Raw genomic sequence first — 57671 nt, 5'->3', positions numbered from 1 at the left:
AGCGCCGGCGGTCCGTGCTAGCGTGAGTGCCGACGTGAATCCCGCCCGCAGACCCTCGCCTCTGGTCCTCGCGCTGTGCCTCTGCGTGAGCGGGTGCATGTCGCTGACGCCGCAGCTCCAGCCGACCGACTTCGCCAAGCTCGAGACGATCAAGGATCGCGCCGAGCGCGAGAAGGCGCTCAAGGAGAACTGGATCTTCCGCCACGAGGAGCCGCAGGGCACCCGCTACACCAAGGGCCTGCACCCGCTGTCGACCAAGCGCAGCTGGCAGTCGCTCGACGCGATCCTCCGCTCCGAGAAGAACAGCGCGGAGGCGCTGCCCTACAAGGAGCTGCGCCGCTCGCGGATCCTGGCCGCGCTGGGCGCGGTGACCGGCCTGCTGTTCATCGCCAGCGGGGCGGCGACCGCCCGCGAAGGCTTCGACTTCCAGAAGTTGAACGGCGCCAACGGGGTGATGCTGGGCAGCGTCCTGGCGACCGTGGGCCTGGCGATCGCGGCCGGCGTGTACTACCGCCGGGCCGAGAAGGGCTACGCGCGGGCGGTCAACATCTACAACGACAGCCTGGGGATGCGCCTCGGGCTGCTGACGCCCAACGGCGACTACATCCCGCCGGCCGACGCCGCGGTCGACGCCGAGGGCTACATCCTCACCGAGGACGCCAACACGCGCATCGAGGAGCACAGCCGTATCCGGCGCCGGGTCCGTCGATCGCGCCGGCGCCGGCGCCGAACACGACCGCGCCCGCGCCGGACACGACCGCGCCGCCGATGAGCGCTCCTCCGCCGACCCCCGCGCAGCCCCCGCAGCTGCCGCCGCCGACGACGGCGCCGCAACAGGCCGGGTTCCGGCCCCGCCTGGTGCCGCGTCCCGCGGCGCAGGAGCCGGTGGACGCGCTGCAGCCCGGGCGAGCGCTGACGCTGCTGCCGCGGCGGTGAGAACCCCTGGAAGCGGCTGAAGGCGGTCGAGCGGGGCCGCAGCGCGGCGCCGGGGCACGCTGGAAGCAAAGCGCGCGACGATACCGTCACGGCGGAGGGACGGGAGTCGGGGACGCTGGAAGCGGCAGATTGCGGGGCCGGCCCGGGCGGCCGGAGGTGACCGGAGGACGCTTGGAGGGTCGAGCGCGCCGCAGCGACGCCGTCGCCGTGAAGACGGGCGCGCAGCCGTTGCTGCGGGGCGGGTGTCCCCGCGGCGGGCGCGGGGGCGTCGCAGGGACGCGCTGTCGCAGGTCGAACGCGGGCACGCTGCGGCGGTGACTCTGCTAAGGTCGCGGCGCATGTCCGCCACCGCCGACTCGCGCGCGCACGCCCTCGCCTCGCCGTCCGGGGCGCGCGGCGGTCTTTTCGGACATGTCCGAACGGCCATGTTGCTCGCCGGCCTGCTGGCGGCGGGTTGCAAGAGCCGACCGGGCCCGAGCGGGAGATTTCGGGGGCCAAGATCTTCGCCCAGAACTGCGCGCGCTGCCACGGGCTCGACGGCAAGGGGCTGTCGGAGGTGGCGGGCGTGCGCGACCTGACCGACCCCGGGTTCATGAGCACCATCAGCGACGAGCGGATGCGGCGATCGATCCGCGGCGGGCGGCCGCCGACCATGCCGAGTTTCCCGCACTTCAGCGAGCCGACCCTCAAGGTGCTGGTCGCCTACGTGCGGGCGCTGTCGCAGCCCGAGTTGCAGCTGCCGCCGCCGCCACCGCCTGGCCCTTGAGACATGCCGCGTCCACGATCGGCGAGCGGCGCGGTCGAGGTGGTGTGGCCGGGCAAGTACGGGCCTGACGGCGCGCGCGTCGAGGTGCCGGCGCGCACGCTCGGGCTGCGGGTCGAGCAGGTGATCGGCGGCGGTGAGGCCGAGCCGACGCGGGCGCCGGGGCTGCTGGTGGGCGGCGACAACCTGCTGGTGATGGACGCGCTGATGGCGACGCACGCGGGGGCGATCGACCTGGTGTACATCGACCCGCCGTTCGCCACCGGCCACGAGTTCGAGCGGACGACGCGGGTGGGGGCCGACGCCGAGGGGCCGAGCTGCGCTCGCGGGCCTACAGCGACCGCTGGCCTGGCGGGGTCGCCGGGCTGCTGCGGATGCTGGACCCGCGGCTGCGGCGGATCCACCGGCTGCTGGCGCCGCACGGCAGCCTGTACGTGCACGTCGACCCGATCGTCGGCCACGCGGTGAAGCTGCTGCTCGACGAGATCTTCGGGCCAGGTTGTTTTCAGCGCGAGATCGTGTGGCGGGTCGGCTGGGTGTCCGGCTTCAAGGCGCGGGCGAACAACTGGATCCGCAACCACGATCTCATCTACTTCTACGTCAAGGACCCGCAGCGGTTCGTGTTCCACCGCCAGGTGAACCCGCACCCGGCGGAGTACCGGCGGCGCAAGGGCGAGGCCGACCAGCAGGGCGGGGTGCCGGTCGAGGACGTGTGGAACGCGAGCCCGGCCGAGTGGCGGCTGCGCGGGGTCGACTCGCTCGACTCGATTCAAATCAAGAGCTTCTCGCGCGAGAAGACCGGGTGGGCGACGCAGAAGAACGAGAGCTTGCTGCGCCGGATCGTCGCCGCCAGCTCCGATCCGGGCGCGCTCGTGGCCGACTTCTTCTGCGGCGCCGGGACCACTCTGGCGGCCGCGCAGGCGCTGGGGCGGCGCTGGATCGGCTGTGACAGCGCGGCCGCGGCGATCGAGCTGGCGCACGCGCGGATGGCCGAAAAGCCAGGTGTTCGGTTCGTGCGGGCCGGGCTCGGGGCAGAGGAGCGCCATATCTGGCTCTCGGGACAGGCCGAGCCGTGGCCGGCGGCGGTGCTGCGCCTGCGCGGGGCTCAGGCGGTCCCGGGGCCGCTGGCGGGCGTGGTCGGCGACACGGCGGTGTGGGTCGGGCCGCCGGACGGGGCTGTGACTGCGGAGGCGGTGGGGGTGGCGGCTGCCGCTGCGGCCGAGCTGGGGCTGCGGCGGCTCGAGGTGCTGGCGTGGGCGTGGGCGTTCCCGGCGGGGATCGAGCTGGCCCGAGGGACAGGTGTTTCGGTGGTCTGCCTGCAGCTGCGGCGCGCGCTGCTCGATCCGCGCGGCACCACGGGGGAGCTGCCGTGGAGCGAGCGGCCGGTGGTGGAGGTGAGGTTCGCGCTCGCGGCGACGGAGACGGGGTTTCGCGCCCGCGCGACGCTGGTGGGGGCGCGGCTGTCGGCGCCGACGCGGGCGACTGCGGCGCTGGAGGCGACGGGCGACGCCCGCGCGGCCGTCGAGGCGTGGTCGCTGGCGTTCAGCGCGGGCGGAGAGTCTTTGTGCGCGTCGCAGGCTGCGGGGGAGCAGGAACTCTCGTGGGCGGCGAGCGGAGGTGAGGAGCTGCGGCCAGGCGTGACGGGGGCAGAGACGGCGGAGACGAGCGCGCGGCAAAACGGCGAGGCGCGAGCTGGCGGGAGCGAAGCGAGCGGCGAGAGCGATGCGAGCGCGGAGACGAATGCGTCGCCAGCGGGTGAGAGCGATGCGAGCGCGGACGCGACAGCGTCGCGAGCGGACGAGAGCGGTGCGAGCGTGGACGCGACAGCGTCGCGAGCTGGCGGGAGCGATGGGAGCGCGGAGACGAATGAGTCGTACGCGGGCGGGAGCGAAGCGAGCGCGGAGACGAAAGCATCGCGAGCTGGCGGGAGCGAAGCGAGCGCGGAGACGGATGCGTTGCGAGCGGGCGGGAGCGAAGCGAGCGCGGAGACGGATGCATCGCGAGCGGGCGGGAGCGAGGCGAGCGCGGAGACGGCGAGTGCGTCGCGCAGGAGCGAAGCGAGCGCGGAGACGGTGACCGAGGCGTCGCTCCTCGGCGGGAACGCGAGGGCGGAGACAGCACGTATCGAATCGCCGGGGGACGCGCGGGAGGTGTCCGTGCCAGCCGCGGGCGCCGACGGCCGCGAGGTGAGCACGCGGGTCGTACGCGTCGGGGCGGCAGGTTCGGCGGTCGATGTTGCGTCATCGCGTGCGAGCGGCGACGAGTCGGGCGCGAGCGGCGACGACTCGAGCGCGAGCGGCGAGGCCGGCGGGGTGGCGCCGCATCGGCCGGTGTTCGCGGCGGCGCGGACGCGGAGCCGGCGGGAGCTCGACGCCGACAGCGGGTGGATCGATCTGCCGGGAGCAGGCCCGTGGACGGCCTCGGTCCGGGTGGTCGACGTGCTCGGCGGCGAGAGCTGGCACGCCTGGCGCATCGAGCATGTCTGTTAGGACATTTTCATGAGGACATGTTCTCCGTGACATGTCCTTTCTTTGGCTGACGCGCGCCCGACAGTCAGGGCCGGTCGAGGTGAAAGTAGGCGTCGAGGGTGCGCAGGCGCGGGTCGTCGACGCGGCCGCCGACGGTGAAGTGGTAGAGGCTGCGCAGCTCGTCGGCCTCGGGGAGGCCGAGCAGGTTTCGGGTCGGCTGGTCGAAGAAGCAGCCGATCCCGGTGGCGGCGATCCCGAGGGCCTCGGCCTCGAGGTAGAGCTGCTGGCCGATCGCGCCGGTCTCCCAGTACAGGCGGCGGTAGTGGGCCGGGCCCTCGCGCTCCAGCTCGGCGCGGAGGTCGACGAACATGGCGACGGCGAAGGCGCCGTCGGCGGCGATGTCCTGGGCGCAGCTGACGAGGGCGGCGTGGCGGCGGACGTCGCCCTCGCGCAGGCCCACCAGCGGGAGCTCGGCCGGGCAGTCGGGCGGCGCGCGCCACGAGGCGTCGGGCAGGGCGGCGCGCCAGCGGGCGACGCGGCTCGGCTCGCGGACCAGCAGGTAGAGGCCGGGCTCGACGCCCTGGACGCGGTGGACCATGAGCGCCAGGTCGACCGCGGGTCGCCACGGCAGCGCGGAGAACGGCTGTCCTCCGGGTAATGTCTGAAGAAGCATGTCGTAAAGGGCAGCCGCGGTGATGCCGGTGCGGCCGTCCATGGCGACGGCGCTGCGGCGGCGGCGGACCAGCGGCGCCGCCGGGACCTCGAGGTCGCACGCGCGCGGGCTCGGCGGCGGCGGCCAGGGGCGCGGGGTCGCGAGTTCGTTCGTCGTGGCCGCGGCGACTTCGTGCACGATCGGCCACTCGTGGTGGCTCTCGCTGAGCTGGTTGGGCTGGCCCTCGAGGACGGTCGGGGCCAGGTCGAGGAGGGCGGCGACGTCGAGCCCCGGCGGTGCGCCTGCGGGCAGCAGGGCGACGAGGCACTCGGGGAGCTCGGCCTCGACGCCCAGGCCGAGGTCGCCCAGGCCGAGGAGGGCGGCGAGCCGGGCGTCGGGCAGCGGATCGACGAGGACCGCGCGCCAGCCGTGGAGCGCGGCGGCGATCGCCAGCGCGGCGACGGCGTGGCCGACGTCGTGGTTGCAGTAGCGGAAGGCCCGCTCGCCGTACTTCCACGCCTCGCGCCAGGCGATCGAGGACAGGCCGACGAGCAGGCCGGGGAAGCCGAGGGCCTGCCAGGCGCCGGCGTCGAGGGCGGCGCGCCGCTCGAGGCCGTGCAGCAGCGGAGAGTAATGGTAGAGACCTGGCCCTTCGGACAGGCCGGCGAGCGGACCCGCGAGCAGATAGACCTCGGTGGGGTGCAGGTTGCCGCTCGAGGGGTTGACGCGCAGCGACCAGCGCGAGGCGCCGGCCTGCTTCCACGCGGACAGGGCGAAGGCGTGGAAGCACAGCGAGCCGATCAGGTCGAGGTCGAGGGCGGCAGCGGCAGGGCCCGGGTCGCGGAAGAGGTCGGCCCAGGTCGGGCTGTCCTCCGAGACATGGGGGTGGACGCGCGGCAGGGCGTAGCGCTCGGCGCCGTCGTAGAGGCGGAAGGGGTTGGGCTGGGTGTCCCAGTCGAGGTAGCCGAGCGAGGCGGCGTAACGACCGGGCCGGTGGGCGGTGCGCTCGTGGTAGTCGAGGACGCGCTCGAGGTCGCTCGGCATCGCCGAGAGTATAGGCGTGGTCGCGGCGCGACGGGCGTGGCAAGCTCGGGGCGATGACCGCGACGCCGCTGCACTTCCGCGACGTGGAGGAGCTCTACGCCGCGCTGGCGTCGACGCACGGGCCGCTGGCGGACCTCCCCGAGACTCCGGAGGAGTGCGAGGCGCAGGACGCCGCCCTCGCCGCGCGCATGGACGAGACGGCGGTGCCGCTGCTGGTGACGGCGCTCCGGGGCCTGCGCTGCAGCGCCTCGCTGTTCGACCGGTTCGTCTTCTCCGACGCCGCGAGCCTGCTGGGGCATCTGGCGAGACAGCGCCCGGAGCCGGTGGCGCGCGCGCTGCTCGCCTGCCTGGACTGCGACGGGCCGCCGGAGGCGATCGACGCGCTGGGAGACACCGCGCTCGCGTCCACGGTCGCCCCGCTGCTGGCCCGGGTGTCGCGGCGGCACGCCGACCCGGAGCTGCGCGAGGCGCTGGCGGGGACGCTCGAGGTGCTCGACGGAGAGCCGGCGCGCGCGGAGTTGGCGGCGTGGCTGGCCGACGGCGATCCGTCACCGGAGGTGTCGGCCGAGCTGCGACGGATCGCCGAGCGGCTCGGCCTGGCCGCGCGGTGAGAAGGCCGGGCCGCTCGACGGGCGCGGCGCTCCGTTGCGCTGGCGGGGCTGGGCCTGTCGGCTCGGCCTGGCCGCGAGGTGAAAGCCGCGTGCGCTCCGTTGCGCGTGGGCGGGGGTTGGCCCATCGGCTCGGCCTGGCCGCGAGGTGAAAGCCGCGTGCGCTCCGTTGCGCGTGGGCGGGGGTTGGCCCATCGGCTCGGCCTGGCCGCGAGGTGAAGGCCGCGCGGGCCGGTTCGTGGCGGGTCTTTAGGACATGTGCTTTAGGACATGTCGTGGATCGCGGCGCGGCTTGCTCGCGGGCTGCGTCCGTGCGAGCCTGCGGGCATCGAAGTCCTCGACCCACTCGCTCACGCGCCGCCGGAGCTGGTGTGGGGGCTCGTGGCGCGCGGGATCGGGGTGGTCTATGCGATCGCGTTCGCGTCGCTGACGTTCCAGGTCGGGCCGCTCGCGGGGCGCGAGGGGTCGCACCCGTGGCAGAGCTGATGGCGGCGATCCGGCGCGACTTCCCGGCGCCGCGCCGCTGGCTGTACTTCCCCGGGCTGCTGTGGCTGCACGCGGGCGATCGCTGGCTGCGGGCGCTGCCGTGGCTGGGGCTCGCGGCGGCGCTGACGATCGTGGCGGGCGGGCCGCACACGCCGCTGGCTTTCTTCCTGTGCTGGGCGCTGTACCTGTCGCTCGACCGCGCGGTGGTGCTGGTGTACCCGTGGGACAGCCTGCTGCTCGAGGCTGGCTTTTGGGCCATGTTCCTGCCGGCGCTGGCGTGGGCGCCGGCGGTCGCGGCCACCGGCGCGCCGACGCCGGCGCTGGCGTGGGTGTTCCGGCTGCTGCTGTTCCGCGTGATGTTCGGCTTCGGCAAGCAGAAGTTCGCCGGCTCGACGCGGGCCGACGCGGGCTTTTAAACGGGTTCGCGATCCGCCAGCCGCTGCCGACGCCGCTCGGGTGGCTGGCCCACCGCGCGCCGATGGGGGTGCACAAGGCCGCGCTGGCGCTGCTGTTCGTGGTCGAGGTGGTGCTGCCGCTGGCGATCTTCGTCCCGGGACCGGCGAGCGTGGTGTTCGGGCTGGCGACCGCGGGGCTGATGCTGGCGATCGCGGCGACCGGCAACTACGGATTTTAATGTGCTGACGATCGCGCTGTGCGGGGTGTGCTTCGACAGCGCGACGGCCCTGGCGCCGCTCGAGCTGTTCGCGCCGTCGCTGCCGGCGACGACGCTGGCGCTGCAGGCGTTGATCGTGCTGCACACGTTCGGGGCGCTGCTGTGCCTGCCGCTCAACACGTGGGCGTCGTTCACGTGGACGCTGTGGCCGTGGTGGGAGCGCGTGCTGCCAAGGGCGCTGCGCTGGCCGATCGCGGTGTTCCGCGGGCTGCAGCCGCTGCGGTGGTTGCACGCGTACGGGGTGTTCCCGCCGCGCTCGGCGCCGGCGATCAAGATGAGCCCCGCGCTCGAGGTGACGTGGGACGAGGCCCGGTGGCACACGCTGACGCCGCGCTGGTGGCCGACGCTCGAGAGTTCGCCGCCGCGGTGGGTGGCGCCGCATCACCCGCGCTTCGACCACGCGATCGTGTACGAGGCGACGGGGTTCCACGAGGCCAGCGTGCTGCGCAACCTGACGGGGCGCTGGGACCCGTACGGGCACGCGCGCTGCTCGGGGGCGGGACGGTTGATGCGGCGGGTGTTGCGAGGCGAGCTGCGCTCGCGGCTGTTCTTCGGCGAATCATTGCCGGCGGAGCGCGGGGCGCCGATCGCCGCACGTGTCCGAATGTACATGTTGGAGGCGACGACGCCGGCGGAGCAGCGCGCGAGCGGGGCGTGGTGGCGGCGGACGCTGGTCGGGCCGCACCTGCCGCGCGCGCGGGCGGAGGACCGCTGGCTCGACGGTCGGCCGCCGCCGCCGGAGCTGTGGGCGCCGGAGGACTGGCGGTGGATCGGTCGCTCGCGTCTGGGGCCGCTGCTGCGCCGCGCGGCGGCCGGCGAGGACCCGCACGCGCTCGTGTGCCTGGAGACGACGGAGCTGACGGCGGCGGACGTGGACGCGCTGTGGGGCGAGTTCGTGCCGATGTTCGCGGCGACGGACCGCGACGACTGGTCGCAATTGCCGGCGCTGGTGGAGCGGGTCCGCGGGCGCTGGAGCGGGCCGCAGATCGATCGCTTCGAGCGCTTGCTGGGCCGCTACGCGCTGCTGGGGATGGCCCGCTGCGAGCGGCTGTTCGTGGCCGGCGGGCTGCGGGCGATCCTCGGCCGAAGGCCGGCGCCGCTCGACGTCGAGACCCACCTGCACCTGAATCTTTTGATGAGACACGTGATCGGCGAGGGGCGCGAGGCGTACGCGGCGATGATGCGGGAGCCCGAGACTGCGGCGACATGGCTGTCGCGGATGAGCCTGCGCTCGGGATGGTTCTTCGAGGCGGTGCTGCGGCCGGAGCGGATGGCCCATCAGGCCCAGAAATTTCGCATGCTGGCGAGCCAGGTCGAGGTGCGCGGGTGGCCGCGGCCGAGCGCGCGGGCGGCCGAGCTCGCGGCATGGGGGGCGGCGCGGATGCGGCGGCTGTGGGGCGCGTTCGCGATGATCGAGTTCCTGCGCGGTGAATTTCGTGAAGAGGTGTGGGCGGAGACGCCGGAGCGATGGCCTCGCTTCGAGCTGTGCGCGGACCTGTCGCTGCGGCCGCTCGCGAAGCCGGACGAGACGACGCGATCCTGAGCGCCGATGCGCGCTGCGGCGTCGGGTTCATGCGGGCTACGATGCGGCGGATGCAGAAGCATGTGGTCATCTTCCAGGCGCCCGTCCCCGTCGGTCATCGCGTGGAGCTGGTGTGGTACGACGTCGTGGTCGACGGCCTGTTCGGCACGAGTCGCAGAGAGCGGCCGCACGAGCCGGTGATCACCGACCTCGACACCGGCATCGTGTACGTGTCCGATCGGCTGTTCGTGACTCCGGGCGTGAAGCGGGCCAAGGAGCCGATCGAGGTCAGCGAGGAGCTGAACAAGGACGCGAAGGAGGTGAAGCGTGTGCGAGGGGTCGTGCGGCGCTGCCGCGTGATCACGGTCCTCAGCTTCTCGGACTTCGAACTGCAGACCGAGCTGACGATCGCGCCCGAAGGCTGAGGCGCCGGGGCCGACCGTCATTTCCTGGCGGCTCGTCGCCGGTATCGAAGTCGGCGACATGACCAGCGAGCCGCGGACCGCTGCGGCCCGGTCCGCGGTCGTGAGCGAAGCTGGCGGAGAGACCAGGGGCTTTCGCTACGAGGTCTGATCCGGGCGGTGAACGAGGCCGATCCGCGAGGCGGGGCGCGGCCCACCATCGCGGACGTCGACGACGCGAGCTCCCGCGGTCGGCGCGGGTCCGCCTCTCGCGCTCTCGCTTCGGGCATCACCTGGCGATAGGGACAGGAACGCCTCGGGAGCGAGGACCGTGTGGCTGCGCGGTGAAGACGCGGGCTCGTTCGCTCGATGGCGCGAGGCCGCGGGCCCTCGTGCTGCGAAAACTCGGGGTCCGAGGGTGCTGCGCGGCAGGTCGCGCCAGTCGTGCGCGTAGCTCCAGCGGCGCCGGCTCGCCCTGCTTTTTCGCGCAGGCTTCGCGGTGTACAGTCGCGGCGATGGGCGCGGACGACAAGTCGCACGAGGAGCTCGTTCGCGAGGTGGAAGCGCTGCGCCGACAGGTCGATGCGCTGAAGGTCGCGGCGCGCCGGTATCAGGCGATGGTCGGCAACACCGCGCTGAGCGTGCAGGTGTGCGACGCGGCGGGGCGGGTCGTCGAGGTAAATCAGGGCTTCGAAAGCTGTGGAAGCTCGGCCTCGACGTGGTGCGTGGCCACGTGATCCTCGACGACCTGCAGCTCGAGCCGTCGGGGAGCCTAGCCGGCGTGCGCCGGGCCTACGCGACCGGCGAGGCGACGCGGCTGCCGGCGATCCGCTACGACCCGCGGCACACCGAGGGCGTGTCGGCGGGATCGGCCGGCTGGGTGGCGTCGTCGATCTACCCGGTCAAGGACGAGGAGGGCCGGCTCGTCGAGGCCGTGGTGATGCACTACGAGATCGGCGAGCTGGCGCGCAGCGAGGAGGAGCTGCGGGCCCAGAACGAGGCGCTCGAGGCGGCGGTGGCGGAGCGGACGGCGGAACTGTCGGAGCACATCCGCCTGCTCCACGCGCAGCAGCAGGCGATCCGCGAGCTCTCGACGCCGGTGATCCGCCTGTGGGAGGGGATCCTGGCGCTGCCGCTCATCGGGGTGATCGACGCCGACCGGGCGGCGCAGATCATGGAGAACCTGCTGGCGGCGATCGTGGAGCAGCGCGCGTCGCAGGTGCTCCTCGACGTGACGGGGGTGCCGGTGATCGACACCGCGGCGGCGTCGCATCTGTTTGAGACGGTGGGCGCGGCGCGGCTCCTCGGGGTTCACTGCATCGTGGTGGGCATCTCGCCGAAGATGGCGCAGACGCTGGTGGCGCTGGACGTCGACTTCACGCGCGTCACCACGGCGCCGAGCCTGCAAGAGGGGCTGCGCCTGGCGCTGGCGCGGCGCGCCGCGGGCTCGGCGGGCAGCCGCGCGCAGGCGCAGGGCTGACGCGATCGCGTCAGGCGCGGGCGATGACGAGGTGAAAGCAGGCGCCGCCGCCGGGGCGCTCGCTGACCCAGGCGCGGCCGCCGTGGGCCTCGGCGACCTCGCGGACGATGGCGAGGCCGAGGCCGGCGCCGTCGACCCCGCGCTGGAGGCGACGGAAGGGGGCGAAGATCGTCTCGCGGTGCTCGAGCGGGACGCCGGGGCCGCGGTCCTCGACGAGGAGCTCGAGCGCGGTCTCGCCGTCGCGCACGGTGAGGTCGACGGCGCTGCCGACGGGGGCGAACTTGATCGCGTTGGCCAGCAGGTTGTCGACGGCCTGCCGCAGCGGGCCGGGGTTGGCGCGGATCGGCGCGGCCTCGGGGGCGTGCAGGTGCAAGGAGATGGCGCGCCGCTCGGCGACGACGCGGTGACTGGCGATCGCTTCGCGCACGCTGGCGACCGCGTCGAGCGGCACGCGCTCCCACTCGGACCGGCGCAGGCTGGCCATCGCCAGCAGCTTGCTGGCGAGCTCGCCGAGGCGGTCGACCTCGGTGCGCACGCGGGTCAGGGCGTCGATGAGCTGCTCGGGCGACCGCTCGCGCCGCAGGGTGACGTCGATCTCCATGCGCATGGCGGTGAGCGGGGTCCGCAGCTCGTGGGCGGCGTCGGCGACGAGGCGGTGCTGCAGCTCGGAGGCGGTGCGCAGCTTCTCGGTGGCGTCGGCGATGGCGTCGCGCAGGCTGGCGACGACGTCGGTGCCGGGGTCGGCGGGCGGCAAGGTCGAGAAGTCGCCGTCCTGCAGCCGCTGCATGTGCACGTGGAGCTGCTGCACGCGGTGCACGAGGCCGCGGGCGTGGGCGATCTGCAGCAGCAGCATCAGCAGGGTGACTGCCGCGCCGATCAGGGCGGCGGCGCGGGCGTAGGCGGCCAGGGCGGCGTCGTTGGAGGCGAGCGAGACGGCCAGCCACAGCGCGTGCGGCTCGCCGCGCGGCGAGTCGATGGCGAGGGACAGCTCGCGCAGCCGCTCGCCGCCGGGGAGGACGCGCGTCTGCAAGGCCGGGGCGCGGGCGACGTCGGCGGCGGTGAGGCGCTCGGGGGCGGCGGTGTCGGCGGGGTAGGCGAGCAGGCGGGCGCCGTCAGGGCCGTAGAGGGCGCCCTGGTGGTGCAGCCGCTGCAGGTCGGCGACCAGCGCGGAGTCGCCGAAGTGGAGGTGGGCGTCCTGACCTGGCCGATCGAACAGGCTGACGGACTCGCTGGCGGCCTGCAGGGTGAGGCCGCGGTCGACCGACTCGAGCAGGAGGTGGTCGAGGACGAGGCCGATCAGGAACAGGGCGAGGGCGATGAGCCCGGCCGGGATGACGGCTCCGAACAGCAGCAGCCGGCGGTGCAGGGTCATCGGGCTCCGGAGCCTGTCTCGACGGGCATGCCGGAAGAGGCATGGTCGAAGGGGCATGGCCGATGGTGCATGCCCTGAGAGACATGTCGCATCGCGCTCACCGCTCGCCTCCGGGGAGCAGGCGGAAGCCGACGCCGCGCTGGGCGCGGATGGTGGGGGCGTCGTCGCCGAGCTGGGCCAGCTTGGCGCGCAGGTAGCCGACGTAGACGTCGAGGACGTTGGGCTCGCCGTCGAAGTTGGGGCCCCACACGGCGGCGAGCAGCTCGCTGCGGGTGAGGACCTCGCCGACGCGGCGGAACATCAGGTTGCACAGGGCGAACTCGCGGGCGGTGAGGGCGACCTCGCGCTCGCCGCGGACGAGGGCGCGCTGGCGGGTGTCGAGGCCGACGTCGCCGGCGCGCAGGTGGACGACTTCGCCGCGCGCGGCGCGCGAGCACCTCGATGCGGGCCAGCAGCTCGCTGAAGTCGAACGGCTTGACGAGGTAGTCGTCGGCGCCGGTGCGCAGGCCGAGCACGCGCTCGCCGACGCTGCCGCGGGCGGTCAGCATGAGCACGGGGGTGTCGACGCCGCGGGCCCGCCAGGCGCGCAGGAGCGACAGGCCGTCGCCGTCGGGCAGCATCCAGTCGAGCAGGACGACGTCGTAGGCGATCGTCTGCGCCTGGCCGAGCGCGTCGGCGCTGGTGGTGCAGGCGTCGACGAGGTGGCCCTCCTCGCCGAGGCCGCGCTGCAGCAGCTGCAGCAGCCGCTCGTCGTCCTCGACCACGAGGATCCTCATGCCGCGCGGCTCCTGCCGGCGAAGAACGGGTAGAGCGCGGGGAGGATGACGAGGGTCAGCAGGGTCGACGAGACCAGGCCGCCGACGACCACGGTGGCGAGCGGGCGCTGGACCTCGGCGCCGGTGCCGGTGGCCAGCATCATCGGCACGAAGCCGAGCGCGGCCACCGAGGCGGTCATCAGCACCGGGCGCATGCGCGACTCGGCGGCCGCGAAGGCGGCGCTGCGCGGATCGTGGCCCTGCGCGAGGAGCTCGTCGATCTGCGACAGCAGGACCACGCCGTTGAGCACGGCGATCCCGCTGAGGGCGATGAAGCCGATCGCGGCGGACAGCGACAGGGGGAGCTCGCGCAACGTGAGGGCGAGGATGCCACCGACGCAGGCGAACGGCACGTGGGTGAAGATCAGGGCGGCGGGGCGCAGGCGGCGGAAGGCGAGCAGGAGGACGGCGAAGATCGCCACGACCACTGCGGGGATGACCCAGGCCAGGCGGGCGCGGGCCTCGGCCAGCGACTCGTACTGGCCGCCCCACACCGAGCGGGTGCCGCGGGGCAGCGGGACGCGCGCGGCGAGCTCGGCCTTGAGCGCCTCGACGACGTCGCCGAGCGCGGCGCCGCGGACGTTGAAGCCGACGACGATCCGCCGCTGGGCGTCGTCGTGGTTGACGAGGCTGGCGGCCGGGCGCTGCTCGACGGTGGCGAGGTGTTCGAGCTCGATGAGGGCGCCGTCGGCGGTGGGCACCGGGAAGCGCGCGAGCAGGCTGGCCGGCGGCGGCTCGCCGAGGCGCACGCGCACGGGCAGGCGCAGCGGGCCGACGTAGGTGTAGCCGGCGGTGACGCCGGTGCGGATGGCCTGGACCACGCGCAGGACGTCGGCGGCGACCATGCCGTGGCTGCCGGCGGCGAGCATGCGCGGGCGGACCTCGGCGACCGCGACGTCGGGCGGGGCCATGATGCGGACGTCGACCGCGCCGGGCTGGCCGGCGATGACCTCGGCTGTCTGTTCGGCCAGGTCGCGCAGCTGCGCGAGGTCGTCGCCGAAGATGCTGAGCGAGACGTCGGTGACGGCGCCGCCGAGCAGCTCGTTGAAGCGCATCTGGATCGGCTGGGTGAAGACGACGACGTCGGCGGGGGCCTTCGTGGCGAGGAGAGCTTCGATCTCCTGCACGAGGGCGTCCTTGTCGAGGCCGTCGCGCCACTGGGACTTCGGCGCCAGCTCGAGGAACACGTCGGCCTGCTCGATGCCCATGATGTCGGTGGCGACCGCGGGCGAGCCGATGCGCGCGACCACGGCCCGGACCTCGGGGACCGCGCCGAGCAGCACCTGCTCCATCGCGGTGGCCTCGCGCACCGCCGAGTCGAGCGAGATGTTGGGCGCGCGCTCGGTCTGGATCACGAGGTCGCCCTCGTCGAGCTGCGGCACGAAGGCGGCGCCGGTGCGGGTGAACAGCCAGCCGCCGAGGACCAGAGAGGCGAGCGCGAAGGCGGCGACGAGGAGCGGGGCGCGGGTGGCCGCGCGCAGCACGGGATGATAGGCGCGCTCGGCCAGGCGCACGACGAACGGCTCGCGGGCGGGGACGTCGCGCGGGCGCAGGACCGCGGCCGCGGCCGCGGGGACGAAGGTGAGGGCGAGGATCAGGGCGGCGAGCAGGGCCATGATCACGGCCGCGGCCATCGGTCGGAACATCTTGCCGTCGACGCCGGTGAGGCTGACGATCGGGACGTAGACGAGCAGGATGACGAGGACCGAGAAGAACACCGGGCGGGCGACGCCGCGGGTCCACTCGGCGACCTTGTCGGGGTCGAGGGCGGCGCCGACGGCCCCGCAGAACACCGCCTCGACCATGACGACGGCGCCGTCGACGAGCAGGCCGAAGTCGATCGCGCCGAGGCTCATGAGGTTGCCGGGGATGTCGAGCAGCGCCATGCCGGCCAGCGCGAACACCATCGACAGCGGGATCACCAGGGCGACGAGCAGGCCGGCGCGGAAGCTGCCGAGCATGGCGAACAAAACGACGACGACGAGCAGGCCGCCCTCGGCGAGGTTCTTGGCCACGGTCTCGAGGGTGGCGCCGACGAGCTTCGAGCGGTCGTAGACGAGGTCGACGCTCACGTCCTCGGGCAGGGCGGCGTCGACGTCGGCCATGCGCGCGTGCAGCCGCTCCATGACCTGGAGGGCGTTGGCGCCGCGCAGCATCTGGGCCATGACGTAGACGGTCTCGCCCTCGCCGTTGGAAGTGGCGGCGCCGATGCGGGGGAGACTGCCCCAGCGCACGTCGGCGACGTCGGCGATCCGCACGCCCGGCTCGCCGCTGATCGCGGGGCGCACGAGGGCGCTGCCGAGCTCGTGCGGGGTGGTCGGGCGCGAGACGCCGCGGAGCAGGACCTGAGATGTCCCATCGGCCAGGTTGGCACCGGCGGCGGTGCCGGTGGCGGCGACCACCGCGGCCTCGAGCTGGCCGAGGGTGAGGCGGAAGCGGGCCATGGCGTCGGGACGGCCGACGACGTCGAGGGTGCGCCGCTCGCCGCCCCAGGTGTTGACCTCGACGACGCCGTCGACGGCGCGCAGCAGCGGGACGAGGCGCAGCTCGACGAGCTCGAGCAGCTCGGCCGGGGTGCGCTCGGGCGAGCGGATCGTGAAGTGGAAGATCTCGCCGAGGCCGCCGGTCAGCGGGCCGAGCTCGGGGGCGTCGATGCCGTCGGGCAGGCGATCGCCGACCAGGGCGAGCCGCTCCTGCACCATCTGGCGGGCGAGGAAGGGGCTCACGTCGTCGGCGAACACGGCGGTGATCGAGGAGATGCCGTAGCGCGAGACGCTGCGCTGCTTGACCATGCCCGGGATGCCGCCGAGGCCGATCTCGATCGGCCGCGTCACCAGGCGCTCGACCTCCTCGGGGGTGAGGCCGCCGGCGCGCGTGAGCACGAGGACCTGGTTGGTGGTGACGTCGGGCAGGGCATCGAAGCGCAGGCGCGCGGCGACGATCGCGGCCAGGAGGGTGGCGACGAGGGTGACGAGGAGGACGGCGCGGCGGCGGACCACCGAGGCGTGGACGAGGGCCTCGATCATGCGCCGGCCCCCGCGGTTGCGCGCTGGTGGGCGAGGGCGTCCTCGGCGACGCGATCGCCGGCGACGAGCTGCGACGGATCTTTGGGCCGCACGAGCGCGGAGGCGCCGGAGGCCATGAGCAGCTCGACCGGGACCGCGGCGGTCTGGCCGTCGCGGCGGCGGTGGACGATGAGGTCGTCGCCCGCGCGCTGCAGGGCGCCGGCGGGGACCTGGACGACGCCGGCCTCGTCGCTGAAGGCCTCGACGGTGCCGCGCAGGCCGGGCGCGGCGAGGCGGTCGCCCTCGGCCTCGAACCACATGACGACCGCGCCGTCGTCGGCCTCGACGGTGCGCGCGAGCGGCTCGGGCTTCAGCGCCCACACGCTGCCGTCGACGGCGTGAAAGCGCATGGTGGTGCGCGCCGGCGGGGCGTGGAGGAAGCGGGCCTCGACGCGCGGGACGCCCTCGCCGACGATGACGGCGATCGGCAGGGCGCCCGCCTCGACGACCTCGCCGAGGCGGCCGTGGAGCTCGCGGACGACGCCGTCGATGTCGCTCGTGAGGGTGACCTCGGGCTTGTGAAGCAGCTCGCGCGAGCGCGCGGGTCGAGGCCGGCGGCGCGCAAGGTGGCGGCGGCGGTGAGGGCCTGCTGCTCGACCTCGGCGGCGCGGGTGGCGACCTCGAAGACGTCGCGCTCGGCCACGAGGCCCTCGTCGCGCATGCGCCCGAGCTTGTCGCGCCGCGCGGTCTGGGTGGCGCTGCGCATGGGCCCCGCGGTAGTCGGCGGCGGCGACGACGACCTCGGGCATGACGACGTCGACGACCGGCTGACCGACGCGCACGCGGTCGCCCGCCTGCACGTGGAAGCGCGCGATCCGGGCGCGGTAGATCGGGCGGATCACGCCCTGGCGATCGCCCGGCAAGACCACGCGCGCGGCGGCCTGCAAGAGCGAGACGTCGCGCGGGGCGGTGACCTCGACCCAGGCGCTGGCGGTGCTCGCGGGCTGATGGTTGGGCTGTCTCTCAGGGCATGTCTGTTCGGACATGCACGAGGTCAGCGTGAGGCCGAGGCAGCCGGTCGCGAGCGCGCGGCGGAGCATGCGATGACGGGTACCGCGGGGCGCGGGGGAGAATTGAGACGATCCTGAGAAACTTCTCAGGCGCGGCGCTCGCGGCGAGGTTTGGGCTGCTTGTCGCCGGCGCGGCGCTCGGCGCAGTGCTCCTCGGCGCACTCGATGTCGGGCCCGGCGAGGGTCTCCTCGGCCTCCTGCAGGGCCTCGAGGATCCGGCACTCGGACACGCGCCCGCCGCCGCGGCACGAGTCGGCCAGGCGCTGCAAGGCGCCGCGCAGCTTCTGCAGGCTCTCGATCTTGTGGTCGAGGTCGTGGATGTGGTCGCGGACGAGGCGGTCGACGCGGGCGCACGGGCGCAGGCGGTCGCTGGCGAGCGACAGCAGCTCGCGCACGGCCTCGATGCTGAGCCCGAGCTCGCGGCTGCGACGGATGAAGTTGAGGCGGCGGACGTGCTCCGGCCGGTAGACGCGGTAACCCCGGAGGTGCGGGCCGGCTGCGGGAGCAGCTCGATGCGCTCGTAGTAGCGGATCGTCTCGGCGCCGACGCCCGTGGCCTGGCCGAGCGCTCCGATCGTCATCTGCTCGTCGTCTCGGGTCACCGCCCGAGCTTGCTCCGCGGCCGCCCGCCTGTCACCACGTGGCCGTGCGTGCGTCACCTCGCACGCCGCCGCCCGCCGCGCTCGCTTGACCCTGTAGTTGCTACAAGGTCTAGCCTCGACGCCGGACCCGTCGCGCGGATCGTCGCGCCGCGGTCCATAAACGAGGCCCGATGCCGCTCCTCTCCGCGCTGCTCACCGCAACCCTGCTGGCCGCGCCGCCGCCCCCGGCGGGGTGCGAGGGGCCGCTCGGCAGGGATGCGGTGGTCGCCTGCGCGCTGGCCGAGCACCCGAGCATCCGCGCGGCCGAGGCCGGGCGCGCGGCGGCGGAGGGCCGCAAGCTCAAGGCGCGCACGCTGCTGCCGAGCAACCCGCAGGTCGAGGTGACCGCGAGCCGCCGCGTGGGCCTGTGGAACGGCGAGCGCGACATCAACGTGTACGGGCGGGTGGCGCAGGAGCTCGAGATCGCGGGCCAGCGGCGCAAGCGGATGGCGATGGCCGACGCCGAGGTGACGCAGGCGGACCGGCAGATCGAGCTGAGCCGGCGCGACGTGGCGGCGGCGGCGTTGTCGGCTTATTACGAGTGGCTGGCGGCGCGCGAGCAGCGGGCGATGATCGAGCGGATCGCCAGGACCGCCGACACGCTGGTCGACCTGGCCCGCACGAGCGAGCGCACCGGGCTCGGCTCGGGCCTCAACGCGGACGTGGTGGTGGCGACGTCGGTGCGGGTGCGGCGGCAGCTGATCGAGGCGGACCGCCGGATCGCGGCCGCGCGCGCGGTGCTGGCCGGACTGCTCGGGCGCGACGGCGCGGGGCTCGAGGTCGAGGGCGAGCTGACGCCGCTGGCGCTGCCGCAGGAGCTGTCGGCGCTGCTCGGGTCGGCGCTGACGAAGCGGGCGGAGATCGAGCTGGCGAAGGCGGAGCGCGAGGTGTTCCTGCGCCAGGTCGAGGTGTTCCGCCGGCTGCGCGCGCCGAACCCGAGCGTGGTGCTGTACGCCCAGCGCGACGGGTTCGCGGAGCAAGTGCTGGGCGGAGGGCTGGCGTTCCCGATCGTGCTGCCGGCGCCGCTCGGGCGCACGTACAAGGGCGAGATCGCGGAGAGCAAGGCGCTGGCGCGCCGCGCCGAGGCGGAGGTCGAGCGCTGGCGGAGAGTGGTGCAGGCGGAGGTCGAGGTGGCGCTGCGCGAGGTCGAGGCGCGCAAGGCGGAGCTCGGGCTGTTCGAGGCCGAACGCCTGCAGCGCGCCGAGGGCCACCTCGAGGCGCTGGCGCAGGAGATGGCGACGGGGCGCGTGTCGATCCGCGACGCGGTGGTGCTGCAGCAGACGCTGCTCGAGTACCTGGCGGCGCACATCGAGGCCCGCCGCGCGCTGGCCCTGGGCTCGGTCGAGCTGGCGCGGGTGGCAGGCTTGCTGCCGGAAGGAGCGCAGCGATGAGGCGGACACTGTCACTGTCGCTGGCGCTGGCGCTGCTCGGGTGCGGCGCGAAGGCGGTCGAGGGCGCGGCGCCCGAACAGGCGCACGGAGATCACGGGGAGCACGGGGAGCACGAGGAGGGCCACGAGCACGACGCGCTGCCGCGGCGGGTCGAGCTTTCGCCGCAAGTGGTGACGGAGGCGCAGATCCAGACCGAGCCGGTGCAGATGCAGGTGGTCGCGCCGGTGCTGTTCGCGACCGGGCACATCGAGGCCGACCCGGGACGCACGGCCCAGGTCCCGGCCAAGGTCGGCGGGATCGTCGAGGAGGTGCTGTTCCGCGAGGGCGACCCGGTGAAGGAGGGCCAGGTGCTGGCGACGGTGCGCGCGCCGAGCCTCGGCAGCCTGCGCGCCGACCTGGCGTCGCTGCAGGCGCGCACGACGTCGGCCCGCACCAACCTGACGCGCCTGGAGGCGCTGGCCGAGCGCAACATGGCGTCGCAGCAGGAGCTGGCGGCGGCGCGCGCCGAGGCGACCGCGCTCGAGGCGGAGGCGCAGGCGGCCAAGCAGCGGCTGCAGGCGCTCGGCCTGGGCGCGAAGGGCAAGGCGACGGTGTTCTCGCTGCGCGCGCCGATCTCCGGCTACGTGATGCAGCGCAACGCGGTGCCGGGCCAGCCGGTGACGCCGGAGCAGACCCTGGCGACGATCGTCAACCTCGACCGCGCGTGGTTCGTCGCCCGCCTGTTCGAACACCTGCTGGCGAAGATCCGCGTCGGCGCGGCGGTCGAGGTGGAGCTGAACGCGTACCCCGACCACCCCTTCCACGGGACGATCGAGTTCCTGGCGCCGAAGGTCGACGCCGAGGCGCAGACGGTGATGGCGAGGATCCCGATCGACAACCGCGAGGACATCCTGCGCGTCGGCCTGTTCGGCAAGGCGCGGATCGCCATCAGCGACCCGCGGGCGGCGCCGGAGCCGGTGCTGGCGGTGCCGCGCGACGCGATCATCGAGGTCGCCGGCAAGACCGTGGTGTTCGTGCGCGGCGAGGACGGGGCGTTCGAGCTGCACGAGGTGGTGCTGGGGACCGCGGGCCCGGGGTGGTGGAGATCCTCCAAGGCCTGCGCGAGGGCGAGTCGGTGGTGACGCGCGGGGCGTGGACGCTCAAGAGCGTGCTGCTCAAGGGCACCTTCGGCGAGGACCACGGGCACTAGGCCATGCACGCGCTGACCGTGATCGTCGCGTGGTCGCTGCGCAACCGGGCGCTGGTGCTGGTGGCGACGCTGCTGTTCGTCGTGGTCGGGGTGCGGTCGGCGCTGGAGCTGCCGATCGACGCGGTGCCCGACGTCACCAACGTGCAGGTGCAGGTGATCACGGCCGCGCCGGCGCTGTCGCCGGTGGAGGTCGAGCAGTACATCAGCATCCCGGTCGAGCGGGCGATGTCGGGCCTGCCGAAGGTGACGCAGATCCGCTCGGTCTCGAAGTACGGGCTCAGCGTGGTGACGGTGGTGTTCAAGGACGGCACCGACATCTACTTCGCGCGCCAGCTGATCAACGAGCGCATGCGCGAGGCGAGCGAGGCGGTGCCGGCGGCCTACGGGACGCCGGAGATGGGGCCGATCTCGACGGGGCTGGGGGAGATCTATCAGTTCACGCTGCGCAGCGAGACGCACTCGCTGATGGAGCTCGAGGAGCTGCTCGACTGGTACGTCGGGCCGCAGCTGCGCACGGTGCCGGGGGTGGTCGAGACCAACAGCTTCGGCGGCGAGAACCGCGAGTACCAGGTGGTGCTGCGGCCGGAGCGGCTGCAGGCGCTGCGCCTGTCGATCGGCGAGGTGGCCGAGGCGCTCGGGCAGTCGAACGCCAACGCCGGCGGCGGCTACATCGAGCGCAACGACGAGCAGGTGGTGATCGGCTCGAACGGCCTGGTCCGCAGCCGCGAAGACCTCGAGCGCGTGGTGCTCGGGGCGACGCCGCAGGGCGTGCCGATCACGGTGAGCTCGGTCGGCGAGGTCCGCTTCGGGCCGAAGCTGCGGCGCGGCGCGGCGACCAAGGACGGCGAGGGCGAGGTCGTGGTCGGCGTGACGCTGATGCTGATGGGCGAGAACTCGCGCACCGTCACGCAGGGGATCAAGGACAAGCTGGCCGAGCTGGCGCCGACGCTGCCCGAGGGCGTGTACGTCGAGCCGTTCTACGACCGCACGCTGCTGGTGGACCGCACGATCGGGACGGTGGCGACCAACCTGGCCGAGGGCGCGGCGCTGGTGATCCTGGTGCTGCTGTTGCTGCTCGGCGACCTGCGCGCGGGGCTGGTGGTGGCGACGACGATCCCGCTGTCGATGCTGTTCGCGGTGATCGTGATGAACGCGGCCGGGCTGTCGGGCAACCTGATGAGCCTGGGGGCGATCGACTTCGGCCTGATCGTCGACGGGGCGGTGATCGTGGTCGAGAACGCGGCCCGCCGCCTCGGCGAGGCCAGCCGCCGCGCCGGCGCGCAGCTGCCTCCGGAGCAGCGGATCGAGGTGATCCAGGAGTCGACGCTCGAGGTCCGCGGGGCGGCGGTGTTCGGCGAGATCATCATCGCCATCGTCTACCTGCCGATCCTCGCGCTCACCGGGATGGAAGGGAAGCTGTTCCACCCGATGGCCTACACGGTGCTGCTGGCGCTGGCGGGGGCGTTCATCTTCTCGCTGACGCTGGTGCCGGTGCTGACGAGCTATCTGGTGCGGCCGCATCCCGACGCGCGCGAGACGCTGCTGCTGCGCGCGGCCCACAAGCTGTACACGCCGGCGCTGCACGCGGCGCTGCGCTGGCGCTGGCTGACGATGATGGTCGGGGTGCTGGCGCTGGCGGGCGGGGTGGCGCTGTTCGGCCGCCTGGGGGCGCAGTTCGTGCCGCAGCTCGACGAGGGCGACCTGTTGATCGAGGCGCGGCGGATGCCGGGCACGGCGCTGTCGACGTCGGTGACGACGAGCCAGCGGATCGAGCGGGCGCTGCGGGAGATCCCGGAGATCGTCCATGTGGTCTCGCGGACAGGTTCGCCGGAGATCGCGACCGACCCGATGGGGGTCGAGCAGTCCGACGTGTACGTGCAGCTCAAGGACCGCGAGGCGTGGCGGCCGGGGCTGACGAAGGACGACATCGCCGAGGAGATGTCGGAGCGGGTCGAGCAGGCGGTGCCGGAGGTGGCCGGGGCGATCTCGCAGCCGATCCAGATGCGCACCAACGAGCTGGTGGCGGGCATCCGCTCGGACATGGGGGTGGTGATCTACGGGCCCGACCTCGAGACGCTGCGGACGCTCGGCCAGGCGGTGCTGGATCGCGTGAAGGGGGTGCCCGGGGTGGTCGACGCCCGCGTCGAGCAGCTCCAGGGCTGCAGTACCTGCGCATCGATCCGGACCGCACCAAGCTGGCGCGCTACGGGCTGACGATCGCCGACATCAACATCACGACCGAGGCGATCGCGGTCGGACACAAGGTCGGCCAGGTGCTCGAGGGCGAGCGCCGGTTCGACATGATGGTGAAGTTCGACCAGCCGATCACCGGCGACCTCGACTCGCTGTCGGCGATCCCGCTGCGCGCCAACACCGGGCAGATCGTGCCGCTCGGCGACGTGGCGACGCTGCAGCACACGACGGGGCCGGTGCTGGTCAACCGCGACAAGCAGTCGCGGCGGGTGATCGTCGAGTTCAACGTGCGCGGGCGCGACCTGGGGTCGACGGTGGCCGACGCGCAGGCGGCGGTCGCCGCCGGGGTGACGCTGCCGGTCGGCTATCGCGTGGAGTACGGCGGGACGTTCGAACACTACCTGGCCGCGCGCGATCGCCTGATGGTGGTGGTGCCGCTGGCCCTGGCGCTGATCATGTTCATGCTGTGGACGGCGCTGTCGTCGATGCGCTCGGCGCTGATCATCTTCCTCGGCGTACCGTTCGCGGTGGTCGGCGGGGTGGTGGCGCTGTGGCTGCGCGACCTGCCGTTCTCGATCTCCGCCGGGGTCGGCTTCATCGCCCTGTTCGGCGTGGCGGTCCTCAACGGCCTGGTGCTGGTGACCTTCGCCCAGCGCCTGCAAGACGGCGGCGCCGGCCACGACGAGGCGATCGCGCAGGCGGCCGAGCTGCGGCTGCGCCCGGTGCTGACGACGGCGCTGGTGGCGGCGCTGGGCTTCGTGCCGATGGCGCTGTCGACGGCGCCGGGCAGCGAGGTCCAGCGGCCGCTGGCGACGGTGGTCATCGGCGGGCTGGTGTCGGCGACGCTGCTGACCCTGCTGGTGCTGCCGGCGGTGTACGACCGCTTCGGGCCGCGCGCGCAAGCCGTGACGATCGCCGCTTGACCCTGTAGCGAGTGCAGGGTTCACATTGGCGGGCAGGAAATCGTATGCGTCTCGAAGTCGTCGCCCTGCTCATGATCCTCGGCTTTTACGCCGTCGCCTTCGGCCTCCGCACCTACCGCCACCTGCGCGAGACCGGCTCGACGGGCTTTCACGGGCTGTCCGGAAGGCCAGGTTCCGCGGAGTGGTGGGGCGGGGCGCTGTTCGTCGTCGGAGTGGTGCTCAGCCTGCTGGCGCCGATCGCCGGGCTGCTCGGATGGGTGGCGTCGCCGCAGATCGGGCCGGGGCAATTCATCCTCGGCGGGGCGGCGGTGCTGCTCGGGATCGCGGCGACCTACGCGGCCCAGACGGCGATGGGCCGGTCGTGGCGGATCGGGGTGCGCCCGGGCGAGCGGACCGAGCTGGTGACCGAGGGGCCGTTCGCGCTGGTCCGAAATCCCATCTTCTCGTGCATGCTGTTCACCGCGGCGGCGCTGGTGGTGCTGCTGCCCAACGCGGTGGCCCTGGCGGCGTTCGCCTGCCTGCTGCTGGCGGTCGAGCTGCAGGTGCGCGTGGTGGAGGAGCCGTACCTGCTGCGCGTCCACGGCAGCAAGTACCGCAGCTACGCGGGCCGCGTGGGCCGCTTCGTGCCGGGCTTCGGGCTGCTGCGCGGGTGAGGGGATGGAGCATGTCGGAAGGGACATGCGAGCCAGGGCCGGAACAATGCGTCGAGATGTCCTGAGGGACAGGAAGACGGTGTCGCCGCCGGCGCGGGCCAACGCCGTCATCCGGCCGCGTTGGTTCCAGGTCGCCGGTTGACTCGGCGCGGACGAGCGCAGATCCTGACGGCCTATGCTGAATCGGATGGGTCGTATCGTCCCCGGATGCCTGCTAGCAATGTCCTCGGTGGCCGCGCTCGGTTGTACGGGCGCCAACAGCGAGGAGGAGCAGATCCACGTCTCGCTGGCGCCGCTGTTCTATTCGGAGGTCGAGCAGCCCTCGGGGCTGCGGGCCCTGCAGGGCTCGACGGTGTGCTTCGACGCCGGCTTGTCGGATTCCCCGGACGACGGGTTCGCCGGCATCGAGGGATGCTTCGACATGGCGATCGCCGGGGTGCCGTTCGTCGACGCCGACTGCGTGACCCTCGACGGGCCGAGCGGGGTGGAGGTCGACTACACGCCGCGCGCGGACTGTGCCATCGAGGAGGTCGAGCTGTTCCCCGACCGCTTTCGCGTGGAGGTGGTGCCCGTCGACGGGCTGCGCGCGCGGCTCGAGTGGCACGTGGAGCTGCTGGCGGAGCGCTTCGCCGAGCGCCTGTCGTCGCGCCCGGCCGACCTGATCCCCGGCACCGACGAGCCGCTGCGGCTGGTGCCGGACGTCACGGTCGGGTTCCCGGTCAACGTGATCGACGCGGCGGGCGAGCGGGTCGGCTGGGACATGTCGCAGGGGCGCGTGCTCGAGACGAAGGGGGGCGGCCCGGCGCGGACGCTGGCGCTCCTCGAGGACACGGATGTGTTGTGGCCGGTGCGCGTCGGCCCGGGGGAGACGAGCACGATCACGCTCGAGGTCGCGGGCGCGGTGCTTCCGGTGGCCACGGTGGTGGCGACGCCGGTCGAGGCGGCGGCGTCGCTCGAGATCGTCGCGGCCCTCGCCGACGGGCCGCTCGGGGCGCGGGCGATCGTGCGCGACGCGGAGGGTCGGGTGCTCGTCGGCGCGCCGGTGACGTGGAGTCTGGTCGAGGGCGAGCTGGCGCTCACGACCATCAGCGAGTTCACGCCGCCGGAGTACACGATGATCGGCGACGACTGCGTGCCGCCGCCGGCAGCGCCGGAGAGCCGGCGCGCGGTGCTGCGGGCCCAGCTCGGGGCGCTGAGCGACGAGCTCGAGATCGAGTGGACGGCGAAGCCCCCCGAGGAGACCCGCGACGAGCCGTTCTCGCCGGACCCGGCCTGCCAGCGCGGCACGGGCCGCGCGGACGACGACGGGCTCGGCGACCGCGGCTGCAACTGCGCGACCGGGCCGCAGGACGGACGCGCGGGCTGGGCGTGGCTGGCGGCGCTGACGTGGATGCTCGGTCGGCGCCGCCGGACGACGCCCGCGCGGTGTTGATGTTAATCAAGGGACATGTCAGATCGGACATGCCCCGAGTGGCTTGAGAGCATCCCGAGGATGCGTGCGGGACATGTCGGAATGGACATGTCCCTCATGATCTCCGGTCGAGGTGTTCAGGGGTGTGTCGAAGCAGACATGTCCCGAGCTCCACGGGCCCTCTTCGCGCGGTGCTCTTCGCGGTCGTCGGCCGCCTTCGGGGCTGGATGTCCTCGGGGACAGGTTCGAGTGGGAGGTCAGCGCGGCTCGAGCTCGACCAGGGCCTCGTTGCGCTTGGCGAACGGGAGGGTGAACGGGGCGTCGTACTGGGCCCAGTAGACGTCCTCGGCGATCCGCCAGCGCGGGTTCTTGGCGAGCGCGGCGAGCAGGCGCTGGCGCGAGTCCTCGCGCTTGTTCTCCGAAGAGTTGCCGCGGTAGCGCAGGGCGGCGACCGTGCGGGCGGGCTCGTGGATCAGCTCGATCGCCGGGTCGTCGGGGCGGGGCGCCTCGGAGGTGAAGAGGTCGTTGGACAGGAAGAAGGCGACGGTCCAGCCGCGGCCGCCGGGCTTCTGCAGGACCGGGCTCGTCATCGCCATGCGCTCGCCCTCGGCGTGCTGCTCGACCGGGACGGTCATCGACATGCGGATCTGCTTGCTGTTCTCGCCGAAGATGTAGCGGGCGAGGCGGTCGAAGGCCTCGTCGACGGCCTTGTCGTGCTCGCCCTCGATCGTCAGGCGGGCCAGCAGCGCCGGCTTGTAGTGGCGGATCTCCACGTCGTCGATCGTCTCGACCACCTCGTACTTCGGCTGCTCTTCGAGGCGGATCCCGAAGAACCCGGGGACGGACTTGAGGAGCTCGGTGAACGGAATCTTGGTCAGCATGGGCTCGTACCCCTCGCGTGCCGCTGTCTACGACCGTCCGCCGGGCTCGCAAGCCGGGCCGGGGTTTGTCCGCGGCGCTGTCGGGCCCGGAGCGCCGTGCCCGGGGCGTTCCAGCGGGGTCATGAAGGCGGCCGTCGTCGAGCTCGGTGTCCGATCGCGCCGCGTGCGCGGGCGGCTCCCGACGCGCGGGCGAGGACGCGATCGCGCGGCTCGGTCGGCTCACACGCGGCGGCACGGCCGGCTCGGAGCGCGAGGGGAGGGCGCGGCGCCGTATGGCTTGGAGGGCATGTTAGCGAGGGCATGCTCCGGAGGACATGTCTTCATGGGCATGTCGTTCGGGTCAGTGGCGGCTGCGACGGATGTAGAGGTGCTCGCCGCCCGGGGGCAGGCCGACGAGGTCGGGGTGGCGATCGCCGTCGATGTCGGGGTAGGCGACCGCGGTGAACGGGCCCGCGGCGATCTTGATGCGCGTGGGCCCGTCGTCGCGGCGCAGCCACACGAACGTCGCCTTCGGCTCGGTGACGGTGAGGTCGTAGCGGCCGTCGCCGTCGGCGTCCGCGGCGGCCAGCAGGAGCCCGGCGTCGTCCTCGACCAGGGCGACGCGCCGCTCGGGATCGCCGTCCTCGTGGCGGTAGATCGTGGGGCCGTCCTGCGTCACCAGCTCGACGCGGTGGTCGGCGCCGAGCGGCGCGAACCGGGCCCGGCTGCCGCGCAGGCCGACCGCGTCGGCCCAGGCGCGCGCGCCCTCGTTGCGCACGAGCACGGGAGGCAGCTCCATGGGGTCGAACAGGACGTCGGGGTCGCCGTCGCCGTCGACGTCGCCGAGCTGGAAGCCGGCCTGGTCCTGCAGCGGCAGCTCGAAGGCGGTCTGCCAGGCGGCGAAGGCGAACGGCGTGGCGGTGCCGTAGGCGATGTCGAGCTTGATGACGTCCCAGATGTAGAAAGCGAGGATGTCGGGGTGCGCGTCGCCGTCGATGTCGGCGATCGCCAGGCCGTTGATCGTCCCGGTGCGCTCGGTTTCGAAGGCGAGCGTTTCCTCGGCGAGCCGCGGATGCACGTGGAAGGCGTGGATCCTGTCGATGATGCTGGCCGTGATCACTTCGGCGGCGCCGTCGCCGTCGAGGTCGCCGGTGGCGAGGCCGCGGCTCCAGCCGAGGAAGGTGACGCCCTCGCTGCGGGCGAGCGGGTCGCTGTCGCTGCCCCAGCTCCAGGCGATGCCCTCCTGGGTGAGGAGCGCGAGGTCGTCGACGCTGTCGGCGTCGAGGTCGTCGGCGAACAAGTCGAGGACGCCGCCGTGCAGGGCGAACCTTTCCCCGCTCGGGACCGGCCGCGTCACCTCGCGCACGATGTGGCTGGCGGCGCTGTCGTATGCGAGCTCGGCGAGGTCGAACTGAGCGTCAGGCCGCGACGCCGGCGCGAACGCGACGCCCTGCGAGAACTCGTGCTCGACGAGCTCGTCGGCGAAGGTCCCGTCGCCGCGGCCCCGCTGGTACGTGAGGGTGCGGTGGTCGAACCGCATCGCGTCGAGCAGCTCGTCGCCGTCGAGGTCGTGGAGGTGGGTCGGGGCGAACTGCTCCTCGATGGTCGTGACCGGCGCGCCGTCGGCGAGGCCGTCGATGCGGGCCCGCGTATGCCCGTCGCCGAAGAACACCTCGAGGTCGCCGTCGCCGTCGAGGTCGGCGGCGGCGAGGTCGTCGACCGCGAAGGGCACGAGGCCGAGCAGGTCCTCGAGCTCGTGCTCGAAGTCCGGCTCGTAGGCGTCGCCGGCGGGCTTCAGGTGCGCGAGCACCTGGACCTCGTCGCGGCGACCGAGGAGGAGCGGCTCGTCGACGCCGTCGGCATCGAGATCGACGGCCACCATGGCGTCGACGAACATGCCGTCGAGCGCCGCAGCGACCGTGAGCTGGGCGTCGGGGTCGAAGCGGAGCAGCCGCGCTCCGGCCACCTCCTCTTCCCCGTAGGCCTGCGGGATCGGCAGCACCGCGATCGCCGGCGGGAGATCGGGGCCGACCCGCAGCGGCACGAGGGTGCGCGGCGGGATGTCGACCGGGAGGCGCGGCCCGGCGAGGAACTGGCCGTCCTCGGCGGCGATCAGGGCGCGGACGTCGTCGCCTTCGTCGAAGACGATGTCGTCGCGCCCGTCCCCCGAGACGTCGACGATCAGCATCGCCGTCGGGGTCGCGTCGAGGTCGAGCAGGGGCACCGGATCGAAGCCGCGGTCGGCGCGGCCGCGAAACAGGTGCAGATGCTTGCCGGACGCGGCGGCGAAGTCGAGCAGGTGATCGTCGTCGAGGTCGCCGGTGGCCAGCGAGAGCGCGTCGTCGGGAGGAGGCAACAGCGGGCTGCGCCACACCTCGATCGGCACGAATGCGGGCTGCCAGGTCCGGCGACGCAGGGAATTGGTGCTGCCGACGAGCAGCTGATCGCCGGGGCCCTTGCCGATCCACCGGGTGAGATCGAGCGCTTGCTCGACGCGCCCGAGCCAGGCCGCGCCCTTGCCGACCCACGTGGCGAGCGCGTCGTCCTGGGGGACGCTGACGCTCACCAGGCCGCTCGCCGCGGCGGGGCTCGCGGCCAGGCCGGCGGTCGGATGGGCGGTGAGGGCGATCGGCAGGGCGGTGGGGCTGGAGAAGCGCCCCTGACCGTCGTTGCGGTGGAACAGCACGGTCCGGGTGGCCACGTTGCGAGCGACCGCGTCGAGGTCGCCGTCGCCGTCGTGGTCGACGAGCGCGAGGTAGAACTCGCCCTGCGACGACGGACTGGCGACGGGCGGCTTCAGCGAGCCGTCGCCCGCGCCGCGCAGCACCTGCAGCGCCTCGCCGAAGTAATCGATGACGACGAGGTCGAGGCGGCCGTCGCCGTCGACGTCGCCGACCTCGACGTCGGCCGGGTCCTGGCCGGCCGGCCACTCGCGCAGGGCGCCGGTCCGGGGATCGACGACGACGACCGCCGCACCGCGGACGGCGACGACGAGCTCGGGGCGCCGTCGCCGTCGAGGTCGGCGGCGTCGAGGCTGCTCGGAGCGTCGCTCAGCGGGATGTCGCGGCGCCGCGCCAGCCGACCGTCGGCGTCCATGCCGAAGATCGCGATCTGCGGCGGGTGCATCAGCGCGACGGCCACCTCGCCGGGCAGAGCGGCCAGCGCCCACGGCCTCTCGACCAGCTCGAGGCTCGAGCGAAAGGCGCGGAGGTCGGTGCCGCGGGCGAGGGTGAGCTTCAAGCCGTCGCGCGAGAGCACGACGGCCTCGTCCTCGCCGTCACCGTCGAAGTCGACGAGGACGGCGGCGTCGACCGGGGTCGTTCGCAGCTGCCATTGGCCGTCGTCGAGCGGGTCGCACCACCAGGCGTGCGGTCCGCACGGGTCCTCGTTGCAGGCGACGCCCACGAGCAAGCCGAGCGCCGCGAGACCGAGGATCCGTGGGGCCGAGCTCCGAGGCGGTGCCATGCAGTCCGCAGAGGGTGAACGGCCGGACGACCGCAGGCAAGCGCGAGGCCGCTGCGAGCGGGCCGGGGCGCGAAACGAGCGTCCGCGGGAGCGACGCGGCGGTCCACGGCAGGACAGGCCTGGCCGCCGGCGTGGTGGGACCGGGGCGACGAGGGCCGAATCGCTCGGCAGGTCGCCGCGCAGGCGAGCGCATGGGCGTGTCTTCGAGGACATGTCCTTCGGGGCACGATCGGAGCCGCGCGCGTGAGGGGCCGCGCGACCTCGCAACCGGCTCGACTCGCGCGCCGCAGTCGGCGTCGGTCGACTCGCGCAGGACCAGCACGTTCGAGACGACGCGCCCGCGGACCCTTCTGCAGCGGGCGTGCCGCGGGTCGCGCGGGTCGCGTCTCGGCGTCGCAGCTGGCCTCGAGCACGGGGGCGTCGAAGGCGAGGTCGCCGACGGCCGGGGCCGCGAGTGCCGCCTGTCCCGGGCGCGGCCGGGACAGGCGGCTGTCCGCAGGGACATGCCCTCGCGGGCATGTCCTCACGGGCATGTCTTCAAGTACCTGACTCTTCGGTCAGCGCGCGCACGCGGGCCAGCTTGTCGAGGAACTCGCGCAGCTCGCGGCCCTGCAGGCCGGCATGGGCGGCGGCCTCGTCGGCGGAGGCGCCGCGGAGCAGGTGCGACAGGGCCACGCCCTCGACGCGGGTGAACGGCAGGGCCTCGCGGCGGTAGTCGACGAAGGCCTCCCACGACAGCGGGACCCACGCCTGGACGAACCCGGCCATCGCCTCGGCGAACAGGCGGATCTCGACCTGGGCGTGGGGGTCGAGGCGGAGGTCGAGGAAGTGCAGCAGGTTGTGCAGGTCGATCTTCCAGATCCACTGGGTGTAGAGCGACACCGGCAGCAGGGTGCGGGCCAGCTCGCGGGCGATCCCGAGCTCGCCGGCGAGGGTCTGGTAGTCGGCGTAGAGCTGCTCGTGGCGGGTGTGCAAGAGGGCGCGCACCCGCTCGCGCAGCTTGGCGGGGACCGCGGTGTCGGCGTCGCGGCCCTGGCGGTTGGTGGTCGACTGCAGGGTCACGTGCTCCAGCGCCGGCACGTAGAACTCGTCGGGCGCCTCGCTGTAGCGCAGCGACATCTCGTTGACGTTGGCCGTCCGGTGGCGGATCCACTGGCGGGCCACGAAGATCGGCATCTTGCAGCGGAACTTGACCTCGCACATCTCGAACGGCGTGGTGTGCCGGTGGCGCATGAGGTAGCGCAGCAGGCCGCGGTCGTCGTGGACCTTGCGCGTCGACGGGCCGTAGCTGACGCGAGCGGCCTGGACGATATCGATGTCGTTGCCCATGTAGTCGATCGGCTGGACGAACCCGAGGTCGAGGACGGGGACCTCGCGCCCCAGCAGGGCCTCGGCGCCGGGAGAGAGCGGGCGGGCGGTGACGGTCATCGGCCGCAGGGTATACCGCAGCCGATGGCGGCCGAGGCGGCTATACTGGGGGCGTCTCATGCCACGCGCGCGCGACAACTCGGGGCTCCGCCTGGTGGGCTTCATGCTGCTCGCGTCGCTGCTGGTGCATCTCCTCATGTGGCCGCTGGGCGACGAGATCATCGGGATCGGCTGGGACGCGCCGCCGCTCCCGCGCTCCGAAGGCTGGATGGACGTGGCGCTGGTGCCTCCGGAGGAGGAGCCGCCGCCGGAGGCCGAGGCGCAGCCGCGCGAGGCGCCGAAGGGCCGCCTCATCAAGCAGGACCGCGTCCACAAGGAGAAGGCGCCCGACGACGCCAAGTACCTGTCGGAGTTCGACCAGTCGGTCGACAAGGAGACCCGCGCGCCCAACGTGCGGCCGACGCCGGGCGGGCTGCCGATGCTGCCGGGACACTCGCCCGACGCCGACAACTCGCCGAAGAAGCAGCCGTCGCCGCAGCAGGCGCCGAGCGTGCGCGAGGGGCTGCAGCCGGAGGGCCCGCAGGTCGACCCGGGGGCGTTCGGGCCGCTGCCGCTGTCGCCCGGGCGACCCGCGGCCGGCGGCAACCCGGGGCTGCGCGGCAACCCGGGGGCGATGGAGCGGGCGCTCGGCCAGGCCGGGACTTTCGACTCGATCGACAAGAACGTGCCCGAGGGCCCCGACAACGCCCTCAACTCGCGGCGCTGGAAGTACGCGTCGTTCTTCAACCGGGTCCGCGACAGCGTGGCCGACCACTGGGCCCCGGGCCCGCTGCACGAGCGCCGCGCGTCCGACAGCATGAAGGTCGGCACCAAGTCGTGGGTCACGTCGCTCTACATCCGCCTCAACGCCGACGGATCGGTCCACAAGATCTCGATCGACCGGCCGAGCGGGCTCGGCTACCTCGACGAGGAGGCGATCCGGGCGGTGCGCGCGGCGGCGCCGTTCAACAATCCGCCGGCCCAGCTGGTCGACCCACGCACGAACCTGATCGAGTTCGGGTTCGCCTTCGAGTTCGAACAGAACGGCGGGCAGATCCAGCGCTACTTCCACTGACGGGTCAGTGGAAACTGAGGCGTCAGTGGATCTCGAGGTCGTCGGGTCGCGCGCCGAGCAGGCGGCGCCTCAGCCACTCCTGGATGGTGACGCGGTCGAAGTAGAGGCGCCTTCCGAGGCGGACGACCCCGGGGATCTGGTTGCGAAAGACGCGGTCGTAGACGGCGCGCCGCGAGCAGTGGAACCACACGGCGAGGTCGTCGGCGGTCAGGAGCGGTGATTCGGTCTCCAGCTTCGGCGGGCCGCTCGCCCGAACCTTCCTCATCGCGGTCTCCTCCTGGGGCCCGACGTTAGCCGGCCGACCGCGCGGCCGGCAACCGTCAGCGACGCGTGAGCGCCTCGAAGCGGGCCCAATCGGCGGAGGTGAGGATCGCGTCGACGCCGGGGCGCTGGCGCAGGCCCTCGAGCAGGAGCTCGGCGGTGGTCGACTCGAGGAGGGCGGCGGTGATCCACCGGCGCGCGCGTCGGGTCGCGCAGGCGGATGCTGGCGTCGACGAGGCGGCGGAGCACGTACTTGCGCATGTGTTGATCCTCCGCCACCTCGAGCAGCGAGAGCGCGGCCTCGAGGTCGCGCACGGACAGGTCGTCGCGACCGGCGCGCTGCCAGGCGAGCCCGCGCAGCAGCAGGGCGCTGCGGTGGTGGCGGAGCGCTTCGGGTCCGCCGTGCGCGGGCGGCTCGCGCGGGAGGTCGGCGAGGTCGGCGAGGTGATGACGGATCCGCGCCGGGCGCCACAGGATCTCGTTGCGGCCGGGGTCGAGGAAGATGTCGTAGAGCGCGGGCCCGAGCGCGCGCTTGGCCGCGAGCAAGAAGTTGTCCGGGTCGCGCATCAGTCGCTGGCTCAGGCGCGCGTGGAACGGGTGGTCTTCGGGCAACCCGGCGAGCGAGCTGCGCAGGTGATCGGCGGCCTCGTCGAGGCGACCGGCGCGGGCCAGGAGATCGATGCGCCACAGCGCCTCGGGGCTGGCGACCGGGGCGGCGGCGAGGCGCTCCAGGGCCGCTTCGATCTCCTCTTCCGCGACCAGGCGGGCGACGGCGAGCGACGGATCTGCCGGCGGCGGGTCGGCGCGGCGCAGGCCGGACAGCTCGACCGCGAACACCTGCAGGTCGGCGACGCTGTCCGGTTGGACAGGTCGATTGAGCACCCGCAGGCGCAGCGGGCCGGGCGGCGGCGGCTTGATGGGGTGCTTCGTCAGCACCCGCCGCGGCTCGCCGCCGTCGAGGGCGATCTCGAGGTGGGTGGTGCCGAGGTCGGGGAAGTGGCGCATGCCGAGGCGGAAGCGGCGCGCCTCGCCGGGCTGGATCGTGCCGGCCCAGTAGGCGGTCGCGCCGTTCGGCCCGGTGATCGGGAAGACCTCCTGGTCGGGCCGCTCGGACCGGTTGTGCGACTCGAAGCGGACGCCGAGGTAGACGTCGTCGCTGTCGACGGGGGTGAGGGCGATCGCCAGGTTGGTGCCCCACTCGAGGTCGCCGAGCGCGCCGTCGACGGTCAGGGCCGCGGTGCCGCCGTCCCACTCGAGCGGGTACTCGGCGATGAGCTGCTCCGAGGATGTCTGAAGGGACAGGCTCCGATCGCCCGGGCTGCGGGCGAACGACAGCGGGTCGTAGATCCGCCAGGCGGGGTCGAGCGGGCGGTCGAAGCGGAGCGCGAGCTAGGGGCGCTCGGCGGTGGCGCGGCGGAGGGTGTCGAGCTCGGCCTCGGCCTCGCGACGGACCCGCAGGTCGAGGCCGGGCAGGGCGGCGCGCCGGATCGCCAGCTCGAGCGCCGCGGCGTAGTCGCCGAGCTCGCGCCGGCTGGCGATCGCCCCCGCGAGCGCGCCGGCGGCCTGGTCGGGCCGCGCGGCGGCGGCGAGGTAGTGCTCGGCAGCCGCGGCGTGCTCGCCGGCGGCGGCGTAGAGATCGGCTGCCCGCAAGAGCATGTCCTCATGGGCATGTCCCGAAAGACGGGCGATGGCGGCCAGCTCGTCGGCGCTGCGCCGCGGCAGGCCGAGCGCGGCCAGCTCCTCGGCGTGGCGCCAGGCGTCGATCAGCGCGGGATCGTCGACGTCGCCGATCGGGCGGGCCTCCGGCGCGGGCCGGGCGATCGCGGGCAGCGGGACGTCGCCGGCGCCGACGATGAAGTAGCTGTCGGGGGCGCCGGGCAGCGTGACCAGCAGCTCGGCGGCCGGGTCGGCGTCGAAGTTGGCGACCGCGCGCAGGTACATGTTGCTGAGGTGCAGCGGCTCCTGCAGGGCCTCGCCGTCGCTGCGGTAGAGCACGAGCTCGGGCGGGGCGAGTGCTAGGAGATCCTCGACGCCGTCGCCGTCGAAGTCGCCGTCGTACAGCCAGCGCGGCGTGCCGCCGCGCGAGCGGTCCTCGGGGGCCGGGATGAACTGCCGGGTCGCGAGCGCGTCGCCGTCGAGCGCGAGGATGTAGATGCCGGCCGGCTCGCCGTACGGTCGGGCCTCGGAGAAGCGGCCCGGGGCGGCGTACTCGTCGACCTTGGTCGCGGCGATCCGCAGCTCCCCGCCGATCTGCAGCAGCTTCACCGACTCGATGAAGCCGAGGCTGCGGCGGGCGAGCAGGCGCAGCTGGCCGTCGTCGCCGGCCGACAGCACGCGCAGGTCGTAGGCCGACCACGGCCCGGCGGCGACGACGAGCTCGGGGCGGCCGTCGCCGTCGAGGTCGCCGGCCTCGATCGAGCCGATGTCGGAGCCGGCGGCGTCGGTCGGCGGGTGCGGCGAGCGGTACTGCCACTGGCCTGCGGGGTCGAGGTCGAGCTGCCGCAGCCGGCGGGCGTAGGGACCGCTGCCGGTGTAGAGGGCGGGGTGGCCGTCGCCGTCGAGGTCGGCGACGGCGTAGCCGAGGATCGCGCTGTCGGTCCACTGGTACAGCGGGGCGCCGCCGCCCGCGGGATGGAGGCCGTAGCGGACGATGGCGTCGCCGGGGGCGCCCGGGTTGGCGACGCCGAGCAGCAGCAGCGGGGCGCCGGTCAGCGCGGGCGGCACGATCCGCGGGGCGACGGCGAGGGGGCCGGTCGAGACCTCGGCCAGGCGGGTGAGGTTCGTGTCGGCGCGCAGCACCACCGCCGACCCGCGCTGGTCGGCGTGGGTGGCCAGCTCGAGCCGGCCGTCGCCTTCGAGGTCGCCGACGATGAACTCGTGGTCGCTGCCCGGGCTCTGGCCGATCGCGGTGCGCGAAATGGATGTCCCAAAGGACATGTTCTCGAGGGCATGTCCGTAAGCTCGGCGCGGGTCGTCGGCCGGGAGGCGGCCCAGGGCGGCGCGGGCGGCCGGGAAGTCGCGGCGGTCGAGGGCGGCGGCCAGGCGCAGGCCGGCGAGCTGGGGGTCGTCGGCGAGCTCGGGGGCGTGGGCGTCGAGGGCGGCCAGAGCGGCGGCCGAGGCGGTGAAGTTGCGGCTGTCGGCCAGGCGCAGGGCGAGGTTGCGCAGCGCGGCGGCCTGGTCCTCGTGGGTGCGCGCGGCGATGTAGGCGCCGGCGTGGGCGTCGATGGCGGCGGCCGGGTCGGTCTGGGCCTCGCCCCACTCGCGATAAGCGCGGGCGAGCGCCGCGGTGCCGCGGTTGTCGGGCAGGGCGGCGAAGGCGGCGAACAGCCGCGCGGCCTCGTCGCGCTTGCGGGCGACGGTCAGCGCGGCGAGCTGCTCGCGGAGGACGTCGAGGCGGGCGTCGGCGCGGCGCTCGTGGGCGGCGCGGACGAGGGCGCGGGTGGCCGCGACGCCGCCGAGGACGACGACGACGGTGGCGGCCACGGCGACGGCGATCTGCAGCAGCCGCCGGCGCCGCTGCCGGCGCTCGGCCTCGGGGTCGTGGGCGAGCAGCGCGAGCAGCTCGGCCATGCCGGAGTAGCGGCGCGCGGGGTCCTTGGCCAGGCCGCGCAGCAGGACGGCGTGCAGCCACTGCGGCACGCTGGTCGGGTCGGGCGAGACCGGCGGCGGCTCGGCGTGGAGGACGTGCTCGGCGAGGACCTCGAGGGTGTCGCCGGTGAACGGCCGCCGGCCGTGCAGCGCCTCGTAGAGGGTGACGCAGAACGCGAACTGGTCGCTGGCCGCGGTGGCCGGCTCGCGCCGCAGCTGCTCGGGGGACATATAGGCCGGGGTGCCGATCAGCGCGCCGCTGCCGGCCAGGGTCGCCAGCGCGTCGGCGGTGGCGAGGGGGCCCATGGCCTTCGAGACATGTCCCGAAGAACTAGTTTTTCCGCGGCGGGTGGCGAGGCCGAAGTCGGCCACGCGGACGCGGCCGTCGGCGCCGACGAGGACGTTGCTCGGCTTGAAGTCGCGGTGGACGAGGCCGACGTCGTGGGCCGCGCGCAGGCCCTCGCCGGCCTGGCGCAGGGCGTCGACGATCTCGCGCCAGCTGCGGGGCGCGTAGGTCAGCCAGCGCTGCAGGTCGACGCCGTCGACGTACTCCATGGCGATGAAGACGGCGCCGGAGAACTCGCCGGCCTCGTGGACGGCGACGACGTTGGGGTGGGCCAGGCGGGCCAGCGCCTGGGCCTCGCGCAGCAGCTGGGCGCGGCCGAACGAGGGGTCGTCGCGGCGGCTGGTCTGGACCAGCTTGAGCGCGACGCGGCGGTCGAGCTCCTCGTCGTAGCCGGCGTAGACGACGCCCATCGCCCCGCGGCCGACCTCGCGCAGGATGACGAACCGGCCGATCCGCAGCGGCCCGGCGGCCTCGCGCTCGGCCGGGGTGTCCCACTGCGGCTCGGCGCTGACCACCGTCGCCAGCGGGTCGGGCTCGGGCCGCGCCGGCGGGGCGGTGGTCTCGTCCAGCTCCGGCGCGCCGGAGCGGGGCGCCTGGGTGTCTCCGAGGCCGGCCACGTCGGGCCGCAGGCTACCACGCCGGCCGGCCGGGCCCCACGCGCGGATTCGGCCGGCGCGGTCCTGGAGCTATGGCGTTTGGGACATGTCGGAAGGGACATGTCCCGAAGGCTGGCCGCCGGACAGCGCCAGCTGGCCGCAGGCGGCGCCGATGTCGTCGCCGCGCGGGGTGCGGACGTAGGCGCGCAGACCGGCGGCGCGGCACAGGTCGAGGAAGCGGCGCACGCGGGCCGCGCTCGGCCGGCCGTAGGGGGCGTGCGGATGCGGGTTGAACGGGATCAGGTTGATCTGGCAGCGGATGTCGCCGACCAGCGCGGCCAGCCGGCGCACGTCGTCGTCGCTGTCGTTGACGCCGGCGAGCAGGACGTACTCGAAGGTGACGTAGCGGCGCCGGTGCGGCGGGACCGAGCGGACCGCGGCCAGCAGGGCGGCGATGTTCCAGCGGGTGTTGATCGGCATGACCTCGTCGCGCACCGCGTCGGTGGTGGCGTTGAGGCTGATCGCCAGGCCGACCTCCTTGGCCAGCGGGTCGCCGGCGAACCGCTCGATCGCCGGGACCAGGCCCGAGGAGGAGATCGTGATCCGCCGCGCCGCGAGTCCGGCGCCGTCGGGGTCGGTGAGCAGCTCGATGGCCCGCCGCACCTGGTTGTAGTTGTGCAGCGGCTCGCCCATGCCCATGAAGACGATGTTGGTGATCCGCGGCGCGTACTCGCCCCCATCGCGGGCCAGCAGGTCCTGGGCCTGGTAGACCTGGTCGACGATCTCCCAGGTCGCGAGGTTGCGCTGGAAGCCGAGGCTGGCGGTGGCGCAGAACCGGCACGTCAGGGCGCAGCCGACCTGCGACGAGACGCACTGGGTGTAGCCGCGCTCGTCGTTGGGGATGAGCACGCTCTCGATCGACTGGCCGTCGGCGGTGACGAGCCGCAGCTTGCGCGTGCCGTCGCGGGCGTGCAGCACCGCGCCGACGTCGAGCCGCCGCAGGCTGGCCTGGGCGGCCAGGCGGGCCCGGTCGGCGGCTGGCACATCGGACATGGCCGAAAAGTCAGGGACGCGCCGGCCGTGCAACCAGCGGAACAGCTGGCCGGCGCGGTGGCGCGGGGCGCCCTCGAGGTGGCTCGAGAGCCAGGCGGCCAGGCCGTAGCGATCGAGGTCGCGCAGGTTCGGCGGCCCCTCCTTGGGGAGGCCGCGCGCAGGAGCGCGGATGGCGACGAGCTGGCTCATGGGACAGGTGACGGCAAGAGCCCGCGGCTCACAGGCCGGCGAGCTCGAGGCCGCTGAAGAAGAAGCCGATCTCGTAGGCGGCGGTCTCGGGCGCGTCGGAGCCGTGGGTGGCGTTGCGCTCGATGCTGGTGCCGTAACGGCCGCGGAGGGTCTCCTTGCCGGCCTTGGTGGCGTCGGTCGGGCCCATCAGGCCGCGCCAGCGGGCGATCGCGTCCTCACCCTCGAGCACCATGGCGACCACCGGACCCTCGGTCATGAAGGTGACGAGGCTGCGGAAGAACGGGCGGGCGGAGTGGACCGCGTAGAAGCCCTCGGCCTGGGCGGTGGAGAGGCGGAGAGCCTTGATCGCGACGAGGCGCAGGCCGGACTCCTGAAGCGCGGCGAGGATCCCGCCCTGGTGACCGGCGGCGACGGCGTCAGGCTTGATGATGGCGAAGGTGCGTTGCATGCGATTCGTGGCGCGGAGGCTAGCAGAGGCGCGCGGGGCGTAAAGAGGCGGGCGCGTGACGGGGCGCAAGTCTCGCCTGTGCGCCGCGTCGCCGGGCCTGCGGCGGCGGATTGCGGCGCGGACGAGTGCGGTCACAGTAGCCGGTCGATGCGCTGGGCGGCACTCCTCGGGCTGTCGATCGGGCTGCTGCCGGCGCCGGCCGGGGCCGAGCCGCCGTGCCCGGCCTGGCGCGAGGGACAGGCGATGAGCTGCTTCCGCGGCTACGTGCGCGCCGACCCGGCCGCGTTCGTGCTCGCCAGGGACCGCCCCGGGGCGGCGATCGGCGGCTCGATCGGCGCGTTCCGGGCCCGCGGCGGGTTCGCCGTCGCGTTCGGCGGGCGCGTCGGCTACGACATGGTCGACCGCCGGGCCAGCGGCTTCGACCGTACGCTCCACCTGTCGCCGGAGCTGCGGCTCGGCGCGGTCAACCAGCGCGCGTTCGGCTACGTGCTGGTCCGCGGCGGCTACAGCCACCGCTTCGAGATCCCGAGGCCCCGCCCGGAGTTCGGCGGGCCGGCGGACGCGTATCACTACGGGCTCGGGGTGGGCATCTGGGGCCGCGTGGGCCAGCGCCTGCTCGTCGGGGCCGAGGGCGCGCTCGACCTGGTGCAGTTCAAGGGCCAGGGCGTCGCCGAGACGCTGTTCCTGTCGCTGACGTTCGGCTCGTGGCTGTAGCAGGTGCTGTGAAAGACATGTCCTAAGGAGCATGTCGAAGCCTTGAGGCGGCGGCCGGTTCGTGTCACATTCGATCCTGTGATCGGCGCGCTGGTGATGATGATCTTGGCGTGGAGCTCGGCGCCGGACCCGTGCCCGACCTGGTCCGAGAGACAGACGATGGACTGCATGCGCGGCTACGCGAGCGTGTCGCCGGTCGGCCTGACGCTCCCGCGAGAAGGGGTCGGGCTGGCCGCGGGCGCGGCGGTCGGCCTGTTCCGCGCGCGGGGGCGGTTCGGGGCGGGGCTCGGGCTCCGCTTCGGCTACGGCCTGGTGCCCCGCCCGCGCGAGATCCCGAGCCACCGCGAGCACCGCCTGGCGGCCGGGCCGGAGCTGCGCCTCGGCCTGGCGCTGCCGCAGGTGTTCGCGTTCGTGCTGGCCCGCGGCGGCTATTCGCGGCAGATCGTCGCGTGGGAGCTCGGCTACCGCACGTCGATCCTGGAACCTCCGCCGGGCGGCCACGGCGGGCACGTCGGCGGCGGGCTCGGGGCGTGGGGGCGGATCGGCCGCCGGCTGCTGGTCGGCGGCGAGGTCGCGGTCGATGCGGTGAAGATCGCCGACCGCGCGTGGCAGCCGCAGGCGTCGTTGTTGCTGACCCTCGGGGCATGGCTCTGAAGGCATGCTCCAAAGGACATGTCTTTTTGGGCATGCCCTGAGCGGCATGTCCTTCAGGGCATGTCCGGGCAGAGCAGCTCGACGCGCAGGCCGGCCAGCGGGTGGCGGACCAGGCCGCCGAGCCAGCGCTGGTGGAGGTACCACGCGCTCGGCTGATCGATCGGGCGCACGGGCAACTGCTCGCCGAGGATCGCCTGCAGGCGGAGGGCCGCGGCGTCGCGGGCGGGGCCGGGCGGCAGGGCGGCGAAGGCGGCGTAGGCGGCGTCGTAGGCCGGGTCGCAGAAGCCGGCCAGGTTGTCGGCGGCGGCGCAGGTCAGCGACGACAGAAAATTGCTCGGGTCGAGGTAGTCGGCCTCGAAGCGGAGGCCGAACATATGGGCCCCGGCGCGCAGGCCCGGGTCGAACAGGAAGTTGTCGCGCGCGGTGAAGCGGAGGTCGACGCCGAGCGGGCGCAGGAACTCGCGCAGCAGCGCCGCCTCCTGCCGCTCGGGCTCGCTGGGTCCGCCCCAGTAACTCAATAAAAATGTCCTTCCGGACAGGCCGGCGTCGGCGAGGATCTGCAGCGCCCCGTCGAGGTCGGGCTGCGGCGGGGCGGCGTCGAGGTCGAGGCGCGGCGAGACCTCGCGCGGGAGCACGCTGGCGCTGGCCTCGGCCCACGCGCCGTTGCGCACGACCTCGAGGTAGCGCGGCACGTCGACGGCGCGGGCGATCGCCCGCCGCAGCGCCAGGTTCTCGCGCGCGCGGGCCGGATCGGGGTGGTGGCCGATCTCGGGGCTCGCCATGTTGAAGTAGAGCAGGTCGACCGCGGCGACCGGGAACTTCTCGAGACCTGTCCCTGGGGGCAGGGCCCCGGGGACAGGTCGGCCGAGCGCCACGACCTCGGCGAACTGCGCCTGGCCGGGCACCAGCGCCGCCAGCTCGCCGGCCTGGAAGGCGCGCAGGGCCGGCTCGCCGTGCTGGAAGTGGGTGAGGACCACGCGCGGGGCCGCCGGCGCGTGCGTACACGGCAGCGGCGGGCGGTCGGGCGGCTGCGGGTACGGGCGCGGCGCGCGGCCGTCGTCCGCGACGAGCACCGCGCTGCGCGGGAACTCGCTGGCCGCGTGGTCGAAGCGGTAGGGGCCGCTGCCGACCGGGTGCCGGGCGAAGCGCGGGCGCTCGGGGCCGGAGCCGTCGTAGTAGTCGGCGCACTCGGGCGGGACGATCGACAGCGCCGGGTGGGCGAGGATCGCCGCGAACTCCGGCTGCGGTCGCGTGAGGCGGATGGTCACGGTGCCGGCGGCGTCGTCGAAGACGATCGGCGCGGGCGCGGCGGTCGGGGTCCGGTGCCAATCGTCGAGCCCGGCGACGCGGCCGGCCAGCAGCGACCAGGCCGCGTGCTTGCCGGGGGTGATGCGCAGGAGCGAGGCGGCGACGTCGCCGGCGCGGACCGGGCGTGCCTGGTCTTTGAGACAGGTGTCGCCGTGGAACCGCGGACCCTCCCGCATGCGCAACGAATAAGTGAGACCGTCCGCGCCGATCTCCGGCAGGTCGGCGAGCAGCTCCGGCACGAGGCGCGGGGGATCGGCGTGGGGATCCCAGTCGAGGAGCGTGTCGTAGATCTGTGAGGTGAGGCGGCGGCTGACAGCGTCGGTCGCGTCGGCTGGATCCAAGGAATAAAACCCGGTCTCCAGGGTGAGGTGAACCGTGCGTCCGCCGGGGTTTTGCGGGGTCGATCCCGCTGCGCCGTTACCGCTGTCGACCTCGGTGTGACGAGAGCATGCGACGAGCATGAAGGCGAGGCACGCGAGCGCGGCGCGAGGCGTGGTAAGCCTTCGCCCATGGCAGCCGACGGCAGCATCCAGGGCGGGAGCGCAGACTTCGCCCACTTGCACCTGCACTCGCAGTACAGCCTGCTCGACGGAGCGATCCGCACGAAGGACCTGTGCAAGATCGTCAAGCAGCGGGGCATGAGCGCCGTCGCCGTCACCGACCACGGCAACATGTTCGGCGCGCTGCAGTTCTACCAGGAGGCCAAGGCCGTCGGCGTCAAGCCGATCTTCGGCTGCGAGGCCTACGTGTCCGACGGCGACATGAACGCCAAGACGGACCGGAAGAACTACCACCTGGTGCTCCTGGCCCGCGACCTGACCGGCTACAAGAACCTGCAGTTCTTGGTCTCGAAGGGCCACCTCGAGGGATTTTACTACAACCCGCGGATCGACCGGAAGATCCTGCGCGAGCACAGCGAGGGGCTGATCGGGCTGTCGGCGTGCCTGGGCGGCCACATCTCGCGCCTCATCAACGGCGGCGACATGGACGCCGCGCGCCAGACGGTGCTCGAGTACAAGTCGATCTTCGAGCCGGGCTCGTACTACCTCGAGCTGCAGCCGAACGGCATGGCCGACCAGGAGCGGGTCAACGCCGCGCTGGCGCAGCTGTCGATCGACTGCGGCGTGCCGCTCGTCGCCACCAACGACTGTCACTACGTCAACCAGGACGAGGCCCACGCGCACGAGGTGCTGATGTGCATGGGCCAGGGGCGCACGCTCGACGACCCCAAGCGGATGAAGCACGAGTGCGACGCGTTCTACATCAAGACGCCCGACCAGATGCTGAGCTACTTCGGGTCGAACTACCCGAGCGCGTTCGAGAACGCCGGCGAGATCGCCCGCCGCTGCAACGTCGAGCTCAAGCTCGGCAAGCCCGAGCTGCCCGACTTCAAGCTGCCCGAAGGGACAGAAGAGGACCTGCCCGGCTACCTGCGCAAGGTGGCCCACTCGGGCCTCGAGGAGCGGTTCGGCGAGCTGCAGCGGCGCGGCCAGGCGTTCGACCCCGACCAGTACCGCCAGCGCCTGGACTACGAGCTCGGGGTCATCACCCAGATGAAGTTCCCGGGCTACTTCCTGATCGTCTGGGACTTCATCCGCCACGCCAAGAAGATCGGCGTGCCGGTCGGCCCCGGCCGCGGCTCGGGCGCCGGCAGCCTGGTCGCCTACGCGCTGCGGATCACCGACCTCGACCCGATCCAGTACAGCCTGCTGTTCGAGCGCTTCCTCAACCCGGAGCGCATCAGCATGCCCGACTTCGACATCGACTTCTGCATGGACCGGCGCGAGGAGGTGATCCGCTACGTCACCGAGCGCTACGGGTCGGCGCGGGTCGGCCAGATCGCCACGTTCCACAGCCTCAAGGCGCGCGGCCTGGTGCGCGACGTGTGCCGCGTGATGGGCCTGCAGCCGTCGGAGGCCAACGAGATCGCCAAGCACGTGCCCGAGGGGCCGAAGGTCACGCTGTCGATGGCGATGGCCGACCCCGAGCCGATGAAGGAGAAAGCCAAGGAGAGCGCCGAAGCGGCGGCCAAGCTGTCCGACGCGATCATGATCGCCGAGGCCGCCAGCAAGCTGCGCCTGCGCGCCCGCGAGGACGGGCGCGTCGCCGAGGTGCTGAAGATTGGCCAGGCGCTCGAGGGCCTGAACCGCCACGCCGGCATGCACGCGGCCGGCATCGTCATCGGCAACCGCGACCTGTGGGAGCACGTGCCGTGCTTCCAGGCCGACGGCAAGATCGTCACCCAGTTCACGATGACGGACGTCGAGCTGGCCGGCCTGGTGAAGTTCGACTTCCTCGGCCTCAAGACGCTGACGGTGCTCGACACCGCGGTCCGCCTCATCAACAACTTCCGACCCGCGGACGACCCGTTCGACCTCGGCGCGATCCCCATGGACGACGCCGGCGTCTACGAGATGATCAGCCGCGGCGACACCACCGGCGTGTTCCAGCTCGAATCCTCGGGCTTCAAGGACCTGCTGAAGAAGCTGCGCCCCGACTGCTTCGGCGACATCGTCGCCGCGGTCGCGCTGTACCGCCCGGGCCCGCTCGAGGGCGGCATGGTCGACCAGTTCATCGACTGCAAGCACGGCCGGCGCGCCATCGAGTACCCGCACGAGCTCTTGACCGAGGTCCTCAAGGAGACCTACGGCGTGTTCGTGTACCAGGAGCAGGTCATGCAGGCGGCGCAGGTGCTGGCCGGCTTCTCGCTCGGCGCGGCCGACATGATGCGCCGCGCGATGGGCAAGAAGAAGAAGTCGGAGATGGACAAGCAGCGCGCCTTGTTCGTCGAGGGCTGCGCCAAGGCGTCGAACATCCCCAACGCCAAGGCCGAGGAGATCTTCGACCTCATCGACAAGTTCGCCGGCTACGGCTTCAACAAGTCGCACTCGGCGGCGTACGGCCTCATCACCTACCAGACAGGCTACCTCAAGCACCACTTCCCGGCCTCGTTCATGGCGGCGCTGATGACCTGCGACAAGTCGAACAACGACAACGTCGTCAAGTTCATCGCCGAGGCGCGCGCGATGGGCCTCGTGGTGCTGTCGCCCGACATCAACGAGTCGGGCCGCGACTTCTCGGTGGTCCGCCGCCAGCGCGCGGTCGAGGGCTCCGCTTCACAGCCCTCCGGGCTTGATTTCGAGGAGCAGATCCGCTTCGGCCTGGCCGGCATCCGCGGCGTCGGCGAGAACGCGGTCGACGCGATCCTGGCCGCGCGCACGGCCGAGGGCCCGTTCACGTCGCTGTTCGAGCTGTGCCGCCGCGTCGACCTCAAGAAGGTCAACAAGCGCACGCAAGAAGGCCTGGTCTGCGCCGGCGCGCTCGATGCGATCGCGGCCAAGCGCGGCCGCGCGTGCCTCCACGCCGCCGTCGAACGGGCGATCGAGCAGGGCCAGGGGGCCTCGCGCGACCGCGCCGCGGGCCAGTTCGGCCTGTTCGACGCGATCGCCGACTCGGCGCCGGTCTACAGCGAGGAGTACCCGGAGGTCGAGCCGTGGGAGCCGCGCGAGGAGCTGCTCAAGGAGCGCGAGGCGCTCGGCTTCTACCTCACCGGCCACCCGCTCGACCGCTACCAGCAGGACGTCGACAAGCACGCCACCTGTCGCACGGGACAGATCGAGGCCAAGCACAACGGCCAGGAGGTCACGATCGCCGGGGTGATCTGCGACCTCCGCGAGGTCCAGACCCGCAGCGGCAAGGGGGCGATGGGCTTCTTCCAGCTCGAGGACCAGTTCGGCCGCGTCGAGTCGGTGGTGTTCCCCAAGACCTACGCGCGCGCCGACGAGGCGACCGGCCTCAGCCTCGGCGAGCGGCTGGCGCAGATCGGCAGCGAGCCGGTGTTCGTGACCGGCAAGTGCGAGGTCGAGACCAGCGAGGACGGCGAGGCCAACAAGTTCAAGATCCTCGTCGAGTCGGTGCAGGAGATCCGCACCCTCCGCGAGCAGTCGACCCGCAAGGTGCTGCTCAAGGTCCCGCTCGAGCTGCTGACGCCCGAGCGGATCCTCCGCCTCAAGCAGATCGTGTCCGACAACGCCGGCACCTGCTCGATGGAGCTCGAGGTGGTGTCCGAGCGCTACGCCGGTCAGGTGGTGTTCGGCGACAAGTTCGGCGTGCGCGCCGACGACAAGCTGATCGCGGCGCTCGAGCGCCTGTTCGGCGCCAAGGTGGCCCGCCTGGCCTGACCGGCGCGGCGTCGCGTGCGGACCTGGCCTCAGGGCCAGGTTCGTCGCGAGCGCGTCACGGGCCGCGCGGCGGCCTCGGCGGGCGCCTGCGCAGATTCACGCGCGTTCGCGTTCGCGGGCGTGCGGGCGCGAGACCTCTTGGGGCCGCGCGGCGAAGCCGGGTATGCTCGCCGGGCCCGCATGCCCGGCGCTCCCGAGGACGACAAGACGCGAGTGGAGGCCGCGCCGCGCGACGAGGGGGACGACCTCCCGCGCCGGATCGGCCGCTTCCACGTGCTCGGTCGCCTCGGCATGGGCGCGCAGGGGCAGGTGCTGCTCGGCTACGACGCCGACCTGAATCGGCGCGTGGCGATCAAGCTGCTGCGCGGCACCGGCGGGCCCGACGAGCGCGACCGCATGCGCCGCGAGGCCCAGGCGCTGGCGCTGCTCTCGCATCCCAACGTGGTCCAGGTCTTCGAGGTCGGCGAGTACGCCAACACGCTGTACCTGGCGATGGAGTACGTGTCGGGCTCGACGCTGCACACGTGGGTCAAGCACCACTCGCAGCGGGAGATCCTCGGCGCGTATCTTCAGGCCGGTCGCGGGCTGGCGGCGGCCCACAGCGCGGGCCTGGTGCACCGCGACTTCAAGCCGCTGAACGCGATGGTCGGCAAGGACGGCCGTGTGCGCGTGATGGACTTCGGCCTGGCGCGCGGCGAGCTGGCGACGCGCAGCCCGGAGGAGAACACGGTGATGCGCGCGCCGACGGCGGTGCTGTGGAGCGGCGTGACGGAGGCGGGCTCGCTGATGGGCACGCCGGCCTACATGGCGCCGGAGCACTGGAAGGGCGAGGTCGTCGACGCGCGCACCGATCAGTTCGCGTTCTGCGTGGCGCTGTGGGAGGGCCTGTACGGCGAGCGCCCGTACTCGGGCAAGAGCACCGAGGACTTCCGCGCGGCGATCCTCGGCAACAAGCGGCGCGAGCCGCCGGCGAAGGCGAAGGTGCCGTCGTGGCTGCGCCAGGTGATCGAGCGCGGGATGCAGGGCGACCCGGCGCTGCGCTGGCCGTCGATGGCGGCGCTGCTGACGGAGCTCGAGAGCGGGACGCCGCGGCGCCGGCGAAGGTTCGCGGCGGCGGCGTTCCTCGGGCTCGGCGGGCTGGTCACGGGCTCGGTCGCGTACGAGAGCGTGCAGGCGCGCTGGCAGGCGGAGGCCTGCTGGGACGGCGGCCAGGAGCTGGTGCGGCAGTGGCAGGCGGCGCGGCCGGCGACGGAGGCGGCGTTCGTCGCGGCGGCCCCGGCGATCGGCGAGCGCACGTTCCGGCGCGTCGACGCGATCGTCGACGAGTTCACGGCGGCGTGGGCGAGCGCCCGGTCGCGCCTGTGCATGATGCCCCGCATCGACCCGCGCTGGTCGAGCGACCTGGTCGGGCGCGCCGAGGAGTGCCTGCTCGAGACCCGCTGGTCGTTCGAGAGCACGCTCGAGCGCTTCGCGGCGGTCGACGCGGTGGTGGTGCAGCACGCGGTCGCGGCGGTGTCCGACCTGCCGCCGCCGACGACCTGCCTCGATCTGTCGTACCTCGCGCGGCAGTCGCCGCCGCCCGCCGACGAGCAGGTGCGGGCCGAGGTGCTGCGCGTGCGCCAGGCGCTGCGCCAGGTCCGCTCGCTCGGCGCGACCGGCCGGTTCCAGGAGGGCCTCGAGCAGAGCAAGAAGCTCGTCGCCGAGGCCGACGCGGTCGGCTGGCGACCGCTGGCGGCGCTGGCCCGCTTCCGCGCGGCGATGTTCGCCAGCGACGTCACCGACCTCAAACAGGCGGAGGCGTGGCTCGAGGAGGCGATGGTGCTGGCGGCCGAGACGGGCCAGGACTCGCTGCTCGCGGACATCGTCACCGGCATGGCCGACGTGGTCGGCGGTCGCATGGCCCGCCACGAGGAGGGCCTGCGCTGGGCCAAGCTGGCGCAGGCGCTGACGGTGTCGCTGGGCGAGGCCGACACGGTGCGCGGCACGTGGGTGCTCAACATCCTCGGGCTCATCTACCTCGACCAGGGCCGGCTCGACGAGGCCGAGGAGGTGATGGAGCAGATCCTCGCCATCGTCAGCGAGGAGCTCGGCGCCGACGAGCTCGAGATGGCGGGCCCGCTCAACAACCGCGGCAACCTGCACTACCGCCGCGACCGCCTCGAAGACGCGCGCGTCTGCTACCAGCGCGCGCTCGAGCTGTTCGAGCGGATCCTCGGGCCCGAGCACCCGGACGTGGCGCTGGCGCTCGGCAACCTCGCCCGCCTCGCGCTCGACCGCGGCGACCTCGACGGGGCCGAGCGCCTCGGCCTGCGCGCCCTGGCGATCCGCGAGGACTCCAACGGGCCCGAGAGCCTCGAGGCGTCGCACGCCCAGCAGGACCTCGGCAACATCTACCGCGCCCGTGGGGAGTCGGCGAAGGCGCTCGAGCTGCTCGAGCGCGCGGCCGTCGGCGCGGCCAAGGCCCTCGGCGCCGAACACCCGGAGGTCGGCTACGCGCTGCTGAGCCTCGGCGAGCTGCACCTGCAGCGCGGCGACCTCGACAAGGCGGCCCGCTTCTACTCGCGCGCGCTCGGCATCTTCCAGGCGTCCCGCGGGCCCGACCACCTGGACGTGGCGCCGGCGGTGGTCGGCCTCGGCGAGGTCGCGCTCGGCCGCAACCGCCCGAACGAGGCGGTCCGCCAGTTCGAGCGCGCGCTCCAGCTGTACGCGGCCAACGAACGCCCGCGCGACGCCGCGTGGGCCCGCTTCGCCCTGGCGCGCGCCCGCTGGACCCGCAAGGCGTCGCAGGCCGAGGCCCGCGCGCTGGCCCGCGCGGCGGCCGAAGAGCTCACGGCGCTCGGCGCGACGGCCGACCGGGCCGAGGTCGACGCCTGGCTGGCGGGCAAGTAGGATTTTAAAGGGACATGTCGTCTCGGGCATGTTCTAAGCGCCATGTTCGTTGGAACATGTCCGAAGAGACGAAGGCGCGGCGCTGCGGCCGGCGCGCCGAGAGACAGCCGGTGCGGGCGCTGAGCGGGCGCGGCCGACCTGTCCGGCGCGACGGGTCGGCCACGGGCCGGGCAGGCCCAGGGGCTCGGACGCGGCGCACGAGCCGGCCGGCGAGATGCCCTTGGCGAGACTCAGGCCGGCATCGCGACGGGCGGTGTCGCCTTCGAGTCGCCGCGCCGCGGCTCACAGGCGCGGCGGGGCGTGGCCGAGGCTGAAGTGGGGGATCTCGACGACCGCCATCATCTCGAGCAGGGCGACGATGTCGGGCGCCGACAGCATCAGCGGGCGGTGGCTGGCGCGGACGAAGCCGGCGGCGGCGGCGTGGTCGAGGAAGGCGAGCAGGTGGTCGTAGTAGCCGCCGGCGTTGACCAGGCCGACCGGCTTGCGGTGGTAGCCGAGCTGCATCCACGTGGTCGCTCGAACAGCTCCTCGAGCGTGCCGAAGCCGCCGGGCAGGGCGACGAAGGCGTCGCTGAGCTGGGCCATCATCATCTTGCGGGCGTGCATGCTGTCGACCACGAACAGCTCGGTGAGGCCGTCGTGGCCGACCTCGACGTCCCACAGCTTCTGCGGGATGACGCCGAACACCTGGCCGCCGGCGCGCAGGGCCGCGTCGGCGACCTCACCCATGATCCCGATCTTGCCGCCGCCGTAGACGACCCCGATCCCGCTGCGGGCGAGGTGCTCGCCGATGCCGCGCGCGACCTCGGCGAAGGCAGGATCCGTGCCCTTGTTCGAACCGCAGAAGATGCAGATCCGGCGGAACTTTCGCATCGTGCTCATGAGCGCTCGCGGGCTTCTTACCACGGGACCGCGCGATCGCTGGTATCGTGCGGTCATGCGTCGCCCCCGCCCGAGCGAGGAGTCGCGCGCCCGCGCGGCCCGGATCACACAGGCGCTCGCCGATCTGCTGCCCGACGAGCCTCCGCCCGACCGCCCGTCCGAAGCGACCTCGACAGGTCGCCGCGCGGCCCGGGGCGGCGATTGCCCGGGCTGCGGCGAGCCGCTGGTGGCGACGGCCGCCCGCCACGGGGTGGAGTTCGACACCTGCGGCGCGTGCGGGGGGATCTGGCTCGACGCCGGGGAGCTCGAGGCGCTGACCTCCGGCCTCGACCCGAGCCCGGGCGCCGGGGCCCGGAACGAGGCCGAGCTGCGGGCGAGGGTGCCGGCGCCGGCCTCCCGCGAGTCGGACGTCCGCTATCGCGAGTGCCCGCGCTGCCGCGAGGTGATGAACCGCCGCAACTTCGGGACGATCAGCGGGGTCATCGTCGACGAGTGCCGCCACCACGGGCTGTTCCTCGACGCGGGCGAGCTCGAAGAGGTGGAGGCGTTCCTCCGCGCCGGCGGAAGGGCCGTCGGCGAGTCCGCCCGCGCCCGCGCAGCCGCCCGCAGCATGCCGCCCCCGCCGCCGCAGCTCGAGACGCCGCGGACCGGACGCGAGGAGGTCGTGGCCGAGACGGCCGTCGACTTGCTGTGGAACCTGCTGTTCCGCTGAGCGCGCCGGCAAGGACATGGGGCATGGTTTGGAGAGCATGTTCACGAGGACATGGCCAATCAGACATGTCCACGAGAGCATGTCCTCAGAGTTGTCTGACCCGCTCCGGTGCCTGAGAGGCCGCCGCGCAGCCGAGGCGCCCAGCGGTTCGTCCCGCCGTGAGCTGTCCTCGCGTGTTCCGCGGACCATGACGGGGCGCGCAGCGGCCCGCGTGCTGGACCGCGGCGCCCCGGCTTCGACCATCCCCAAGCTCCGGCGTGACGCCCCGGGTTTTGCGGCTGGGGTCTCGCGGCCGCCGTGCCTCCGCACCGCCGGCCTGGCCGTCAGCGGGGCCGCCTGCGCTCGCGGTACCGCCGCCAGCCTCACGCGGTGCGGGCCACGCCCAGCTTCTTCATCCGGCTCTGCAGCGTCGAGGGCGGCACCCCGAGCAGCTCGGCGGCGCCGCCGGGCCCGTAGATCCGCCCGCGCGTGTGCGTCAGGACCCGCTGGATCTGCAGCGCCGTCACCTCCTCGAGCGTGGCGATCCGGCCGTCGTGTTGCTGCGGCGTGTCGACGGGCGTGGCCTTCGGGGCAGGTTCGATGGGACCTGTTCCATTGGGCATGTCCCCGAGTTCGAACGCCTCCGGGCCGAGCACCTCGCCGGTGGTGACGATCGTGGCGCGCTCGAGCGCGTTGCTGAGCTCGCGCAGGTTGCCGGGCCAGGCGTGGGCGCGCAGGCGGGCGAGGCCGGCCTCGCTGACCCGCATGCCGCGCCGGCCGGTGCGCTGGCTCTGCTCGGCGAGCATGGCGGCGCACAAGAGCGGCAGGTCTTCGAGGCGCTGGCGCAGCGGCGGGAGGCGCAGCGGGAACACGGCGAGGCGGTAGTAGAGATCTTCGCGCAGGCGGCCGCCGGCGATCGCCTTCTCGAGGTCGACGTGGGTGGCGGCGAGCAGGCGGACGTCGACCTTGACGCTCTTGTCGCTGCCGACCGGCTCGACCACGCCCTCCTGCACCACGCGCAGCAGCTTGGCCTGCAGCTCGATCGGCAGCTCGCCGATCTCGTCGAGCAGGAGGGTGCCGCCGTGGGCCAGCTGGAACCGGCCGAGGCGGTCGCGCGTGGCGCCGGTGAAGGCGCCGCGGGTGTGGCCGAACAGCTCGCTCTCGAGCAGCGAGGCGGGGATGGCGGCGCAGTTGATGGCGACGAAGGGGCGGTCGGCCCGCGCGCTCCAGCGGTGCAGGGCGCGGGCGAGCCGCTCCTTGCCGGTGCCGGTCTCGCCGAGGATGAGCACCGGCGTGTCGGTGGGCGCGACCTGGCGAGCCCGCGCGGCGACGGCCCGCACGCCAGGGCTGACGCTGCGCTCGAGCACGCCGTAGCCGGCGGCGACCTCGTCGAGCTCGCGCGCCCGCTCGAGCTCCTCCTCGCGCAGGTTCTCGAGCACGACGCGCCGCTCGGCGTTGTCGAGCGCGAGGCCGAGGATCTGCCCGTACGTCTCGACCTGGTCGACGACCGACTGCGGGTAGCTCTCGCAGTGGGTGCGGTCGAGGGTGAGGACCCCGAGCGAGCGGCCGGCGGCGTGCAGGGGGACGACCATGCAGGCGTGACCCGGGGAGAGATCGAGGACGCCGTCGAAGGGATCGCCGTCGCCGTGACGGTGATCATCCTCCGTGAAGGCGCGGGCCCGGCGCGTCTCGAGCGCCTCGCGCAGGGTCGGGAAGCGCGCCAGGTCGATGCGGTGGCCGCGGACCTGACTGGCGAGGTGGCCGCGGGCGGCGCGGACGACCAGGCTGCCCTCGTCGAGGGTAAACACGGCTGCGAGGTCGTACGGCGCGATCCGGGCGACCCAGTCGAGGCCGCGACGCAGGAGGTCGTCGGTGTCCATGGCGCGAGTGTGGATCGCCCGGCACCGAAATGCCAGTGTCGAGGTACCGATGGGACGGTGAGCAACGACGGGCCGTGGGCGCGCGGCCGTGAGCGGGCGGACAAGTGTCGAGAATCGTTGAGTCTGTGCTTTGGTTCGGCCCCTGCTATTGCACCCATGTCCGCGGGCGTAGCCGCTCGCACGAAGGAAAGAGACCAGACCATGTTGACCGTAGGCGATCAGTTCCCCCAGTTTGCCCTCCAGGCCGTCGTCAGCCGCGACAAGGGCAAAGAGTTCACCGAGATCAACGACAAGAGCTACACCGGCAAGTGGCGGGTGTTCTTCTTCTGGCCGATGGACTTCACGTTCATCTGCCCGACCGAGATCGCCGAGTTCGGCCGCCGCAGCGGCGACTTCGCCGACCGCGACGCGCAGGTGCTCGGCGTCAGCACCGACACCCACTTCGTCCACCTGGCGTGGCGTAACAACCACGAGGACCTGCGGGACCTGAAGATCCCGATGGTCGCCGACACCAAGCGCGAGCTGTCGCAGGCGCTCGGCATCCTGCACAAGGACGGCGTGCCGCTGCGCGCGACCTTCATCGTCGACCCGCAGAACATCATCCGCTGGGTGTCGGTGAACGACCTGTCGGTCGGCCGCAACGTGGCCGAGGTGCTGCGCGTGCTCGACGGTCTGCAGACCGACGAGCTGTGCCCGTGCAACTGGCAGAAGGGCGAGGCGACCCTCAACCCGTAGCGCGGGCAGGTCGCGGCGCGAAGAGAGGAGAGGAGGACACCATGGCCAATACCGTCGAATCGCTGCGAGAGCAGCTCCCCGAGGCCGCGAGGGACCTCAAGGTGAACCTGCAGAACGTGTTGCAGGAGTCGTCGCTGACCCCGGCACAGCGCTGGGGGACGGCGGTGGCGTGCGCCATCGCCTCCCGCAACGCGACCCTGACCCAGGTGCTGGTCGACGCGGCGCGCGAACAGGTCGACGCGGCGACCATCGAGGACGCCCGCGCGGCCGCGGCGCTGATGGCGATGAACAACGTGTACTACCGGTTCAAGCACATGGTCGGCAGCGAGGACTACGAGAAGCTGCCGGCCCGCCTGCGCATGACCCGGATCGCCAAGCCGCACAGCTCGAAGCTCGACTTTGAGCTGTTCTGCCTGGCCGTCAGCGCCGTCTTCGGCTGCGAGCGGTGCGTCGTCTCCCACGAGAAGACGATCCGCGAGGCCGGCGGCACGGCGGAGCAGATCCACGACGCAGTGCGCACCGGCGCGGTCGTCCACGGCGTCGCCGTCGCGCTCGAGCTCGGCGTCTGAACGTTGTTCGCTTCGGCGCCCCGGGCGCCGGGACAGGCGGGCGGCGCGAGGTGGCGAAATCGCCCCCCGCGCCGCCCGCCTGTCTTTTGTGCTTCACCCGCACTAGCGGCTAAGGTGCGCGCCGCGACCTGCATCGGACCCGCCGACAAGGCCCCCTCGAGGACGGCTGACGCGGCGGGACCAGGTGGTGTAGGTTGCATAACCTAGCCCACCCCCCGCCGCGCTTTCCCACGTGTCCAACGAGGATCAAAACTCCGGCAATCGGCCTCACGCCGGGATGACCGGCATCACGCCGACGTCGACCTCGCAGTACGAGGGCTACCAGGGCACGAGCTGCCGCCCGGCACGGTGGTGACGGGCACGAGCCAGTTCGAGATCGTGCAGCGCCTCGGCGAGGGCGGGATGAGCAAGGTCTACAAGGCGTTCGACCGCCTGATGAACCGCTACATCGCCCTCAAGGTGATGAAGAACGACGTGCCCGAGTGGGCGCATCGCCACTTCCGCCGCGAGGCCCGCATGTGCGCGAGCTTCATGCACCACAACCTCGTGCACGTCAGCCAGGTCGGCACGGCCGAGGAGTTCGACGTGCTGTGGTTCGCGATGGAGTACCTGCGCGGCAAGGACGTCAGCTGGTTCATCGAGAGCGGCACGCCGATGGGCATCCCGGTGATCCTCGAGATCTTCTCGCAGGTGCTCGACGCGCTCCGCTACGTCCACCTGCGCCGGATCGTCCACTGCGACATCAAGCCGTCGAACGTGTTCGTCACCCGCGACTCGCACGACCCGCTGCTCCGCGTGGTCAAGCTGCTCGACTTCGGCGTGGCCCGCGACCTGTCCGACCTGTCGTCGCACAACACGCACCACATCATGGGCGACCCCCGCTACATCGCCCCCGAGCAGACGATCCCCGGCAACTACATCGACCACCGCGCCGACCTCTACGCGCTCGGCATGACGTTCTTCGAGCTCGTCACCGGCGGCCGCCACCCGTTCGAGGACCTGTTCGACGCCCACCCGCGCGCGCTCCTGCAGGCCCACCGCGAGCGCGAACCGCTGCCCGTCAGCCACTTCATCTCCGACAGCGTGCCCGCCGCCAAGGCCCGGGCGATGGACGCGTTCTTCGCCAAGGCGTGCGGCAAGCAGGTCCACCACCGCTTCGCCGACGCGCTGCAGATGAAGGAAGCGCTGGTCGAGCTGGCGAAGATGAGCTGAAGCGGACATGTCCGCGAGGACATGTCCGGCCGAGGCGCGGGCGGCACCTGTCCGTGCGGACAGGCGGCGGCTGCGTCGGGACGTGCTATGAGCTCGGGGTGCGTCGGCGGACGGCCGACGCGGACGGCGAAGGAGCGATGACCGAGAGCACGGCGCCGAGGGCGGAGGGGACATGTCCGTGAAGACGGCGGTGTTGCCGGCCGACGACCCGGCGGCGATCGCCCGCGCGGCCGAGGTGCTGCAGCGCGGCGGCCTGGTGGCGTTCCCGACCGAGACGGTCTACGGGCTCGGCGCCGACGCGCTCGATGCCGCGGCGGTGGGGCGGATCTTCGCGGCCAAGGGGCGGCCGGCCGACAACCCGCTGATCGTCCACGTGGCGGCGCCGGAGCAGGCGCGCGCGCTGGCGCGGGTGGTGCCGCCGGCGGCGGAGCAGCTGATGTCCTTGTGGCCAGGTCCGCTGACGCTGGTGCTGCCGCGCGCGCCGGTGGTGCCCGACGCGACCACCGCCGGGCAGGACACCGTGGCGGTGCGGATCCCCGGCCACCCCGCCGCGCTGGCGCTGCTGCGCGTGCGGGCGACCGCTGGCGGCGCCGTCGGCCAACCGCTCGGGGCGGCCGAGCCCGACCACGGCCCAGCACGTGCTCGCCGACCTCGACGGCGTGGTCGACGTCATCCTCGACGGAGGTCCGTGCGCCGTCGGGCTCGAGTCGACGGTGGTCGACGCGACGCGCCCGGTGCCGATGGTGCTGCGCACCGGCGGGTTGCCCATCGAGGCGCTGCGGACGGTGGTCGGCGCGATCGACATGCTCGCGGGACATGACCCGGAGGCCATGTCCCGATCGCCAGGTCTGCGCCACCGCCACTACGCGCCGCGCGCTCGCGTGTTGCTGGTGGCCCCCGGCGAGGCGGCGGCGCTCGGCGGGCCGACCGTGGCGGTGATGAGCCAGCAGCCGCGGCCGCCCGGGTTCGTCGGCGAGTGGAAGGTGATGCCGAGCGCGATGGAGGGCTACGCGCAGGCGCTGTTCGCGGCGCTGCGCGAGCTCGACGCGCCCGAGGTCGAGACGATCGTGGTCGAGACCGTGCCCGAGGTCGGGCTGGGCCGGGCGATCGCCGACCGTCTGCGCCGCGCGTCCGAGCGGTGAGCGGGCGGCCGCGAATCACATGTCCTTCCGTCCGGCCCGAGCGTTCGTGCGCTCGCGCGTGGCGAGCGATGAAATGAAAGGACATGTTTGAAGGGACATGTCGAGCGGATGCGCGAGTGCGGGGTTCACGCTCGTCGGCAAGCGAAGTTCCGCGCGGTCGTACGGGCCTTGTGCGCGTGTTCGCGCGCTGCTACGGTGAGAAAGTGATGCGGCCCGTCGCGCTCGTGTTCGCCTGTCTGCTCGCGCCCGGGTGCGTGGCGCCGGGGCTCAAGCAGCTCGACTGGGAGGCCAGCACCACCTCCTCGACGAGCTCGAGCAGCGGCGGGTCGAGCTCCGGAGTGATGACGACGACGGTCGCCGAGGAGCCGGACTCGGGCTCCGGGAGCGACGGGACGACGGGCGAGTCGACGGGCACGAGCTCCACCACGGGGACGACGGGCGCGAACGAGACGACCGGCCCTGGCAGCGGGACCTCGGCGAGCTGCGGCGACGGGATCGTCGAGGACGGTGAGGAGTGCGACGACGGCGATCCCGCGGACGACGCGTGCAACGCCAGCTGTCGCCGCGAGCGGGTGGTGTTCGTCACCAGCGAGAAGCTGCAGCCCGACGAGATCGGCGGGCTCGAGTTCGCCGACGGGATCTGCCGTCAGCTGGCGCAGGCCGCCGAGCTGCCCTCGTTCTCGACGTACACGGCCTGGCTCAGCGACTCGACGACGGCGGCGCGCGACCGGGTGTTCCGCGGCGAGGGCCGCTACGTGCGGCCCGACGGGGCGGTGGTGGCCGACAGCTTCGCGGCGCTGCTCGCCGGGCCGCTGCTGGCGCCGATCGAGCGCGACGAGCACGGACAGCTCGTCGCCGGCGCGGGCGTGTGGACGGGGACGAACCCCGACGGCGCCGCGGTGCCGGGCTCGACGCACTGCGAGGACTGGACGTCGGCGGCGTTCGCCGATCAGTCGGGCTACTTCGGCACGCCGGCGGCGACGGACTCGCAGTGGACGTACGCGGTGGTGGCGAACCCGACGACCTGCCTCGTGGCGGCTCATCTTTATTGTTTCGAGGGCGAGTGATGCCGGCCCGACTACGAAGTGTCTTTTTGAGCATGTCCATCGGGACATGTGGTTGTACGGGCGAAGATCCGGCGGCGCCGGCGTCGTCCGCCGGCGAGACGAGCACGGGCAGCACGGCGCCGGCCACCAGCGAGGCGCCCGAGGTCACGGGCAGCACCGGCGACGCGCCGACCACCACGGCCGACCCGAGCGGGAACTCGACCGGCACGAGCACCGGCGAGGAGGAGTCGTACTGCGGCGACGGGAAGATCGATCCCGGCGAGGCGTGCGACGACGGCCCCGACAACGCCGCTGACGGCGCGTGCACCCACCAGTGCGCGGCGGCGACGTGCGGCGACGGCCTCGTGTGGGCGGGCGTGGAGGCGTGCGACCTCGGCGACGGCAACTCGAGCGAGTACGGCGGCTGCGACGGCTGTCAGCTGGCGGCGCACTGCGGCGACGGGACCGTCGACGAGGGCTTCGAGGTGTGCGACCTGGGCGGCCTCAACGGCACCGGGATCTCGAACGGCAAGGAGCCGCCGTGTCGCGCGACCTGCACGTGGCAGGGGCGAGTGGTGTTCGTGACCAGCCAGGCGTACACGGGCGCGCTCGGCGGGCTCGACGGGGCCGACATCCGCTGCCGCGACCGCGCGAAGGCGGTCGGGCTCGACAACGCCAACACCTTCCGCGCCTGGCTGTCGGACGGCATGCAGTCGCCATCGACCCGGTTCCAGCAGATCGATCTGCAAAAGGTGCCCTACATGCTCCGCAGCGGGCGCGTGATCG

Annotated in this window: 47 protein-coding genes and 5 pseudogenes (1 of these 52 only partly in view); 32 read left to right on the top strand and 20 right to left on the bottom strand. The window is 73.1% G+C overall.

From position 1 onward, the window contains the following. Positions 1-34 precede the first annotated feature (34 nt). The 5 genes from OV079_RS25345 to OV079_RS25325 all read left to right on the top strand — a co-directional run bounded on the left by OV079_RS25345 (position 35) and on the right by OV079_RS25325 (position 4188). A complete protein-coding gene (locus OV079_RS25345; RefSeq protein WP_267771438.1) occupies positions 35-772 on the top strand; it encodes a hypothetical protein in 738 nt (245 codons plus the stop codon). Beyond that, positions 769-936: a hypothetical protein gene (locus OV079_RS25340; RefSeq protein ID WP_267771437.1), complete on the top strand. Its 168-nt coding sequence runs from the start codon at positions 769-771 to the stop codon at positions 934-936. Before OV079_RS25345 ends, OV079_RS25340 begins: the two co-directional genes overlap by 4 nt. A 454-nt stretch (positions 937-1390) precedes the next feature. Beyond that, the gene (locus OV079_RS25335; RefSeq protein ID WP_267771436.1) at positions 1391-1702 is read left to right on the top strand and encodes a c-type cytochrome; all 312 of its coding nucleotides are present in this window, start codon (positions 1391-1393) and stop codon (positions 1700-1702) included. 3 nt (positions 1703-1705) lie between these two features. Further along, entirely contained in the window at positions 1706-2167 is a 462-nt protein-coding gene (locus OV079_RS25330) for a hypothetical protein (RefSeq protein WP_267771434.1), read from the top strand. Then, entirely contained in the window at positions 2074-4188 is a 2115-nt protein-coding gene (locus tag OV079_RS25325; protein WP_267771433.1) for a DNA methyltransferase, read from the top strand. Before OV079_RS25330 ends, OV079_RS25325 begins: the two co-directional genes overlap by 94 nt. Before the next feature lie 64 nt (positions 4189-4252). Here the strand turns inward: OV079_RS25325 and OV079_RS25320 are convergent, their stop codons facing one another. Continuing rightward, a complete protein-coding gene (locus OV079_RS25320) occupies positions 4253-5863 on the bottom strand; it encodes a SagB/ThcOx family dehydrogenase (protein ID WP_267771432.1) in 1611 nt (536 codons plus the stop codon). Between the two features lie 53 nt (positions 5864-5916). On the opposite strand from OV079_RS25320, the gene OV079_RS25315 reads away from it, so the two are divergent. From OV079_RS25315 to OV079_RS25280, 8 genes are all read left to right on the top strand, one after another. Further along, positions 5917-6474 carry a hypothetical protein gene (locus OV079_RS25315; RefSeq protein WP_267771430.1) on the top strand — a complete coding sequence of 186 codons (558 nt, stop codon included), beginning with the start codon at positions 5917-5919 and terminating at the stop codon, positions 6472-6474. A 267-nt stretch (positions 6475-6741) separates the two neighbouring features. Then, the gene (locus tag OV079_RS25310) at positions 6742-6957 is read left to right on the top strand and encodes a hypothetical protein (RefSeq protein WP_267771428.1); all 216 of its coding nucleotides are present in this window, start codon (positions 6742-6744) and stop codon (positions 6955-6957) included. Beyond that, entirely contained in the window at positions 6945-7373 is a 429-nt protein-coding gene (locus OV079_RS25305) for a lipase maturation factor family protein (protein WP_267771427.1), read from the top strand. Before OV079_RS25310 ends, OV079_RS25305 begins: the two co-directional genes overlap by 13 nt. Further along, positions 7283-7591, top strand: coding sequence for a lipase maturation factor family protein (locus OV079_RS56225; protein WP_267771426.1), 309 nt, complete (start codon positions 7283-7285; stop codon positions 7589-7591). Before OV079_RS25305 ends, OV079_RS56225 begins: the two co-directional genes overlap by 91 nt. Position 7592: 1 nt before the next feature. After that, a complete protein-coding gene (locus tag OV079_RS25295) occupies positions 7593-9173 on the top strand; it encodes a lipase maturation factor family protein (RefSeq protein ID WP_267771425.1) in 1581 nt (526 codons plus the stop codon). 50 nt (positions 9174-9223) lie between these two features. Next, complete coding sequence (locus OV079_RS25290) at positions 9224-9577, top strand: hypothetical protein (protein WP_267771424.1); 354 nt, start codon at positions 9224-9226, stop codon at positions 9575-9577. 491 nt (positions 9578-10068) lie between these two features. Next, positions 10069-10290 carry a hypothetical protein gene (locus OV079_RS25285; protein ID WP_267771423.1) on the top strand — a complete coding sequence of 74 codons (222 nt, stop codon included), beginning with the start codon at positions 10069-10071 and terminating at the stop codon, positions 10288-10290. Further along, a complete protein-coding gene (locus OV079_RS25280) occupies positions 10272-11033 on the top strand; it encodes an STAS domain-containing protein (protein WP_267771422.1) in 762 nt (253 codons plus the stop codon). The genes OV079_RS25285 and OV079_RS25280 overlap by 19 nt, the downstream gene beginning before the upstream one ends. Positions 11034-11043: 10 nt before the next feature. On the opposite strand, the gene OV079_RS25275 is transcribed toward OV079_RS25280, so the two are convergent. The 7 genes and pseudogenes from OV079_RS25275 to OV079_RS58535 form a co-directional block, all read right to left on the bottom strand. Then, positions 11044-12405, bottom strand: a complete 1362-nt coding sequence (locus tag OV079_RS25275) for a sensor histidine kinase (protein ID WP_267771421.1) — start codon at positions 12403-12405, stop codon at positions 11044-11046. Between the two features lie 97 nt (positions 12406-12502). Further along, positions 12503-12706 carry a winged helix-turn-helix domain-containing protein gene (locus OV079_RS25270; protein WP_267771420.1) on the bottom strand — a complete coding sequence of 68 codons (204 nt, stop codon included), beginning with the start codon at positions 12704-12706 and terminating at the stop codon, positions 12503-12505. A 196-nt stretch (positions 12707-12902) separates the two neighbouring features. Further along, positions 12903-13181, bottom strand: a pseudogene (locus OV079_RS25265) (response regulator); the annotation flags it as partial. Continuing rightward, positions 13178-16246 (bottom strand): efflux RND transporter permease subunit, encoded by a 3069-nt coding sequence (locus OV079_RS25260; RefSeq protein WP_267771419.1) that lies wholly within the window; start codon positions 16244-16246, stop codon positions 13178-13180. The gene OV079_RS25260 and the pseudogene OV079_RS25265, both read right to left, overlap by 4 nt. Then, on the bottom strand, positions 16243-17325 hold the full coding sequence (locus OV079_RS25255) for an efflux RND transporter periplasmic adaptor subunit (protein ID WP_267771418.1): 1083 nt from the start codon (positions 17323-17325) through the stop codon (positions 16243-16245). Before OV079_RS25255 ends, OV079_RS25260 begins: the two co-directional genes overlap by 4 nt. A gap of 56 nt (positions 17326-17381) precedes the next feature. Further along, complete coding sequence (locus OV079_RS54395) at positions 17382-17690, bottom strand: MerR family DNA-binding protein (RefSeq protein WP_267778638.1); 309 nt, start codon at positions 17688-17690, stop codon at positions 17382-17384. A 128-nt stretch (positions 17691-17818) separates the two neighbouring features. Beyond that, positions 17819-17875 (bottom strand): annotated as a pseudogene (locus OV079_RS58535) (hypothetical protein); the annotation flags it as partial. Between the two features lie 191 nt (positions 17876-18066). On the opposite strand from OV079_RS58535, the gene OV079_RS25240 reads away from it, so the two are divergent. From OV079_RS25240 to OV079_RS25215, 5 genes and pseudogenes are all read left to right on the top strand, one after another. Continuing rightward, positions 18067-19326, top strand: a complete 1260-nt coding sequence (locus OV079_RS25240) for a TolC family protein (protein WP_267771417.1) — start codon at positions 18067-18069, stop codon at positions 19324-19326. Continuing rightward, positions 19323-20447, top strand: coding sequence for an efflux RND transporter periplasmic adaptor subunit (locus OV079_RS25235; protein WP_267771415.1), 1125 nt, complete (start codon positions 19323-19325; stop codon positions 20445-20447). The genes OV079_RS25240 and OV079_RS25235 overlap by 4 nt, the downstream gene beginning before the upstream one ends. A gap of 71 nt (positions 20448-20518) precedes the next feature. Further along, positions 20519-23631, top strand: a pseudogene (locus tag OV079_RS25230) (efflux RND transporter permease subunit). 44 nt (positions 23632-23675) lie between these two features. Next, complete coding sequence (locus OV079_RS25220; protein ID WP_267771413.1) at positions 23676-24284, top strand: methyltransferase family protein; 609 nt, start codon at positions 23676-23678, stop codon at positions 24282-24284. Positions 24285-24504: 220 nt separating this feature from the next. After that, positions 24505-25716, top strand: coding sequence for an MYXO-CTERM sorting domain-containing protein (locus OV079_RS25215; protein ID WP_267771412.1), 1212 nt, complete (start codon positions 24505-24507; stop codon positions 25714-25716). Positions 25717-25952: 236 nt separating this feature from the next. Here OV079_RS25215 and OV079_RS25210 read toward each other — a convergent pair whose 3' ends face one another. The 4 genes from OV079_RS25210 to thyX form a co-directional block, all read right to left on the bottom strand. Then, the gene (locus tag OV079_RS25210; RefSeq protein ID WP_267771411.1) at positions 25953-26576 is read right to left on the bottom strand and encodes an SOUL family heme-binding protein; all 624 of its coding nucleotides are present in this window, start codon (positions 26574-26576) and stop codon (positions 25953-25955) included. Between the two features lie 340 nt (positions 26577-26916). Further along, positions 26917-29388: a hypothetical protein gene (locus OV079_RS25205; protein ID WP_267778636.1), complete on the bottom strand. Its 2472-nt coding sequence runs from the start codon at positions 29386-29388 to the stop codon at positions 26917-26919. Beyond that, complete coding sequence (locus OV079_RS25200; protein ID WP_267778890.1) at positions 29352-30020, bottom strand: hypothetical protein; 669 nt, start codon at positions 30018-30020, stop codon at positions 29352-29354. The genes OV079_RS25205 and OV079_RS25200 overlap by 37 nt, the downstream gene beginning before the upstream one ends. 537 nt (positions 30021-30557) lie before the next feature. Further along, positions 30558-31448 carry an FAD-dependent thymidylate synthase gene (gene thyX / locus OV079_RS25195; protein WP_267771409.1) on the bottom strand — a complete coding sequence of 297 codons (891 nt, stop codon included), beginning with the start codon at positions 31446-31448 and terminating at the stop codon, positions 30558-30560. A 58-nt stretch (positions 31449-31506) separates the two neighbouring features. On the opposite strand from thyX, the gene OV079_RS25190 reads away from it, so the two are divergent. Continuing rightward, a complete protein-coding gene (locus OV079_RS25190) occupies positions 31507-32502 on the top strand; it encodes a TonB family protein (RefSeq protein WP_267771408.1) in 996 nt (331 codons plus the stop codon). Positions 32503-32524: 22 nt separating this feature from the next. On the opposite strand, the gene OV079_RS25185 is transcribed toward OV079_RS25190, so the two are convergent. The 5 genes from OV079_RS25185 to ndk form a co-directional block, all read right to left on the bottom strand. Beyond that, positions 32525-32767, bottom strand: a complete 243-nt coding sequence (locus tag OV079_RS25185; RefSeq protein WP_267771406.1) for a helix-turn-helix transcriptional regulator — start codon at positions 32765-32767, stop codon at positions 32525-32527. After that, entirely contained in the window at positions 32764-33768 is a 1005-nt protein-coding gene (locus OV079_RS25180; RefSeq protein WP_267771404.1) for a hypothetical protein, read from the bottom strand. The genes OV079_RS25185 and OV079_RS25180 overlap by 4 nt, the downstream gene beginning before the upstream one ends. A 384-nt stretch (positions 33769-34152) precedes the next feature. Further along, positions 34153-37314: a serine/threonine-protein kinase gene (locus tag OV079_RS25175; protein WP_267771402.1), complete on the bottom strand. Its 3162-nt coding sequence runs from the start codon at positions 37312-37314 to the stop codon at positions 34153-34155. A gap of 69 nt (positions 37315-37383) precedes the next feature. Beyond that, on the bottom strand, positions 37384-38535 hold the full coding sequence (rlmN, locus tag OV079_RS25170; RefSeq protein ID WP_267771400.1) for a dual-specificity RNA methyltransferase RlmN: 1152 nt from the start codon (positions 38533-38535) through the stop codon (positions 37384-37386). A 28-nt stretch (positions 38536-38563) separates the two neighbouring features. Then, complete coding sequence (ndk, locus tag OV079_RS25165) at positions 38564-38983, bottom strand: nucleoside-diphosphate kinase (protein WP_267771399.1); 420 nt, start codon at positions 38981-38983, stop codon at positions 38564-38566. Positions 38984-39130: 147 nt separating this feature from the next. Between ndk and OV079_RS25160 the strand changes: the two genes are divergently transcribed. Together OV079_RS25160 and OV079_RS25155 are read left to right on the top strand one after the other, a co-directional pair. Beyond that, positions 39131-39697 carry a hypothetical protein gene (locus OV079_RS25160; RefSeq protein ID WP_267771398.1) on the top strand — a complete coding sequence of 189 codons (567 nt, stop codon included), beginning with the start codon at positions 39131-39133 and terminating at the stop codon, positions 39695-39697. Between the two features lie 78 nt (positions 39698-39775). Next, the gene (locus tag OV079_RS25155; RefSeq protein ID WP_267771396.1) at positions 39776-40351 is read left to right on the top strand and encodes a hypothetical protein; all 576 of its coding nucleotides are present in this window, start codon (positions 39776-39778) and stop codon (positions 40349-40351) included. 53 nt (positions 40352-40404) lie between these two features. Here the strand turns inward: OV079_RS25155 and OV079_RS25150 are convergent, their stop codons facing one another. Continuing rightward, complete coding sequence (locus tag OV079_RS25150) at positions 40405-42000, bottom strand: ABC transporter substrate-binding protein (RefSeq protein ID WP_267771395.1); 1596 nt, start codon at positions 41998-42000, stop codon at positions 40405-40407. Positions 42001-42168: 168 nt separating this feature from the next. Here OV079_RS25150 and dnaE point away from each other — a divergent pair, with 168 nt between their 5' ends. Both dnaE and OV079_RS25140 read left to right on the top strand, forming a co-directional pair. Then, a complete protein-coding gene (dnaE, locus tag OV079_RS25145) occupies positions 42169-45840 on the top strand; it encodes a DNA polymerase III subunit alpha (RefSeq protein WP_267771394.1) in 3672 nt (1223 codons plus the stop codon). 180 nt (positions 45841-46020) lie between these two features. Beyond that, positions 46021-48729, top strand: coding sequence for a serine/threonine-protein kinase (locus tag OV079_RS25140; protein WP_267771393.1), 2709 nt, complete (start codon positions 46021-46023; stop codon positions 48727-48729). Between the two features lie 282 nt (positions 48730-49011). Here the strand turns inward: OV079_RS25140 and OV079_RS25135 are convergent. Further along, positions 49012-49601, bottom strand: a pseudogene (locus OV079_RS25135) (LOG family protein). 64 nt (positions 49602-49665) lie between these two features. Between OV079_RS25135 and OV079_RS25130 the strand changes: the two are divergent. Next, on the top strand, positions 49666-50322 hold the full coding sequence (locus OV079_RS25130; RefSeq protein ID WP_267771392.1) for a zf-TFIIB domain-containing protein: 657 nt from the start codon (positions 49666-49668) through the stop codon (positions 50320-50322). A 362-nt stretch (positions 50323-50684) separates the two neighbouring features. Here the strand turns inward: OV079_RS25130 and OV079_RS25125 are convergent, their stop codons facing one another. Continuing rightward, positions 50685-52181, bottom strand: a complete 1497-nt coding sequence (locus OV079_RS25125) for a sigma 54-interacting transcriptional regulator (RefSeq protein ID WP_267771391.1) — start codon at positions 52179-52181, stop codon at positions 50685-50687. Between the two features lie 201 nt (positions 52182-52382). Here OV079_RS25125 and OV079_RS25120 point away from each other — a divergent pair, with 201 nt between their 5' ends. From OV079_RS25120 to OV079_RS25090, 8 genes and pseudogenes are all read left to right on the top strand, one after another. After that, positions 52383-52916: a peroxiredoxin gene (locus OV079_RS25120; RefSeq protein ID WP_267771390.1), complete on the top strand. Its 534-nt coding sequence runs from the start codon at positions 52383-52385 to the stop codon at positions 52914-52916. A 41-nt stretch (positions 52917-52957) separates the two neighbouring features. After that, positions 52958-53485, top strand: a complete 528-nt coding sequence (locus OV079_RS25115; protein ID WP_267771389.1) for a carboxymuconolactone decarboxylase family protein — start codon at positions 52958-52960, stop codon at positions 53483-53485. 232 nt (positions 53486-53717) lie between these two features. After that, complete coding sequence (locus OV079_RS25110; protein WP_267771388.1) at positions 53718-53840, top strand: hypothetical protein; 123 nt, start codon at positions 53718-53720, stop codon at positions 53838-53840. Continuing rightward, entirely contained in the window at positions 53837-54697 is an 861-nt protein-coding gene (locus tag OV079_RS25105) for a serine/threonine protein kinase (protein WP_267771387.1), read from the top strand. The genes OV079_RS25110 and OV079_RS25105 overlap by 4 nt, the downstream gene beginning before the upstream one ends. A gap of 172 nt (positions 54698-54869) precedes the next feature. Continuing rightward, positions 54870-55395 (top strand): annotated as a pseudogene (locus tag OV079_RS25100) (L-threonylcarbamoyladenylate synthase); the annotation flags it as partial. A gap of 87 nt (positions 55396-55482) precedes the next feature. Beyond that, a complete protein-coding gene (locus tag OV079_RS54390) occupies positions 55483-55839 on the top strand; it encodes a Sua5 family C-terminal domain-containing protein (protein WP_338088934.1) in 357 nt (118 codons plus the stop codon). Positions 55840-56045: 206 nt separating this feature from the next. Beyond that, positions 56046-56906, top strand: a complete 861-nt coding sequence (locus tag OV079_RS25095; protein WP_267778635.1) for a hypothetical protein — start codon at positions 56046-56048, stop codon at positions 56904-56906. Positions 56907-56938: 32 nt separating this feature from the next. Further along, positions 56939-57671, top strand: the 5' portion of a protein-coding gene (locus OV079_RS25090) for a hypothetical protein (RefSeq protein ID WP_267771385.1). The gene runs 326 nt beyond the window's last position; the window shows 733 of its 1059 coding nt (coding positions 1-733); the start codon lies at positions 56939-56941; its stop codon lies off the right edge, out of view.

This window comes from Nannocystis pusilla (assembly GCF_026626665.1).
GTDB lineage: Bacteria > Myxococcota_A > Polyangia > Nannocystales > Nannocystaceae > Nannocystis > Nannocystis pusilla.
The sequence above is the reverse complement of the archived record's forward strand: the minus strand, read 5'-3'. Positions and strand labels throughout refer to the sequence as shown.

Excerpts from the sequence above, each read along its gene's own strand:
- OV079_RS25340 (WP_267771437.1), top strand. The coding sequence starts at position 769 with ATGAGCGCTCCTCCGCCGACCCCCGCGCAGCCCCCGCAGCTGCCGCCG.
- OV079_RS25330 (WP_267771434.1), top strand. The coding sequence starts at position 1,706 with ATGCCGCGTCCACGATCGGCGAGCGGCGCGGTCGAGGTGGTGTGGCCG.
- OV079_RS25325 (WP_267771433.1), top strand. The coding sequence starts at position 2,074 with ATGCTGGACCCGCGGCTGCGGCGGATCCACCGGCTGCTGGCGCCGCAC.
- OV079_RS25320 (WP_267771432.1), bottom strand. The coding sequence starts at position 5,863 with ATGCCGAGCGACCTCGAGCGCGTCCTCGACTACCACGAGCGCACCGCC.
- OV079_RS25315 (WP_267771430.1), top strand. The coding sequence starts at position 5,917 with ATGACCGCGACGCCGCTGCACTTCCGCGACGTGGAGGAGCTCTACGCC.
- OV079_RS25310 (WP_267771428.1), top strand. The coding sequence starts at position 6,742 with ATGTCGTGGATCGCGGCGCGGCTTGCTCGCGGGCTGCGTCCGTGCGAG.
- OV079_RS25290 (WP_267771424.1), top strand. The coding sequence starts at position 9,224 with ATGCAGAAGCATGTGGTCATCTTCCAGGCGCCCGTCCCCGTCGGTCAT.
- OV079_RS25285 (WP_267771423.1), top strand. The coding sequence starts at position 10,069 with ATGGGCGCGGACGACAAGTCGCACGAGGAGCTCGTTCGCGAGGTGGAA.
- OV079_RS25275 (WP_267771421.1), bottom strand. The coding sequence starts at position 12,405 with ATGACCCTGCACCGCCGGCTGCTGCTGTTCGGAGCCGTCATCCCGGCC.
- OV079_RS25270 (WP_267771420.1), bottom strand. The coding sequence starts at position 12,706 with ATGTTCCGCCGCGTCGGCGAGGTCCTCACCCGCAGCGAGCTGCTCGCC.
- OV079_RS25260 (WP_267771419.1), bottom strand. The coding sequence starts at position 16,246 with ATGATCGAGGCCCTCGTCCACGCCTCGGTGGTCCGCCGCCGCGCCGTC.
- OV079_RS25255 (WP_267771418.1), bottom strand. The coding sequence starts at position 17,325 with ATGCTCCGCCGCGCGCTCGCGACCGGCTGCCTCGGCCTCACGCTGACC.
- OV079_RS25240 (WP_267771417.1), top strand. The coding sequence starts at position 18,067 with ATGCCGCTCCTCTCCGCGCTGCTCACCGCAACCCTGCTGGCCGCGCCG.
- OV079_RS25235 (WP_267771415.1), top strand. The coding sequence starts at position 19,323 with ATGAGGCGGACACTGTCACTGTCGCTGGCGCTGGCGCTGCTCGGGTGC.
- OV079_RS25220 (WP_267771413.1), top strand. The coding sequence starts at position 23,676 with ATGCGTCTCGAAGTCGTCGCCCTGCTCATGATCCTCGGCTTTTACGCC.
- OV079_RS25215 (WP_267771412.1), top strand. The coding sequence starts at position 24,505 with ATGTCCTCGGTGGCCGCGCTCGGTTGTACGGGCGCCAACAGCGAGGAG.
- OV079_RS25210 (WP_267771411.1), bottom strand. The coding sequence starts at position 26,576 with ATGCTGACCAAGATTCCGTTCACCGAGCTCCTCAAGTCCGTCCCCGGG.
- OV079_RS25200 (WP_267778890.1), bottom strand. The coding sequence starts at position 30,020 with ATGGCACCGCCTCGGAGCTCGGCCCCACGGATCCTCGGTCTCGCGGCG.
- thyX (WP_267771409.1), bottom strand. The coding sequence starts at position 31,448 with ATGACCGTCACCGCCCGCCCGCTCTCTCCCGGCGCCGAGGCCCTGCTG.
- OV079_RS25190 (WP_267771408.1), top strand. The coding sequence starts at position 31,507 with ATGCCACGCGCGCGCGACAACTCGGGGCTCCGCCTGGTGGGCTTCATG.
- OV079_RS25185 (WP_267771406.1), bottom strand. The coding sequence starts at position 32,767 with ATGAGGAAGGTTCGGGCGAGCGGCCCGCCGAAGCTGGAGACCGAATCA.
- OV079_RS25180 (WP_267771404.1), bottom strand. The coding sequence starts at position 33,768 with ATGCGCCACTTCCCCGACCTCGGCACCACCCACCTCGAGATCGCCCTC.
- rlmN (WP_267771400.1), bottom strand. The coding sequence starts at position 38,535 with ATGAGCCAGCTCGTCGCCATCCGCGCTCCTGCGCGCGGCCTCCCCAAG.
- ndk (WP_267771399.1), bottom strand. The coding sequence starts at position 38,983 with ATGCAACGCACCTTCGCCATCATCAAGCCTGACGCCGTCGCCGCCGGT.
- OV079_RS25160 (WP_267771398.1), top strand. The coding sequence starts at position 39,131 with ATGCGCTGGGCGGCACTCCTCGGGCTGTCGATCGGGCTGCTGCCGGCG.
- dnaE (WP_267771394.1), top strand. The coding sequence starts at position 42,169 with ATGGCAGCCGACGGCAGCATCCAGGGCGGGAGCGCAGACTTCGCCCAC.
- OV079_RS25140 (WP_267771393.1), top strand. The coding sequence starts at position 46,021 with ATGCCCGGCGCTCCCGAGGACGACAAGACGCGAGTGGAGGCCGCGCCG.
- OV079_RS25130 (WP_267771392.1), top strand. The coding sequence starts at position 49,666 with ATGCGTCGCCCCCGCCCGAGCGAGGAGTCGCGCGCCCGCGCGGCCCGG.
- OV079_RS25125 (WP_267771391.1), bottom strand. The coding sequence starts at position 52,181 with ATGGACACCGACGACCTCCTGCGTCGCGGCCTCGACTGGGTCGCCCGG.
- OV079_RS25120 (WP_267771390.1), top strand. The coding sequence starts at position 52,383 with ATGTTGACCGTAGGCGATCAGTTCCCCCAGTTTGCCCTCCAGGCCGTC.
- OV079_RS25115 (WP_267771389.1), top strand. The coding sequence starts at position 52,958 with ATGGCCAATACCGTCGAATCGCTGCGAGAGCAGCTCCCCGAGGCCGCG.
- OV079_RS25095 (WP_267778635.1), top strand. The coding sequence starts at position 56,046 with ATGCGGCCCGTCGCGCTCGTGTTCGCCTGTCTGCTCGCGCCCGGGTGC.